General features: G+C 70.9%; 51 protein-coding genes and 1 pseudogene (1 of these 52 running past the window's edge). 14 read left to right on the top strand and 38 right to left on the bottom strand.

The window, feature by feature from the left end:
* Nucleotides 1–482 precede the first annotated feature (482 nt).
* A complete protein-coding gene (bla, locus tag OG453_RS34285) occupies nt 483–1,268 on the top strand; it encodes a class A beta-lactamase (protein WP_323178690.1) in 786 nt (261 codons plus the stop codon).
* Between the two features lie 4 nt (nt 1,269–1,272).
* Here the strand turns inward: bla and OG453_RS34280 are convergent, their stop codons facing one another.
* The 6 genes and pseudogenes from OG453_RS34280 to OG453_RS34255 all read right to left on the bottom strand — a co-directional run.
* On the bottom strand, nt 1,273–2,172 hold the full coding sequence (locus OG453_RS34280) for a LysR family transcriptional regulator (RefSeq protein ID WP_266872450.1): 900 nt from the start codon (nt 2,170–2,172) through the stop codon (nt 1,273–1,275).
* Between the two features lie 63 nt (nt 2,173–2,235).
* A complete protein-coding gene (locus tag OG453_RS34275) occupies nt 2,236–3,444 on the bottom strand; it encodes a glycine C-acetyltransferase (RefSeq protein ID WP_266872449.1) in 1,209 nt (402 codons plus the stop codon).
* Between the two features lie 65 nt (nt 3,445–3,509).
* Nucleotides 3,510–4,538, bottom strand: coding sequence for an L-threonine 3-dehydrogenase (gene tdh / locus OG453_RS34270; protein ID WP_266873232.1), 1,029 nt, complete (start codon nt 4,536–4,538; stop codon nt 3,510–3,512).
* Nucleotides 4,539–4,661: 123 nt separating this feature from the next.
* Nucleotides 4,662–5,846 carry a Gfo/Idh/MocA family protein gene (locus OG453_RS34265; protein ID WP_266872448.1) on the bottom strand — a complete coding sequence of 395 codons (1,185 nt, stop codon included), beginning with the start codon at nt 5,844–5,846 and terminating at the stop codon, nt 4,662–4,664.
* A 44-nt stretch (nt 5,847–5,890) separates the two neighbouring features.
* Nucleotides 5,891–6,445 (bottom strand): discoidin domain-containing protein, encoded by a 555-nt coding sequence (locus OG453_RS34260; RefSeq protein WP_266873231.1) that lies wholly within the window; start codon nt 6,443–6,445, stop codon nt 5,891–5,893.
* A gap of 77 nt (nt 6,446–6,522) precedes the next feature.
* Nucleotides 6,523–6,807 (bottom strand): annotated as a pseudogene (locus OG453_RS34255) (right-handed parallel beta-helix repeat-containing protein); the annotation flags it as partial.
* A gap of 640 nt (nt 6,808–7,447) precedes the next feature.
* Between OG453_RS34255 and OG453_RS34250 the strand changes: the two are divergent.
* Together OG453_RS34250 and OG453_RS34245 are read left to right on the top strand one after the other, a co-directional pair.
* Complete coding sequence (locus OG453_RS34250; RefSeq protein ID WP_266872447.1) at nt 7,448–8,776, top strand: M60 family metallopeptidase; 1,329 nt, start codon at nt 7,448–7,450, stop codon at nt 8,774–8,776.
* 43 nt (nt 8,777–8,819) lie between these two features.
* Entirely contained in the window at nt 8,820–10,709 is a 1,890-nt protein-coding gene (locus OG453_RS34245; RefSeq protein WP_266872446.1) for a DUF2264 domain-containing protein, read from the top strand.
* A gap of 91 nt (nt 10,710–10,800) precedes the next feature.
* On the opposite strand, the gene OG453_RS34240 is transcribed toward OG453_RS34245, so the two are convergent.
* The 6 genes from OG453_RS34240 to OG453_RS34215 all read right to left on the bottom strand — a co-directional run bounded on the left by OG453_RS34240 (nt 10,801) and on the right by OG453_RS34215 (nt 16,170).
* Nucleotides 10,801–11,373 (bottom strand): GAF domain-containing protein, encoded by a 573-nt coding sequence (locus tag OG453_RS34240; protein ID WP_266873230.1) that lies wholly within the window; start codon nt 11,371–11,373, stop codon nt 10,801–10,803.
* On the bottom strand, nt 11,370–11,966 hold the full coding sequence (locus OG453_RS34235; RefSeq protein ID WP_266872445.1) for an ATP/GTP-binding protein: 597 nt from the start codon (nt 11,964–11,966) through the stop codon (nt 11,370–11,372). Before OG453_RS34235 ends, OG453_RS34240 begins: the two co-directional genes overlap by 4 nt.
* Nucleotides 11,944–12,318, bottom strand: coding sequence for a DUF742 domain-containing protein (locus OG453_RS34230; protein ID WP_266872444.1), 375 nt, complete (start codon nt 12,316–12,318; stop codon nt 11,944–11,946). The genes OG453_RS34235 and OG453_RS34230 overlap by 23 nt, the downstream gene beginning before the upstream one ends.
* Nucleotides 12,319–12,320: 2 nt before the next feature.
* Entirely contained in the window at nt 12,321–12,755 is a 435-nt protein-coding gene (locus tag OG453_RS34225) for a roadblock/LC7 domain-containing protein (protein WP_266872443.1), read from the bottom strand.
* A gap of 67 nt (nt 12,756–12,822) precedes the next feature.
* On the bottom strand, nt 12,823–14,580 hold the full coding sequence (locus OG453_RS34220) for a sensor histidine kinase KdpD (RefSeq protein WP_266872442.1): 1,758 nt from the start codon (nt 14,578–14,580) through the stop codon (nt 12,823–12,825).
* A gap of 384 nt (nt 14,581–14,964) precedes the next feature.
* Nucleotides 14,965–16,170, bottom strand: a complete 1,206-nt coding sequence (locus OG453_RS34215) for an MBL fold metallo-hydrolase (RefSeq protein WP_266872441.1) — start codon at nt 16,168–16,170, stop codon at nt 14,965–14,967.
* 166 nt (nt 16,171–16,336) lie between these two features.
* On the opposite strand from OG453_RS34215, the gene OG453_RS34210 reads away from it, so the two are divergent.
* Both OG453_RS34210 and OG453_RS34205 read left to right on the top strand, forming a co-directional pair.
* A complete protein-coding gene (locus tag OG453_RS34210) occupies nt 16,337–17,536 on the top strand; it encodes a glutamate dehydrogenase (RefSeq protein WP_266872440.1) in 1,200 nt (399 codons plus the stop codon).
* 35 nt (nt 17,537–17,571) lie between these two features.
* Nucleotides 17,572–18,186, top strand: coding sequence for a TetR/AcrR family transcriptional regulator (locus tag OG453_RS34205; RefSeq protein ID WP_266872439.1), 615 nt, complete (start codon nt 17,572–17,574; stop codon nt 18,184–18,186).
* A gap of 15 nt (nt 18,187–18,201) precedes the next feature.
* On the opposite strand, the gene OG453_RS34200 is transcribed toward OG453_RS34205, so the two are convergent.
* Together OG453_RS34200 and OG453_RS34195 are read right to left on the bottom strand one after the other, a co-directional pair.
* Nucleotides 18,202–19,020, bottom strand: coding sequence for an SGNH/GDSL hydrolase family protein (locus OG453_RS34200; RefSeq protein ID WP_266872438.1), 819 nt, complete (start codon nt 19,018–19,020; stop codon nt 18,202–18,204).
* A 123-nt stretch (nt 19,021–19,143) separates the two neighbouring features.
* On the bottom strand, nt 19,144–21,252 hold the full coding sequence (locus OG453_RS34195) for an alpha-galactosidase (protein WP_266872437.1): 2,109 nt from the start codon (nt 21,250–21,252) through the stop codon (nt 19,144–19,146).
* Between the two features lie 181 nt (nt 21,253–21,433).
* On the opposite strand from OG453_RS34195, the gene OG453_RS34190 reads away from it, so the two are divergent.
* Nucleotides 21,434–22,240 (top strand): tyrosine-protein phosphatase, encoded by an 807-nt coding sequence (locus tag OG453_RS34190; protein WP_266872436.1) that lies wholly within the window; start codon nt 21,434–21,436, stop codon nt 22,238–22,240.
* Between the two features lie 18 nt (nt 22,241–22,258).
* On the opposite strand, the gene OG453_RS45200 is transcribed toward OG453_RS34190, so the two are convergent.
* From OG453_RS45200 to OG453_RS34095, 19 genes are all read right to left on the bottom strand, one after another.
* A complete protein-coding gene (locus tag OG453_RS45200) occupies nt 22,259–22,375 on the bottom strand; it encodes a DUF6126 family protein (protein ID WP_135329603.1) in 117 nt (38 codons plus the stop codon).
* Between the two features lie 68 nt (nt 22,376–22,443).
* Nucleotides 22,444–23,085: a helix-turn-helix domain-containing protein gene (locus OG453_RS34180; protein WP_266872434.1), complete on the bottom strand. Its 642-nt coding sequence runs from the start codon at nt 23,083–23,085 to the stop codon at nt 22,444–22,446.
* A gap of 72 nt (nt 23,086–23,157) precedes the next feature.
* Nucleotides 23,158–24,543 carry an aspartate aminotransferase family protein gene (locus OG453_RS34175; RefSeq protein WP_266872433.1) on the bottom strand — a complete coding sequence of 462 codons (1,386 nt, stop codon included), beginning with the start codon at nt 24,541–24,543 and terminating at the stop codon, nt 23,158–23,160.
* A gap of 16 nt (nt 24,544–24,559) precedes the next feature.
* Entirely contained in the window at nt 24,560–26,485 is a 1,926-nt protein-coding gene (gene dxs, locus OG453_RS34170) for a 1-deoxy-D-xylulose-5-phosphate synthase (protein ID WP_266872432.1), read from the bottom strand.
* A 24-nt stretch (nt 26,486–26,509) separates the two neighbouring features.
* The gene (gene ispG, locus OG453_RS34165; protein WP_266872431.1) at nt 26,510–27,676 is read right to left on the bottom strand and encodes a flavodoxin-dependent (E)-4-hydroxy-3-methylbut-2-enyl-diphosphate synthase; all 1,167 of its coding nucleotides are present in this window, start codon (nt 27,674–27,676) and stop codon (nt 26,510–26,512) included.
* 4 nt (nt 27,677–27,680) lie between these two features.
* On the bottom strand, nt 27,681–28,703 hold the full coding sequence (hpnH, locus tag OG453_RS34160) for an adenosyl-hopene transferase HpnH (protein ID WP_266872430.1): 1,023 nt from the start codon (nt 28,701–28,703) through the stop codon (nt 27,681–27,683).
* A 5-nt stretch (nt 28,704–28,708) separates the two neighbouring features.
* Nucleotides 28,709–29,359 carry a 1-hydroxy-2-methyl-2-butenyl 4-diphosphate reductase gene (locus OG453_RS34155; protein ID WP_266872429.1) on the bottom strand — a complete coding sequence of 217 codons (651 nt, stop codon included), beginning with the start codon at nt 29,357–29,359 and terminating at the stop codon, nt 28,709–28,711.
* Nucleotides 29,359–31,386, bottom strand: a complete 2,028-nt coding sequence (gene shc, locus OG453_RS34150) for a squalene--hopene cyclase (protein ID WP_266872428.1) — start codon at nt 31,384–31,386, stop codon at nt 29,359–29,361. The genes OG453_RS34155 and shc overlap by 1 nt, the downstream gene beginning before the upstream one ends.
* A gap of 134 nt (nt 31,387–31,520) precedes the next feature.
* Entirely contained in the window at nt 31,521–32,651 is a 1,131-nt protein-coding gene (locus OG453_RS34145) for a polyprenyl synthetase family protein (protein WP_266872427.1), read from the bottom strand.
* The gene (gene hpnE, locus OG453_RS34140; RefSeq protein ID WP_266872426.1) at nt 32,648–34,027 is read right to left on the bottom strand and encodes a hydroxysqualene dehydroxylase HpnE; all 1,380 of its coding nucleotides are present in this window, start codon (nt 34,025–34,027) and stop codon (nt 32,648–32,650) included. The genes OG453_RS34145 and hpnE overlap by 4 nt, the downstream gene beginning before the upstream one ends.
* A 117-nt stretch (nt 34,028–34,144) precedes the next feature.
* Nucleotides 34,145–35,095, bottom strand: a complete 951-nt coding sequence (gene hpnD, locus OG453_RS34135) for a presqualene diphosphate synthase HpnD (RefSeq protein WP_266872425.1) — start codon at nt 35,093–35,095, stop codon at nt 34,145–34,147.
* Nucleotides 35,092–35,988 carry a squalene synthase HpnC gene (gene hpnC / locus OG453_RS34130; RefSeq protein ID WP_266872424.1) on the bottom strand — a complete coding sequence of 299 codons (897 nt, stop codon included), beginning with the start codon at nt 35,986–35,988 and terminating at the stop codon, nt 35,092–35,094. The genes hpnD and hpnC overlap by 4 nt, the downstream gene beginning before the upstream one ends.
* Nucleotides 35,989–36,324: 336 nt before the next feature.
* Nucleotides 36,325–37,119: an ABC transporter ATP-binding protein gene (locus tag OG453_RS34125; protein WP_266872423.1), complete on the bottom strand. Its 795-nt coding sequence runs from the start codon at nt 37,117–37,119 to the stop codon at nt 36,325–36,327.
* Nucleotides 37,112–38,050 (bottom strand): ABC transporter permease, encoded by a 939-nt coding sequence (locus tag OG453_RS34120; RefSeq protein ID WP_266872422.1) that lies wholly within the window; start codon nt 38,048–38,050, stop codon nt 37,112–37,114. Before OG453_RS34120 ends, OG453_RS34125 begins: the two co-directional genes overlap by 8 nt.
* A 95-nt stretch (nt 38,051–38,145) precedes the next feature.
* The gene (locus OG453_RS34115) at nt 38,146–38,991 is read right to left on the bottom strand and encodes a glycosyltransferase family 2 protein (RefSeq protein ID WP_266873229.1); all 846 of its coding nucleotides are present in this window, start codon (nt 38,989–38,991) and stop codon (nt 38,146–38,148) included.
* 47 nt (nt 38,992–39,038) lie between these two features.
* Nucleotides 39,039–39,818, bottom strand: coding sequence for a CDP-alcohol phosphatidyltransferase family protein (locus tag OG453_RS34110; RefSeq protein WP_266872421.1), 780 nt, complete (start codon nt 39,816–39,818; stop codon nt 39,039–39,041).
* Complete coding sequence (locus OG453_RS34105; protein ID WP_266872420.1) at nt 39,796–40,860, bottom strand: iron-containing alcohol dehydrogenase family protein; 1,065 nt, start codon at nt 40,858–40,860, stop codon at nt 39,796–39,798. The genes OG453_RS34110 and OG453_RS34105 overlap by 23 nt, the downstream gene beginning before the upstream one ends.
* Nucleotides 40,848–41,585 (bottom strand): phosphocholine cytidylyltransferase family protein, encoded by a 738-nt coding sequence (locus OG453_RS34100; protein ID WP_266872419.1) that lies wholly within the window; start codon nt 41,583–41,585, stop codon nt 40,848–40,850. Before OG453_RS34100 ends, OG453_RS34105 begins: the two co-directional genes overlap by 13 nt.
* Entirely contained in the window at nt 41,582–43,381 is a 1,800-nt protein-coding gene (locus OG453_RS34095) for a DUF5941 domain-containing protein (protein WP_266873228.1), read from the bottom strand. The genes OG453_RS34100 and OG453_RS34095 overlap by 4 nt, the downstream gene beginning before the upstream one ends.
* Nucleotides 43,382–43,626: 245 nt before the next feature.
* Here OG453_RS34095 and galE point away from each other — a divergent pair, with 245 nt between their 5' ends.
* The 3 genes from galE (at nt 43,627) to idi (ending at nt 46,368) form a co-directional block, all read left to right on the top strand.
* Nucleotides 43,627–44,610, top strand: a complete 984-nt coding sequence (galE, locus tag OG453_RS34090; protein WP_266872418.1) for a UDP-glucose 4-epimerase GalE — start codon at nt 43,627–43,629, stop codon at nt 44,608–44,610.
* 165 nt (nt 44,611–44,775) lie between these two features.
* Nucleotides 44,776–45,714 carry a cation diffusion facilitator family transporter gene (locus tag OG453_RS34085; protein WP_266872417.1) on the top strand — a complete coding sequence of 313 codons (939 nt, stop codon included), beginning with the start codon at nt 44,776–44,778 and terminating at the stop codon, nt 45,712–45,714.
* A gap of 60 nt (nt 45,715–45,774) precedes the next feature.
* Nucleotides 45,775–46,368, top strand: a complete 594-nt coding sequence (gene idi / locus OG453_RS34080; protein ID WP_266872416.1) for an isopentenyl-diphosphate Delta-isomerase — start codon at nt 45,775–45,777, stop codon at nt 46,366–46,368.
* Between the two features lie 10 nt (nt 46,369–46,378).
* Here idi and OG453_RS34075 read toward each other — a convergent pair whose 3' ends face one another.
* Both OG453_RS34075 and OG453_RS34070 read right to left on the bottom strand, forming a co-directional pair.
* Nucleotides 46,379–46,894: an ATP-binding protein gene (locus OG453_RS34075; protein WP_266872415.1), complete on the bottom strand. Its 516-nt coding sequence runs from the start codon at nt 46,892–46,894 to the stop codon at nt 46,379–46,381.
* 176 nt (nt 46,895–47,070) lie between these two features.
* Nucleotides 47,071–47,676, bottom strand: coding sequence for an HdeD family acid-resistance protein (locus OG453_RS34070; protein WP_266872414.1), 606 nt, complete (start codon nt 47,674–47,676; stop codon nt 47,071–47,073).
* Between the two features lie 64 nt (nt 47,677–47,740).
* Between OG453_RS34070 and OG453_RS34065 the strand changes: the two genes are divergently transcribed.
* On the top strand, nt 47,741–48,487 hold the full coding sequence (locus tag OG453_RS34065) for an enoyl-CoA hydratase/isomerase family protein (protein ID WP_266872413.1): 747 nt from the start codon (nt 47,741–47,743) through the stop codon (nt 48,485–48,487).
* Here the strand turns inward: OG453_RS34065 and OG453_RS34060 are convergent.
* The 3 genes from OG453_RS34060 to OG453_RS34050 all read right to left on the bottom strand — a co-directional run bounded on the left by OG453_RS34060 (nt 48,468) and on the right by OG453_RS34050 (nt 50,868).
* On the bottom strand, nt 48,468–49,109 hold the full coding sequence (locus OG453_RS34060) for a DJ-1/PfpI family protein (protein WP_266872412.1): 642 nt from the start codon (nt 49,107–49,109) through the stop codon (nt 48,468–48,470). The two genes, OG453_RS34065 and OG453_RS34060, sit on opposite strands and share 20 nt — an antisense overlap.
* A 7-nt stretch (nt 49,110–49,116) precedes the next feature.
* On the bottom strand, nt 49,117–50,109 hold the full coding sequence (locus OG453_RS34055) for a GlxA family transcriptional regulator (protein WP_266872411.1): 993 nt from the start codon (nt 50,107–50,109) through the stop codon (nt 49,117–49,119).
* Between the two features lie 159 nt (nt 50,110–50,268).
* On the bottom strand, nt 50,269–50,868 hold the full coding sequence (locus OG453_RS34050) for a QsdR family transcriptional regulator (RefSeq protein ID WP_266872410.1): 600 nt from the start codon (nt 50,866–50,868) through the stop codon (nt 50,269–50,271).
* Nucleotides 50,869–51,006: 138 nt separating this feature from the next.
* Between OG453_RS34050 and OG453_RS34045 the strand changes: the two genes are divergently transcribed.
* From OG453_RS34045 to OG453_RS34030, 4 genes are all read left to right on the top strand, one after another.
* Entirely contained in the window at nt 51,007–52,974 is a 1,968-nt protein-coding gene (locus OG453_RS34045; RefSeq protein ID WP_266872409.1) for a GMC family oxidoreductase, read from the top strand.
* Nucleotides 52,975–53,018: 44 nt separating this feature from the next.
* A complete protein-coding gene (locus OG453_RS34040) occupies nt 53,019–54,452 on the top strand; it encodes an aldehyde dehydrogenase family protein (protein ID WP_266873227.1) in 1,434 nt (477 codons plus the stop codon).
* Between the two features lie 14 nt (nt 54,453–54,466).
* Nucleotides 54,467–56,293, top strand: a complete 1,827-nt coding sequence (locus OG453_RS34035; protein WP_266872408.1) for a long-chain fatty acid--CoA ligase — start codon at nt 54,467–54,469, stop codon at nt 56,291–56,293.
* A 78-nt stretch (nt 56,294–56,371) separates the two neighbouring features.
* Nucleotides 56,372–57,232: the 5' portion of an alpha/beta hydrolase gene (locus tag OG453_RS34030; protein ID WP_266872407.1), read on the top strand. Its footprint extends 117 nt past the window's final position; only the first 861 of its 978 coding nucleotides appear in the window; the start codon lies at nt 56,372–56,374; the stop codon falls past the right edge of the window.

The following is a 57,232-nucleotide window of genomic DNA, read 5'->3' as shown; positions in this document are numbered from 1 at the left end:
GCCCGCCCCGCGTGCACCGGCTGCCCACCTCCCCGCGCGTGGCCTGGACGGAGACAGCAAAGGGGGACAGCTACGTCGGCACCCCGCCGATGTCGGGCGGTCCGGACGGAGCCCGGCGGCCCACCCAGCGTCGTCCGTGATCCCGCACCGCCCACCCGCACGGACGATCCGGGCCGCCGAAGCCCACCCCCACGCGCCCCTCCCACCCACCTCCACGCCCATGGCCTGATCTCTCGCCCGGCATCGCGGCATGCCTCCCCGACCGGCCGCGTTCGTGTTCACTTGCCGGGCAAGGGTTGCGTCATGGAAAGCCATGGAAAGGGTGAAACGTGGGTTCGTCTCGACCGTCCGGTCTCACGCGTCGTGCTCTGTTGGGGGCGGGGATGGTTCTGCCGTTGGCGGGATGCGCGGCCGACGAGCGGCGGCCCTCCCCGCAACGGCCGGCGGCGGCGTCCGCCTCTCCGTCCCGCGAGCATCCCGCCATGGCGAAAGCCTCCTCGCGCTTCGCCGCGCTGGAGCGCGAGCACGACGCGCGTCTGGGGGTGTACGCGCTGGCCACCCGCACCGGCGCCGTGCTCACCCACCGCGCGGATGACCGTTTCGCGTTCTGTTCCACCTTCAAGGCGCTCGCCGCGGCGGCCGTCCTCGACCGGAAGCCGCTGAGTCACCTGGACAAGGTCGTCACCTACAGCGAGGCCGACGTCGACTCCATCTCGCCGATCACCAAGGACCATGTCGCGACCGGCATGACCATCAGGCAGCTCTGCGACGCCGCGGTCCGGTACAGCGACGGCACGGCCGGGAATCTGCTGATGCGCGACATCGGCGGGACCCGTCGCCTCACCGCGTATCTGCGGGGGCTCGGCGACGCGGTGAGCCGGATGGATCAGTTCGAGCCCGAGCTGAACGACAACCGCCCCGGCGATCCACGCGACACCACCACGCCCCGTGCCGTCGCCCGCGACTATCAGGAGCTGGTGATCGGCAAGGCGCTGCCCGCGCGCAAGCGCGCCCTCCTGAAGGACTGGCTCGAGCGCAGCACCACCGGTGAGAAGCGCATCCGTGCCGGTCTTCCCAAGGGCTGGACGCTGGCCCACAAGACCGGCACAGGAAACTACGGGCGCGCCAACGACATCGCCGTCGTGTGGCCGCCGAACGCCGCGCCGATCGTCCTCGCGATCATGTCGGACCGCTCCGGGTACGACGCCGAACCGAGGGAGGCCCTGATCGCGGAGGCCACGGCATACGTGACGTCGGCCCTCACCTAGACCGTTACTGCGCCGCCTCCCCCAAAGCGTCGAGCACCGGACGGATCAGCGGGTGCTCCTCCGCGCCGCACCGCACCGCGGCGAACACCCGGCGTGTGGGGGCGACGCCGTCGACGGGGCGGATCACGACCCCCGAGATGTCCATGCCCTTCAGCGCGGACCGCGGGACGAGGGCGACCCCCACACCGGCCGAGGCCAGCGCGACCACGGCTCGGAAGTCGTCCGACCAGTGCTCAAGGAGCGGCTGGAACCCGGCCGCCTCGCAGGCGAGGATCACCACGTCGTGGCAGGGGTTCCCCGCGAAGGGCCCGATCCACGCGTCCTTGGCGAGCTCCGCGAGCGGTACGCGTTCGGCCGCCGCGAGCCGGTGGGTCACCGGGAGCACCGCGTCGAACGGCTCCGCGTAGAGCGGGACGCGTGTCAGCCGGGGGTCGTCCGCGCCCGGCGCGCCGCGGTACTCCACCGCCACCGCGACATCCACCTGCCGGTCGAGCACCATCGGCAGGCTCGCGTCGCCCTCCGCGTCCTGGACCCGCACCCTTATCCCGGGCGCCGACGAAGCCAGCCGGGCCAGGGCGGGGCCGACGACCAGGGCGATGCCCGTGGCGAAGGACGCGACGGTCACCGTGCCCGCGGCGCCCGAGCTGTACGCGGCCAGTTCCGCCTCGGCCCGCTCCAGCTGGGCGAGGACCGCGTTCGTGTGGGAAAGGAGGATCTCCCCGGCGGGCGTGAGCCGTACGCCCTTCGCGCCGCGCTCCACCAGGCGGTGGCCGGTCTCCTGCTCCAGGGCGGTCAGCTGCTGGGAGACCGCGGAGGGCGTGAGATAGAGCGCGGCGGCAGCCGCCGTCACGGTGCGGTGGTCGGCCACCGCACGGAGGATGTGCAGCCGCCGCGCTTCGATCATGTGGCCAATTCTCCCAAACCGGCGGCCACTCCCCCACCACGGGCCCCACCCGGAGCCCGCGGGTCACGCCTGCACGGCGTCCAGCTCCGCCCGCGCCGCGACGAACGCGTCCACAGCGCGGTTCACGTCCTCCGTGGAGTGCGCCGCGGACAGCTGGACCCGGATCCGGGCGGCGCCCTGCGGCACCACCGGGTACGAGAAGCCGATCACGTACACGCCCCGCTCCAGGAGCAGCTCGGCCATCCGTCCCGCCACCGACGCGTCGCCGATCATGACCGGCGCGATCGCGTGGTCGCCCGGCAAGATGTCGAAGCCCTCCTCGGTCATCCGCGAGCGGAAGAGCGCGGTGTTCGCGGCGAGGTGTTCCCGCAGGTCACCGGCCGACTCAAGGAGGTCGAGGACCTTCAGCGAGGCCGCGGCGATCACCGGGGCGAGCGTGTTCGAGAAGAGGTACGGGCGCGAGCGCTGGCGCAGGAGCGCGACGATCTCGGCGCGGGCCGCGACGTAGCCGCCCGAAGCACCGCCGAGCGCCTTGCCCAACGTACCGGTGATGATGTCGACACGGTCCATGACGCCGTGCAGCTCGGGGGTGCCGCGGCCGCCGGGGCCGACGAAGCCGACGGCGTGCGAGTCGTCGACCATGACCATCGCGTCGTAGCGCTCGGCGAGGTCGCAGATCTCCCGCAGCGGGGCGACGTACCCGTCCATGGAGAAGACGCCGTCGGTGACGATGAGCTTGCGGCGCGCGCCGCCCTCGGCGGCCTCCTTCAACTGCTGCTCCAGGTCGGCCATGTCACGGTTGGCGTACCGGAAGCGGCGGGCCTTCGAAAGGCGGATGCCGTCGATGATCGAGGCGTGGTTGAGCGCGTCGGAGATGACCGCGTCCTCCGCGCCGAGCAGCGTCTCGAAGACTCCGCCGTTGGCGTCGAAGCAGGACGAGTAGAGGATCGTGTCCTCCTGGCCGAGGAACGCGGAAAGGCGCCCCTCCAGCTCCTTGTGCACCTCCTGCGTACCGCAGATGAAGCGCACGGACGCCATGCCGTAGCCCCAGCGGTCCAGGGCCTCGTGCGCGGCGGCGACGACCTCGGGGTGGTCGGCCAGGCCGAGATAGTTGTTCGCGCAGAAGTTCAGTACGTCGCCAGGGCGGCCGCCCGCGGTCACCGCGACCGTGGCGGACTGCGGGGTGCCGATGACGCGCTCGGGCTTGTGCAGGCCCGCGGCGGCGATCTCGTCGAGGGTGGCCTGGAGATCGTCGCGTACGGAGTCGAACATGGTGACTTCCTTTAAAGAAGAGGTCGGTCAGGAGGCCAGGAGGGGGTCAGCAGGGCTGGCGGGGGTCAGGAGGTCCAGTCGAGGATGACCTTGCCGCCGCGGCCGCTCGCCGCGTCGTCGAAGGCCGCTTCGAAGTCACGGTGGCCGTAGCGGCCGGTGATCACGGGTGCCAGGTCGAGGCCGCCTTCGAGCAGCACGGACATGGCGTACCAGGTCTCGAACATCTCGCGGCCGTAGATGCCCTTGATCGTGATCATGGAGGTGACGATCCTGGACCAGTCCACGGCGAATTCGTCGGACGGCAGACCGAGCATGGCGATCTTGCCGCCGTGGGTCATGTTGGCGAGCATGTCGCGCATCGCGACCGGGTTGCCGGACATCTCCAGGCCGACGTCGAAGCCCTCGCGCAGGCCGAGCTCGCGCTGGCCGTCGGCGATGGAGGTCTCGGCCACGTTCAGCGCCAGGCTCGCGCCGACCTTGCGGGCCAGGTCGAGGCGCTCCTCGCTGACGTCGGTGATGACGACGTTGCGGGCCCCCGCGTGCCGGGCCACGGCCGCGGCCATCAGGCCGATCGGTCCCGCTCCGGTGATCAGGACGTCCTCGCCGACCAGCGGGAAGGACAGGGCGGTGTGCACCGCGTTGCCGAACGGGTCGAAGATCGCGGCCACGTCGAGGTCCACCGGGACGCGGTGCACCCACACATTGGAGGCGGGCAGCGCGACGTACTCCGCGAACGCCCCGTCCCTGCCGACGCCGAGCCCGACCGTCGCACGGCACAGATGGCGGCGTCCCGCCTGGCAGTTGCGGCACTTGCCGCACACCAGGTGGCCCTCGCCGCTGACCCTGTCGCCGATCTTGATGTCGGCGACGTCACGGCCAATCTGGACGACCTCGCCGACGAACTCGTGCCCGACGACCAGGGGCGCGGCGATGGCCTGCTGCGCCCAGCCGTCCCAGGCCCGGATGTGCAGGTCCGTGCCGCAGATCCCGGTGCGGAGCACCTTGATCAGGACATCGCCGTGGCCGATGACCGGCTCCGGCACGTCCATCAGCCGGAGTCCCGGTTCCGCCTTCTCCTTGACCAGCGCCTTCAACGCCACGGCTCCCGTCGTACGTCACTGCTTCCACCGACGACACAGGAATCTTCCCTACGGCGGCGCCCCGGTCCATCGAGGATTTCTTAAGCGCCGCCGCAGCTTTCCTTCAGGCCCGGGCCGTTACCTCTCCTGGCCGCGCTCGAAGTAGGCGATCAGCTCCGGGGCGAGCGCCGGCACCTCCCTCGGCGTGCCCCCGTCCCTCAGCGACTGCGTGGCGCGCACGCCCGCCGCGACCGCCATCCGGGCGGCCACCGGCGAGGTGTCGGTGCGGCCGCCCTCGCGTACGAAGCGGACGAACTCGTCGATGAGCAGCGGGTCGGAGCCGCCGTGCCCGCCCTCGTCCTGGGCGTCCGGCACCGGGTATTCGGCGTCGGCTTCGGGGCGGTAGGACGAGCGCCGCTGGTTCCAGACCTTCACCACTCCCCCCGGTCCGTCGCCGAAGTTCTCCAGGCGGCCCGCGTCACCGATGACGGTGTAGTTGCGCCAGTAGTCGGGGGTGAAGTGGCACTGCTGGTAGGACGCCAACACCCCGTTGTCGAGGCGCATGTTGACCAGCGATACGTCCTCGACGTCGATGACGGGGTTGAGGTCGCGCTGGGTGTGCGGCGGCCAGTGGCCGTCCTTGGTGTACCAGTCGTCGGACTTCGGCTCGCCCGGCGCGCGGCGGTGCGGGTTGTCGCCGTAGACCATGAGGTCGCCGAGCGCCTGCACCTGGCGGGCGTAGCCGCCCGCGAGCCAGTGCAGTACGTCGATGTCGTGGGCGGCCTTCTGGAGCAACAGGCTGGTGGTGTGCTGCCGTTCGGCGTGCCAGTCCTTGAAGTACCAGTCGCCTCCGTAGGCGACGAAATGGCGCACCCAGACCGTCTTGACCTCGCCGATCTCGCCGCGCCCGATGATGTCGCGCATCAGCCTGACGACGGGCATGTGGCGCATGTTGTGGCCTACGTAGAGGCGCGTTCCGGTCTCGTGGGCGGTCCGCAGGATCTCGTCGCAGGCCTCGATGCCGATTTCGAGGGGCTTCTCGACGAAGACGGGCTTCTTCTCGCGCAGCGCCTCGCAGGCGAGCTGTGCGTGGGTGTGGTCGGGGGTGAGGATCACGACGGCGTCGACGTCGGGGTCCTCGACGACCTTGCGGTGGTCGGTGGATATCAGGGCGCCGGGGAAGGCCACAGCCGCCTCCGTCCGCGCGGTCACGTCGTGGTCGGCGAGCGCGGTGACGCGGGAGCCCGCGCCGGGCCGGTGCGCGGTGCGGGCGAGCGAACCGCGCAAGCCGTAGCCGAGGACGCCTAGACGGAGGTCGGTCATGGTGTGCCTTTCCGTACAAATACCTGTGCGGGTGCGGGTGTTGCCTATGTACGTGCAGGATGCACGAGTACGTGGGCGAGTGCCACGGGTCCCGTGCCGGTGAGCTTGATCCTTATGTATCTGGCTTCCGCGTCCGTGTCGAGGAGTGTGGGCCGCAATGATCGTCCGGTGACGTGCAGCGTCGTGGCGTCGGCGAAGTCGGCGGCCCTCGCGAGCTGCACGTCGAAATCGGCGGTGGTCATGGCGGTGTTGTTCCAGACCTCGACCTGTCCCACCCGCCGCGCCTCGCCGAGGTCGACCTGCCACCAGGCGCCCGGTTCGGAGAGCGTGCGGGTGTCGGTGGAGGTGTCCCCGTCGGTCGCGTACGCCGCATCGGCGGCACCGTCCGTGGAGGACTGGGACGCCGTGCCGGCACGTGCGAGGTCCGGGCGGAGCTGTTCGGCCGGCGCCCCGTGCGCGCCTGTGCGGGCAGCCGGTCGACCTCGGTGTGGTTGTCCTGCATCGTCGATCCGGTGCCCGAGAGTGCCGGCGCGTCGGTGTCGGCCCAGTTGCCGGTGGCGCGGTTCTGGATGCCGTAATCGGCCCAGTTGGAGACCCACTTGTAGCCGATGCGGGTGATGACGTTGCCTTCGGCGCGGATGTACGAGGACTGCTCGTCAAGGTAGATGCCGTTGCCGTCCCGCTCGGTGTTCCCGTAGGCGGAGCGGTTGATGTAGTTGCCGGAGACGACCGTGCCGGGCTGGGCGCCCTGGGTGTAGATGGCGCCGCCGTCGTGCTGGGCGTGCTCGACGCGCATCACGTTCGTGATCCGGTTGTTCGTGATCCGGTTGTCGCGCAGGACGGACTTCTGCGCCTCGGGCTGGTTCCAGCCCCAGCCCACCCAGATGCCCGAGTAGGGCAGATCGTCGATGGTGTTGTGGTCGACGACCGAACCGGCCTCGTATCCGGCCCAGATGCCCACGGCGTCGGTGTAATCCCCTTCCCCGTACGGGAAGTCATCCGCGCCGATGGCACCGTGACCGTCACGCCGGGCCGCCGCACCGTCGTCACCGTCCGCGTCGAGGGCTCACGCGGCCATTCACACACGGCGGCCACGCGGTGACCCCAACCCGACCGCCCTGCGTCGAGGCTCGCGCAGCCATTCACACACGGCGGCCATGCGGTGACCCCGGCCCAACCGCCCCGCCCCGCTCGCCACACGCCCCGCCTCACCCGACAGGCACCTCGCGCCCCGACGCACGCCTCGTCCTGCCCGACCTTCACCCGCACCCCGCGCCCCGACCCACGCCTTGGCTCGCCCGACCCGCACCCGCACCCCGACCCACACCCCGCCTCACCCGACCCGCACCCCGCGCGCCCGACTCATGGCCCCGCCCCCTTCGACACCCCCCACCCGACACCGCCACCCGCCCCGTCCACGCCACCACCCTCACCCGCGCCTGCCCTCACCAGCCGGCCTCCGTTGGAGCCGCCCAGATACCCGGCAGCCCCGTCGAGCCACCGCGGACGGACGTAACCGCACCAGCACCCGCACCCGCACCCGCCCCCACCAGCGCACCACCTGATCCACCCCAGCCGATCCCCCCTCGAAGGACTGCACCATGAGATCCACTCCGCCCCGCCGTACCGTCCTCACCGGCCTGGCCGCCCTCACCAGCGGCGCCGCCCTGCTCCCCTCGCCCGCGCGGGCCGTCACCGCCGCGCGCCGGAAGGCCGCGCCCCGCGCCGCCGTCACCGTCAACCTCACCGCCCGCGTCTCCGCCGAGCCCCAGCGCATCCGGCTCGGCGCCGCCCAGCGCGCCAGTGACTTCTTCACCACGGCGGCCTACGCACCCGCCGGCACCCCCGTCACGGTCACCGTCTCGGCCCCGGACGGCGTCCTGCCCACCCTGTACGTCGGCATCCCCGACCACTACGCCACCCCCAACGCCCCGCGCTCCTACACCCTCAAGGCCGGCGCGAACACCGTCACGGACCCGCACGGCGGCCCGCTCCACCTGACGATGACCGGCAGCGGCCAGCGCGCCACGGTCACCATCGGTACCGGCTCCGTGCCGATGCCCACCTTCACGCACGGCTCGACCTCCGAGGCCTCCTTCCAGGCCCAGCTCGACTCGGCGACGGCCGCCGGATATGTGCAGCTGCGGTCCGCGCACGCCATCGTCACGCTCTCCCGCGCCACCGCCCTGCAGTACCGCGCCGAGAACCACGCCACGCTCCTCGACACCTACGAACAGCTCCTCACCTCCCACGCGACCTTCAGCGGACTGAGCGGCAGCACCGGCACCCACGCCCGCAATCCGCTGCCGTACCACTTCGTGAACGTCACGAAGGTCGCATCGGGCGTCGGCGCCTACGCGACGCACGGCTACACCGGCTACCCGAGCGGCGCGATGACGTACATCGCGGGTGTGAACGGACTGCGCACCGGCGGCTGGGGCATGTACCACGAACTCGGCCACCAGCATCAGCAGTTCGCCTACAAGCCCGGCGCGCTCACGGAGGTCACCTGCAACCTCTACTCGCTCGCCGCGCAGCGCACCCTCGGCCAGACCTCACGGCTGCTCACCAAGGACGCCAATGGAAAGGACGTGTACGACCGCGCCTTCACCGCCCGCGACTCGGGCACGGACTACGCCACGCTCGACGTATGGCAGAAGCTCGTGCCGCTCTGGCAGCTGCGGCTCGCCTTCGGCACCGGCGTCTGGCCCGAACTGCACAAGCTGATCCGCACCGACAACCCCAACTCGGCGACGGACGCGGACCGCTACGACAACCTCGCCGTGTACGCGAGCCGGGCCACGGGACGCGACCTCTCCGAGTTCTTCGTCACCAAGTGGCGCTTCCCGATCACCGCGTCCGGCAAGGCGCGCATCGCCGCGCTCGGCCTTCCCAAGCCGACCGTCGACGCCGGCACCTACCGCGAATGACGCCGGCCATCACCTACCGCGAATAGGGAGCACCGACCCCACCATGCCCGCACCGCACCTGACCCTGCCGCCCACCGACCGCGTCCTGTCCCCGCTCACGGGCTGGACCCGGTCGCACTGGGAGGCGCTCGCCGACCGGCAGTTGGCGGCGCTCGTCCCGTACGCGACGCCGAACTTCGCGCAGTACCGCCTGCCGGGCCGGGGCAGTTGGTCGGGGGTCGTGTCGGACGGGCTCGAAGGGTACGCACGGTCATTTCTCCTCGCTTCGTTCCGGATCGCCGGAGCCGGCGGTGAGGTGGACCCTCACCTCATAGAACGCTATACGCAGGGTCTGACAACGGGCACGGACCGTGACGTCGCGGGCGGCGAGGCCTGGCCCGAACTCACCGACTGCTCCCAGCAGATGGTGGAGGCGGCGTCCATCGCGATCGGGCTGCACGAGACCCGCCCCTGGATCTGGGACAGGCTCGACCCCCGGGTCCAGGAGCGGGTCGTCGACTGGTTCTCCGGCTTCGTCGGGGGCAAGACCTGGGACAACAACTGGCGGCTCTTCCAGGTGGTGTCCGAACAGTTCCTGGCCTCCGTCGGCGCCCCGCACAGCCGGTCGGACATCGGCGGCGGCCTGGACCGCATCGAGGACTGGTACCGCGGCAACGGCTGGTACAGCGACGGCGACGGGCGCAACTTCGACTACTACATCGGCTGGGCGATGCACCTGTACCCGCTGCTGTGGGCGCGGATGGCCGGTGCGGAGGAGGACGGCGGGCGAGGCAAGGTCTACCGCGAGCGGCTGTACCAATTCCTCGCCGCCTACCCGCACTTCTTCGGCGCCGACGGCGCCCCCGTCCACCAGGGCCGCTCCCTCACCTACCGCTTCGCGGCGACCGCGCCCGTCTGGATGGGCGCCCTCGCGGACTGCACACCACTGGCCCCCGGCCTCACCCGGCGGCTCGCCTCCGGCACCGCACGGCACTTCGTGGAGCGCGGCGTCCCGGACGAGCGCGGGCTGCTTCCGCTCGGCTGGTACGGCACGTTCCTGCCCTCGACGCAGGCCTACTCGGGTCCGGCGTCGCCGTACTGGGCCAGCAAGGGCTTCCTCGGCCTGCTGCTTCCCGCCGACCATCCCGTGTGGACGGAGCGCGAACTGCCGCTCCCCGTCGAGGAGTCCGACCAGTACACGGCGCTCCCCGAGCCCGGCTGGCTGCTGCACGGCACGCGGCACGACGGCATCGTCCGCCTCGTCAACCACGGCAGCGATCACAACCCCCTCGAAGGCCCCGCGGCCGACGACCCGCACTACGCCAAGTTCGGCTACTCCACGGCGACCGCCCCCGAGACGGCGCCGCGCGCATGGCACCGGACGGTGGACGGCCACCTCGCGCTGCTCGCGCCGGACGGCACTCCGTCCCGCCGCCGCCGGATCCACCCGCTGAGCTGCGCGGAACGCACCGCCGCCTCCCGCCACGACGTACAACTTCCGGGCTTCGACGGTGAGTTCCCCATCGAGACGACCAGCGTGCTGCACGGCCCGTGGGAGATCCGCGTCCACCGGGTCCAGGCCCCGGCGGGCGTGACGGTCCGCGAGGGCGGCTACGCCGTGGCCGACGGGACCCGGCCGTACGCCGAGCGAGGACCCGGCTGGGCCCTCACCCGTACGGAATCGGGCCTCACCAGCGCCGTCGTCGCGCTCCACGGCTGGGACGAAGAGGCGGGCATCGCCCGCGAGGTGGCGGCGAACGCGTTCGGCCCGCACTCGGCGACTCCGTATCTGACCCGCGCCGGCCACGCGGGCGGCGCAAGCGTCCACGTCACGCTCGTCGCGCTGTCCCAGGACACCGTCCTGCCCACGGCGTTGCGGGAGTCCATCTCCTGCGCGGTGGACGGCGACCGCGCCCGCGTCCGCTTCCCCGACGGGGCGGTACTGGAGGTGTGAGCGTCAGATCGCGCTTCCCCGACGGGGACGTACTGGAGGTGTGAGCGTCAGATCACGCTTCCCCGACGGGGACGTACTGGAGGTGTGAGCGTCAGATCCCGCCGTCCTCCCGCCGGTGGATCTGCTCGATCAGCTCCGCCGCCATCGCCTTGATCGTCTCCAGGCCCGACCTGCCCCAGGGGCGCGGCTCGACGTCCACGACACAGACCGTGCCGAGCGCTGTGCCGGTGCGGTCGATGAGCGGGGCTCCCAGATAGGAGCGGATCCCGATCTCGTCGACGACGGGATTGCCCGCGAACCGCGGATAGTCGCAGACGTCCTCCAGGACGAGGGCCTTGCGGCGTACGACCACATGCGGGCAGTAGCCGTGGTCGCGGGCCATGTAGCGGCACGCCGCGCCCTCCGCGGCCGCCGCGGCGGTGAGTTCGCTGCCCGATCCGGTGCTGTCCGGGGTGTGCAGTCCCGCGAAGAACTGCCGGTTCTCGTCGATGAAGTTGACCATGGAGTACGGCGCCGCCGTGACCTCGGCGAGCCGGTCGGCGAACGCGTCGAACGCGCGGTCGGGATGCAGCCCGATGCCGAGCCTGCGCAGCCGCCGCACCCGGGTCGGCGCCTCCTTGTCGACGGGAGTGAGCAGCAGATGCGCGGTCGGGTCGTACATCAGGTGTGGGCTCCGTGGCTCGGTGCGGTCGGGGCGTGGGCGAGCAGGTGTTTGACGAGAGTGAGGAGCGTGGCGATGCCGGAGCTTGAGATCCGCGCGTCGCAGCGCACGACGGGCACCTGGGGATCGAGGTCGATGGCGGACCTCACCTCCTCGGGTTCATAGCGGTGGGCGCCGTCGAACTCGTTGATGGCGACGATGAATCCCATGCCGCGCTGCTCGAAGAAGTCCACGGCCGCGAAGCAGTCCTCGAGGCGGCGCGTGTCGGCGAGCACCACCGCGCCGAGCGCGCCTTCGGAGAGCTCGTCCCACATGAACCAGAAGCGTTCCTGGCCGGGCGTGCCGAAGAGATAGAGCACATGCGCGGGGTCGAGCGTGATGCGGCCGAAGTCCATGGCCACGGTGGTCGTGGTCTTGTTCTCGACGCCCGACAGATCGTCGGTGCCCTCGCTGACGGTCGTGAGGAGCTCCTCCGTGCTCAGCGGCGCGATCTCGCTCACCGCGCCCACGAAGGTCGTCTTGCCGACCCCGAAACCTCCCGCGACCAAGATCTTCAGTGCGGTGGGGAAGGGGTCAGAGCTGTCGTCGTAATCCATCGAGCACTGCCTCCAACAGGGACCGGTCAGTTGGGTTGTGGTAGAAGTCCGGGGCTCTCAGGGTGAGCGCCCCGCAGTCGACGAGATCGGAGAGCAGCACCTTGGTCACGACGGCGGGCAGTTTCAGCTGCGCCGCGATCTCCGCGACCGATGTGGGTGCCGCGCAGAGCCCGAGCGCCTCCGCGTGCTCGGGCCCCAGATGGCCGAGCGGCGGCGCGCCGCCGGTGGCCAACACCTGGGTCAGCAGGTCGAGTTGGGTGGTCGGCCGGGTCCGCCCGCCGCTGACCGTGTAGGGGCGGATGAGTCGTCCCGCCGCGTCGTCGAGCCATGGCCCGTCGTGCGGGGCCGCCACGCTCAATGCCTCATCGGGGCGGGTTCGCCGGCCGGCTGCCGGGGTGCGGTCATCAGGTACGGCCGTACGCTCTTGACGAGCATCGCCATCTCGTAGCCGAGCACCGCCGCGTCCGCCTCGCGCCCGGCGAGCACCGCCAGACAGGTGCCCGATCCCGCCGTCGAGACGAACAGCAGGGTGGAGTCGAGCTCCACGACCACCTGGCGTACGTCACCGCCGTCGCCGAACCGGACGCCCGCGCTGCGCCCCAGCGAGTAGAGCCCGGAGGCGAGGGCCGCCATGTGGTCGGCGCTGTCGGGGTCGAGGCCATGGACCGACTTCACGAGCCCGTCGGAGGAGAGCAGGACCGCGCTGTGGGTGTGCGGCACGCGCTGTACGAGGCCGCTCATCAGCCAGTCGAGGTCGGATACCTGGCTGGTCTGCACATCGCTCGCCATGGTCGATCGACTCCTAGAGGTACGAGGGTCTGCCGTGGCAGACGTGGTGCTTGCGGTGTGGTGCGGGTCAGCCACCCTGGTCGCCCCTGTCGCGGGGGATGCCGAAGTCCGGTCCGGGTGCCGGGTCGCGGGTCTCCTGGGCGGCGGCGAGGCCGATGCCGCGCTGGAAGGCGGCCATCAGGCCCGGGTCGTGGCCGACGTGGTAGTCGGGGTCCTGGCGCGGCGACGGCGTCGTGTCGCGCAGTTGCGGTGCGATGTGCTCCTGGGCGCGCCGCTTGGGGAGCCGGGGCCGGTCCATCCGGCCGTGCACGGCGCCGCCGAGCGGGACCGGCGGGGTCCCCGTGTGCTCGGCCGCGGCCTGCCGGTCCTCGGGCCGGATGCCCGGCACGGCTTCGGCGGGCGTGGGCCGGTCCGCACGCGCTCCGCGTACGGGCAGCGGCCCGTTCCCGTTGCCGTTCGCCGCCGGCATGCCGGGGGTCTCGTCCCGCAGCGGCTGCCGCGGCACGACGACCGGTTCGGGGCGGGGGGCCTGCGGGGGTGCCGGTGCCGTTTCCGGTACGCCGACGGGGGCGCCCGGCGGTGCGGTGCGCGGGGCGGCGGCGGGCTCGTTCTGCGGTTCGGCTCCGAGCATCCCCTGCGGCAGGATGACGACGGCCTGTACGCCGCCGTAGATGTTGGTCTGCAGGCGGACCCCGACGCCGTGTCTGCGGGCCAGCGCGGAGACCACGTAGAGCCCGATGCGGCCGTCCTGGAGGAGGCTCGCGACATTGACCTGGTCGGGGTCGGCGAGCAGGTGGTTCATCTTGTTCTGCTCGGTCACGGGCATGCCGAGGCCGCGGTCCTCGACCTCGATGGCGAGCCCGGCCGTCACCAGGTTGGCGCGCAGCAGGACTTGGGTGTGCGGTGCGGAGAACACCGTGGCGTTCTCGACGAGTTCGGCCAGGAGGTGGATGACGTCGGCGACGGCGTGCCCGCGCAGGGTGCCGTCGATCGGCGGCACCAGTTTGACCCGCGAGTACTGCTCGACCTCGGCGATGGCCGAGCGCAGCACCTCCATCATGGTGACCGGTTTGCTCCACTGACGCCGGGAGATGGCGCCGCCGAGCACGGCGAGGTTCTCGGCGTGGCGGCGGATGCGGGTGGCGAGATGGTCGACGTGGAAGAGGCCCTTGAGCAGCTCCGGGTCCTCGACGTCGTTCTCCAGCTCGTCGAGCAGCGAGATCTCCCGGTGCACCAGCGACTGCAGCCGCCGGGCCAGATTGACGAAGACCTCGACCTTCTGTTCGCTGCCCGCGTGGCTGGAGAGCTGCGAGGCCTGGACGACCACGCTGACGGCGACCTCGTGGGCGCGGTTCAGCTCGTCGGCGAGCAGCCCGAACTCGTCGCCGTCCTGGGCGGATCGGGCCGGCACCGCCGTGCGGGCGGGCGGTCCGTCGCCGCGCCGCAACTGCTCCACGACCCGCCGCAGTTCGGCCTGCCCGCGCGCGGTGCTGCGGCGCAGCGAGCCGACACGGTCGCGTACGGAGTTCGCGGCGCGGTCGGCCGCGACGGCCGCGATGACGACGCTCACCAGGGTGATGGCCCCGGCGGCGGCGAGGATGACGAGCAGCGCGGGGGCGAGCGGGGTGGCGGTCTCCCGGACGACGAAGAGCACGGCCGCGCCGGCGCAGAGCGCGACGGCGACGGGCGGCAGTACGGCGATGCGCAGCAGCTGCGGACGTATCCGGGCCTCGGGCAGCGGCGCGATGGTACGGCTGCCGGGCCTGCCGTGCCGGCCGCCTTCACGGCGGTCTGCGCGGGCGGCCGGTGCGCGAAGGTGAGACATCAGCGTCCTCGGTCAGGGTGCGGGCTCCGACGATCGCGCGAGGGCCGTTTCGCGACATCGCCGTGCCGGCCGTGTGGACCATCCGATGATCCTTGCGTCGACCGACGGCAACTCACGGTAGTCGGCAACGCATCATGTGCGAGGGGCAGTTGACAAAGTACGGCGGCCGAGGTCCCGCTCTGGTATGACATCTCGCACGGCAGTCCGATTGCACCTTCGGACGCCAGTTCCAGCCGGGCCGCATGGCTCGGCGAACGGGCTTTCCCTTCGGGGGAAGGGGGCGGTCATGACGTCGGGGCGGCCACGTCGTACGTGACCGCCCCGAACCGGTCGAGGGGCACCGCGAACGTCCGCGATGCCCCTCCCCGCTCCCCGTGACTTCTCTCAGCCGACCCGCGCCGCCTCCGGCTCCCCGGTGTCTTCGGCGTCCTCGGAGTGCCTGGTGCCCGGGGCGCCCGGCACCACCCGGGGCCATCCGCCGCCCGGCTCGACTGCGACGCCGCGCCACCACGGCTCCGAGGGGACCAAGTCCGCCGCGGGCTCGAACGGCTGGCCCGGCACCGGCAGCGCGATCCGTGCCCCCGCGCGGGAGGCCGCATCGACCGTGCCCTCGCCCGGCTCCGACCACGGGTGCGGGGCGAGGTTGAAGGTGCCCCAGTGGATCGGCAGCAGCACGCCCGACGGGCGGCCGCCCTGGAGGTCGAGGTGGGCGCGCATGCCCTCCTCGGGCGTCATGTGGATGTCCGGCCACCACTCCGAATAGGCCCCGATCTGGATCATCGTGGCGTCGAAGGGCCCGTGCTGCGCGCCGATGTCCTGGAAGCCGGGGAAATAGCCGGTGTCCCCGCTGTGGTAGATCCGGTGCTCGGGACCCGTGACGGCCCAGGACGCCCAGAGCGTGTGCTGCTGGTTGCGCAGGCCGCGGCCGCAGAAATGGCGTGCGGGCGTCGCCGTCAGGGTCAGGCCCGCCACCTTCGTGGAGTCGTGCCAGTCGAGCTCGCGCAGCCGGTCGGCGGGTACGCCCCAGCGCTCCAGGTGGGCGCCGACGCCGAGCGGGACCGCGAACACCGTGCCCGTGCCGGCCAGGGCCTTGATCGTGGGCATGTCGAGGTGGTCGTAGTGATCGTGCGAGATGACCACCGCGTCCACCGGGCCGAGCGCCGCGAGCGGCACCGGCACGGGGTGCAGCCGCTTGGGCCCGACCCAGGAGAACGGCGAGCACCGCTCACCCCACACCGGGTCGAAGAGCACACGCCGCCCGTCGATCTCGGCGAGCACGCTGGAGTGCCCCATCCAGGTGAGCCGCAGCCCACTGGCCGGGGGCTTGGCAAGGTCGGCGAGGGTCGTGGCGTGCACGGGCACGGTGCCCGTGGGGCTGCGCCGCAGCCGCTCCTCCTTACGGAAGTAGACCTTCGCGAACTCCACAGCCGTCGAACCGGAGGGGCGACTCTGCGCCCCTACGGGGTTCTGGAAGGAACCGTCGGCGAAGTTCGGCGATCTGTGGATCCGTGCGAGCCGCTCTCCGGCCGGATCCGCGCCGAAGGCAGCGGTCCTGAGCGAGCGGAGCCCAGAGCTCAGCGAACGGGACACAGCACCTCCTGGAAGGGGTAGATCAGGCCTCCATTATGTGCACCGCCTCCGGCAGCGGCCGTCCGAAGGGATCGTCATCGGCCGCCTCCGCGTAACGGGGCACCATCGGCAACCCTCGCACCGCGTGATGTACTCCTACTGATTCTCCATTCAGTAGGAGCGCGCCATGCCCGCCCCCTTGCTCTCCCTCACCTGGACCGACCACGTCACCGGCCGCCAGGGCTTCCTCGTCGTCGACCGCCTCGTCCGCGGCGTCTGCAGCGGCGGGCTCCGGATGCGCCCCGGCTGCACCCTCGACGAGGTCACAGGACTTGCCCGCGGCATGACGATGAAGGAGGCCCTGCACTACGACCCCAGCGCCCGCTACGTCCCGCTCGGCGGAGCCAAGGGCGGCATCGACTGCGATCCGCGCTCCCCGGAGGCGTACGACGTCCTGGTGCGCTACCTCCGGGCGATGCGCCCCTACGTAGAGCACGCCTGGACCACGGGCGAGGACCTGGGCCTGACGCAGGACCTGGTCGACAAGGCGGCGCGGGAGGCGGGGCTCGTCTCCACGATCCAGGCGGTCCACCCGCTCCTGGAGGACGAGACCGAGGCCCGCGCCCGTCTGGCGGACGCCTTCGCCGTGCGGGTGGACGGCCTGGGCCTCGACGAGCTGGTCGGCGGCTGCGGAGTCGCCGAAGCGGTCCTTGCGGCGCTCGACCGGGCGGGCCACGCACACGCGGGCGCGCGCGTGGCCGTGCAGGGCCTGGGCACCATGGGTGGCGCGACCGCGCGCTTCCTCGCTCGCGCGGGACTGGCGATCGTGGCCGTCGCCGATGTCAGGGGCACGATCGCCAATCCGGCGGGGCTCGACGTGGAGGCGCTGCTCGCCGCCCGGGACGCGCACGGCGCCGTGGACCGCGCGGCCCTGCGCCCCGGGGACCGCGAACTGCCGGGCGAGTCCTGGCTCTCCACGGAGGCGGAGATCCTGGTCCCCGCAGCGGTGTCGTACGCGATCGACGAGGTGAACCAGCAGCGGATCACGGCCCGTTGGATCGCGGAGGCGGCCAACATGCCGGTCCTGCCGGAGGCGGAGAACCTCCTGGCGGCGCGCGGCGTCACCGTGCTGCCTGACGTGGTCGTCAACTCCGGCACCAACGCCTGGTGGTGGTGGACGCTGTTCGGCGACATCGGCGCCGACCCGGACGAGGCGTTCGCGCACATCCGCCGCTCGATGCGGGCGCTGGTCGAGCGGACACTGGGGCGGGCGGAAGCGGACGGCACCACACCGCGCGCCGCCGCACACGCCCTGGTCGCGGACCGCCTCCCGGAGATCGCGGACCGCTTCGGGTGGTACGCGACTCCGAGAAAGGACGCCCCGTAGGTGGCCCGCCCCTCCCCGTGGATAGGCTGCCCGACGTGGCAAGGGTGCGGTTGAGCGTGGCGGAACGGCGTGCGGAGCTCCTGTCCGCCACCGTCGAACAGATCGAGGTGCGCGGCGTGGCCGCCGTACGCATCGCGGACGTGGCGGCCGCGCTGGGGGTGAGCAACGCCCTGGTGCTCTACCACTTCTCGACCAAGGAGAACCTGGTAGCCGCCGCCTTCGCGCACGCCGCCGAGGGCGACCTGGCCCATCTGCGCGCCCTCCTGGGCCGCCGCACCACGGCGGAGCGCAGGCTGCGCGCGGCCGTCCGCTGGTACGCGCCCACCGGCCAGGCCAAGGGCTGGCGCCTGTGGATCGAGGGCTGGTCCGCCGCACTGCGCGAGCCCACCCTGCGCACGGTCACCCGCGACCTCGACCAGCAGTGGAAGGCGGCGATCACCGAGGTCATCGCCGAAGGCGTCGCCGCGGGCGAGTTCCGCTGCCCCGACCCTCAGGGCGCGGCGCTGCGTCTGACCGCCCTGCTCGACGGCCTCGCGGTCCAGCAGACGGCGTACGAGGGAACGGTCCCGCGCGGCAGGATGCGCGCCTGGGTGGACGAGGCCCTCGACCGCGAACTGGGCCTCGCCCCGGCCCGCCCCACGACAGCCTGAGCGTCGGCGGACGGCTCAGGACGCCGACTCGATGTGCATCCTGACGGTGTACGGGTCCACGGCCCCCTTCGCCTCCACATGGTCCCCGGACGACTCGCCCCGCAGGCGCCGCCCGATCCACGGCACCAGGTACTCGCGCGCCCAGTGGATGTCATCACGCCGCACTTCGAGGGTGTTCCGGGGCGGCAGCGGCGGCCACGGCTGGTCGGGGTCCGCGGGCACGTCGAGGCCGAGGACCTGTCCCGCGCGCAGCGCCACGCGCGTGTGCCCCTCGGCGGAGAGGTGCAGCCGGTCGCCGTCCCAGGCGCGCCGGTCCTGGACGGTCTTGAGCGACCACAGGTCGAGCACGGGGCAGCCGTAGCGGTCGGCGATCGCGCGGACATGCATGTTGTACGTGGCGATCTTGCCGCGCAGATGCTTGAGCACGGCGACACTGCGGGTGTCGAAGCCGGTGGTCACCATGACGGTGCCGACCGCCGAGGTGAGGTCGGCGACCGCGCGCTCGAACCGCTCGGCCACCTCGTCCGGGTCGGTGCCGGGACGGATGATGTCGTTGCCGCCGGCGCAGAAGGTCAGCAGGTCGGGGGCGAACTCCCTGGCCTTCGGCACCTGGTCCGCGACGATCTGGTCGAGGAGTTTGCCTCGTACGGCGAGATTGGCGTACCGGAAGGTGTGCTCGGGCACCCGGTCGTCGAGCAGGACGGCGAGACGGTCGGCCCAGCCGACGAACGCGCCGTCGGGCCCCGGGTCCCCCACCCCCTCGGTGAAGCTGTCGCCGACCGCTGCGTAGGAGGTGAATGTGTCACGAATGAAGGATGTCGACTCTGCTGTCACGTCGTCACATCTTTCACCTCGTCAAGTGACCTACGCCACCGTAGGGAGGGGTTGACGGGGGGTGAGATAGGCCACCGGTCAAGATTGTTCCAAGCCGGAATACGCGGTGGTCCGCCGAGCCGCTCACATCCTGCGGAAGCGGAACACCGCCGCGTCCAGGTCACCGCGCAGCCCCGTCCGCAGCCCGTGGTGCAGCAGCACCGCGCCCCGGTGGACGACGCCGGTGCCCTGGCAGACGTAGGCCGCCGCGGGGTCGAGGCCCCGCAGCCGCACCCGGGGCGACGGCTCCCCGTAGGACTGCGCCCGCAGCCACGCGAGGACGACGGTCTCGTCGCCGTGGACGTACTGCACCGCGCTGAGCGAGTCCTCGGGCGGGCGCAGCCGGTAGAGGTCGCCGAGCTGCACCACGGGCCGGATCTCCTTGTAGAGGCTCACCCACTCACCCGCCTCGGCCAGCTCGCCCTCGGTCCACTCCGTGAGGTCGCCGCCGATGCCGAGTACGCCCGCCATGGCGCTCACGAAGCGGAAGCGCAGGCCGCTGACCCGGTCGTTGAGCTGAGTGTTCGGGCTGTCGGTGACCCAGGCGGCCATGACTCGGGCGGGGTGCAGCTGACTGAAGCCGTGCTGGATGGTGAGCCGGTCGAGCGGGTCGGTGTTGTCTGAGGTCCACACCTGGTCGGTACGGGAGAGGATCCCGAGGTCGATCCGGCCGCCGCCGCCCGAGCAGGACTCGAAGGCCACGCCGGGATGCGCGGCCCGCAGCCGGTCGACCAGTGCGTACAGGGCGTGCACATGGTCGTGCCAGATCCGCTGCGGATAGCGCTCGCCCGGCCAGCCGGGGTCGGTGAAGCTGCGGTTGAAGTCCCACTTCACATAGTCGATCGGGGCGCTGGAGAGCAGCGCGTCGAGCCGCTCCCAGAGATACTCCTGGACGTCCTCGCGGGCGAGGTTGAGGACGAGCTGGTTGCGGAACTCGGTGCGGTCGCGTCCGGGGTGGTGCTGCACCCAGTCGGGGTGGGCGCGGTAGAGGTCGCTGTCGGGGTTCACCATCTCCGGTTCGACCCAGATCCCGAAGCTCATGCCCAGGGCGTGCACCTCGTCGGCGAGGGGCTTCAGACCGCCGGGGAAGCGGTCCGGATTGGGGGTCCAGTCGCCGAGCCCGGCACGGTCGCTGACCCGCTGCCCGAACCACGCGTCGTCCACCACGAACAGCTCCACGCCCATCGCCGCCGCCCGCTCGGCGAGCGCCCGCTGCTGGTCCTCGGCGATGTCGAAGCCGGTGGCCTCCCAGGAGTTGTAGAGCACGGGCCGCGTCACACCGGCGTCGGGGATCACGTGCTCCCGCTGATAGGCGTGCCAGGCCCGGCTCGCGCCCCCGAAGCCGCCGTCGCTCCACAGCCCCGCGAAGACGGGCGTCACGCACTCCTCGCCGGGCGCGAGGAGCAGCTGCCCGGAGTCGTCGGACCCGCTGCCGCCGGTGATCTGCACGGCCCCGTCCGGCAGTTGCGCCACCGCGATCCGCCACGACCCCGACCAGCCGAGCGCGCAGCTGTAGACCTCCCCGCGCTCCTCGGTCGCCCCCTCCGCGTCCAGCGCCACCCAGGGCAGATGCTGATGCCCGGTGTGGCCGCGCCGGCTGCCGATGACCTTCTCTCCGTACGTGACCGGTGACCGCACCAGCTGCGACTCGGCGGCCCAGCGGCCGTGCAGCTGCGAGAGCCGCCAGTGCTCGCGCGTGGGCAGGGTCCAGGTGGCGGAGTCGGCGCGGAGCAGCTCCAGCTCGGGGGCGCTCGCTGGCCCCTCGTGACGCAGGACCGCATGGCGCTCGATGATGTCGCCGCGCATCCGGTAGACCAGCGTGACGGCCAACTGGTGTGCGGAATCGTTGAATTGAAGCCGCAGCTCGCCCTGCCCGGCCTCGTCGTCCTCTCCGGTCCCGGCCCCGGAGAACCGCCACTCGGTGCCGCGCACCCCGGCACCCCGCACGGAGAGCGCGGGACGCGTGAACCGCCGCCCGCCCTCGACGGGATACTCCTCCCACCCGTCGAGCCCCGACTCGAAGCCCCGCTCCGCAGGCAGCGGCTCCGCCGCGAGGGCCTCGGCGTCGGCCAGGGCGATGCGGGGACCCCAGTGCAGATGCAGCAGTTCGTCGCGGGCCGTGAGCCGCAGCGCGTAGCTGCTGGTGGGCCCGGAAAGCAGCCACGTACGACCGTTCTCGCCGACCTCGATCATCAGTCCCCCACAGATTCGACCCGATACCGACAGGCACGCGCGTGTACGCACATCATCGAGGCGGCATCAGCTGTGAGGCAACGCTCGTGCACCGGCAGTGATTGCCTCAGGATCCCGTGTCGTATCGTCGAAGTCGCACCCCACCGGCGAGCAGCGCCGGCGGCCGGACGGAGGAGCCCCCGTGACGCAGCAAGTCCCGCCGACCGAGGTGTCGGAGCCCGAGCTGACCGGAGTCCGTAATTTCCGCGATGTGGGCGGGCTTCCGACCGTCGACGGCCGCCGGGTCCGGCAGGGGCGGCTCTTCCGCAGCGGTCACCTCGCGCACGCCACGGAGGCCGACTCCGCGTTCCTCGCGTCGCTGAGCCTGCACACGATCTTCGACTTCCGCAACGCGGCCGACCAGCGGCTCGAAGGCCCGGACGTCGCGCTGCCCGGCGTACGCAATGTGAATCTGCCGCTGACCGACCCGGCCGACGGCGCCGAGTTCTGGCAGATGGTGCGCGACGGCGATCTGGACCAGCTGCGCGCCGCGCTCGACGACGGGCAGGCCGCGGGCCGCATGTCGTCCTCGTACCGCACGATCATCAAGGACCGCACCGCCGAGCACAGCCGGGTGCTGCACGACATCGCGGGCGACAGCGTCCCTGCGCTGATGCACTGCGCCGCGGGCAAGGACCGTGCGGGCCTCTCCATTGCCGTCACGCTGCTCGCCGTCGGCGTCGAGCGCGATGCCATCGAGGCGGACTACCTGGAGTCGAACGCCACCCACCGCCGCTACAAGGTGCACCGCAGCAACAACTCCCCCGACGCGATGTCCCCCGAGGTCATGGCGCTGCTCAGCCCGCTCTTCGAGGCCCGTGCCGAATATCTGGCGGCCGCCTTCGAGACCATCGAGCAGACCTGGGGCGACACGGAGACCTACCTCACCGAGGGCCTCGACGTGACCCCCGAGACCCGTGAGCGGCTGCGCGCGCACCTGCTGGACTGAGCCGCCGCCCGGCGGTCCCTACTGGTTCTGCGCGCCCAGCGAGAAGAGCAGGTAGATGAAGGCCGCGAAGAGGTGCCCCACCGCGACGTAGACGATCAGCCGCACCCAGAGTCCCCGCGGGAACTTCTCCTCCATGGCCATGGCCTTGCGAGCGGGCTGCTCCTGGTCCCGGTCCCGGTCCGGCTGCTGCGCTTCAGGTTCCGTCATCGCGGGTCTCCCAGGGTGGGGCTGTGCGCGGTCCCGCCGAGGCACAGCGCGGTGGCGGGACTCTGCAGCAGGGTGTGGACGAAGAGAAGATCGGCACCGAGGCGGTCCGCGGCGGCGATCCGGTGCGGGGTCAGCGAGTCGAAGTGCGCGCTGTCCCCGGGCTCGAGGGTGTACGTGGCGTCGCCGAGCCGCAGCCGAAGCCGCCCCTTCAGGACGTACAGCCACTCCTCGCCGGGATGGACGCGCACGATGTCGCCCTGCGCGCCGTGCGGCACATGCACCCGCAGCGCCTGCATGCCGCGCGCCGGGGCGCCGGCCTGCCAGTAGGTCCAGCCGCCCGCCCGGGTCGGCTCCATGTCGGCGGCGCGGACGATCGCGTCCCGGTCCGCGGGGGTCTCGCCGAGCAGCTCCGAGACCGTCGTACCGTAGGTGCGGGCGAGCGCGAGCAGCATCGGCAGCGACGGCTGGCGCTGCCCGGTCTCCAGGCGGGAGAGATGGGCGGGCGAGAGCCCGGCGGTGCGGGCCGCGGCCTCCAGCGTGAGGGCGGCACGTCGTCGCAGGTCACGCAGTTGCGGCGCGACGGCGGGCAGCGGTTCGGCGGCCTCGGGTTCGACCGGCTCCGGCTCGGCAGGGCTCATACCTTGATTGAGCCAGGCCCTTACCCCTGAGGCAACTTTCTTGCCCCAGAGGCAAAGACCCGATGGGGCGCCTCAGCGGTTCGCGACCGCCTGCTTCACCAGCGTCCTGCCGAAGTCCCACATCAGCCCGCCGCCGCTGTGCGCCTCGTCCATCACCGCGGTGAAGGCCTCGACGAACCGGTCCACCTCGCGCTCCCCGATGATCAGCGGCGGGATCAGCTTGATGACCTCCAGATGGTCACCCGAGACCTGGGTGAGGATGCGGTGCTTCTGCAGCAGCGGCACGACCACCATCTGGGCGAAGAGACCCTTGCGCGCCGCCTGCAGCATCGTCCAACGCCCGCGCAGTTTCAGGGACTTGGGCCGACCGAACTCGATGCCGATCATGAGGCCGCGGCCGCGCACCTCGCTCAGGAGCTCATAGCGGTCGACGAGCGCGGCGAGCCGGCTCTTGAGCAGTTCCCCCGTCACCCGGGCGTTCTCGACGACCTTCTCCTCGTCCATGACGGAGAGCACCGCGAGCCCGGCGGCCATCGCCTGCGCGTTGGAGCCGAAGCTCGCCGAGTGCACGAGCACCCGGTCCATGGACGAGAAGACCTTCTTGAAGATCCAGTCCTTGCCGAGCGTCGCGCCGACCGGCACATAGCCGCCCGAGAGTGCCTTCGCGACGCACACCAGGTCCGGCTCGACCCCCTCCTCGTGCTGGTACGCGTAGAAGTCGCCGGTCCTGCCGAGGCCGGTCTGCACCTCGTCGGCGATGAGCAGCGCCTTGTGCCGGCGCAGCAGCTCCTGGGCGGCGCGCAGATATCCGGGCGGCGTCTCGTGCACGCCCTTGCCCTGGATGGGCTCCAGGATGAGCCCGGCCACGTCACCCTGCTTCAGCTCTTTCTCCAGGGCGTCCAGATCGCCGAGCGGGATCGCCGTGTCGGGCAGCAGCGGCGCGAAGCCGTCCCGGAAGCCGCTCTCGCCGTTGACCGAGAGCGAGCCTGTGGTCAGGCCGTGGAAGGCGTGCGTGCAGTAGAGCACCCGCGGCTTCCCGGTCGCGTACCGCGCGAACTTCAGCGCCGTCTCGACGGCCTCCGTACCGCTGTTGCCGAAGAAGACCCGGTCCAAGTGCGGGCTGTGCGTGAGGAGTTGCTCGGCGAGCAGGCCGGGCAGCGGCTGGCAGTCGAAGCGCGTCAGATCGGCGAGCGAGGCGTCCAGGACGTCGTGCAGCGCCTTGCGGACGACGGGGTGGTGCCGGCCGAGCCCCATCACGCCGAAGCCCGCGAGCATGTCGAGGTAGTCGTCGCCGTCCGCGTCCCAGAAGTACGCGCCCTCGGCCCGTTCGTAGACCTTGTCGAAGCCGATGGTGTGCAGCATCCGCGGCAGCTGGTGGTTCAGGTGCCGCGCATGCAGGTCGTAGCGCTCGGCTCCTCGCTCGGCGAGGAGTCTGCCGAGGTCGAACTCCTTGGTCATGCCCGCTTCTCCTTGGTCATGCCCGTGTCTCCTTGACTGTGCCCGCCTTCTCCTCGGCGGCCGCGTTCTCCTTCTCGCGGCGGGCCACCGTCGCGCTGATCCGCCCCGCGATCTCGACCGGCGTCAGGCCGAGGTCCGCGAGCACCTCGCCCCGCTTGGCGTGCGCCAGGAATTGGTCGGGGATGCCGAACCGCCGTACGGGTACGTCGACTTCGGCCTCGTCAAGCGCCAGCGCCACCGCGGATCCGACGCCCGCGGCCCGGCTGTTGTCCTCGACGACCCCCACGACCCGGTGCCGTGCGGCGAGCCCCGGCAGCTCGGCGTCGACCGGCTTGACCCAGCGCGGGTCGACCACGGTGCAGGCGAGACCCCGCTCGCGCAGCAGCTCGGCGGCCTGCAGACAGACGGGCGCCATCACCCCGACCGCCACCAACAGGACCTCCGCGCCCGGGTCCTGGGCCAGCACGTCCATGCCGCCGATCCGGTCGACGGCGGGGATCGCGGGCCCCACGGACTCCTTGGGGAAGCGAAGGAGCGTGGGCGCGTCGTCGACATTGACCGCTTCCCGCAGCTGCGCCCGCAGTTGGTCGGCATCGCGCGGCGCCGCGATCCGCAGCCCCGGCACGACCTGCAGGATCGACATGTCCCACATGCCGTTGTGCGACGCACCGTCGACGCCCGTGACCCCGGCGCGGTCGAGGACGAAAGTGACCCCGCACTCGTGCAGCGCCACATCCATCAGAAGCTGGTCGAAGGCCCGGTTGAGGAAGGTGGCGTAGAGCGCCACGACGGGGTGCAGTCCCCCGGTCGCGAGCCCGGCAGCCGACACCGCGGCATGCTGCTCGGCGATCCCCACATCCCACACCCGGTCCGGGTAGGCCTCGGCGAACTTCGTCAGGCCGACCGGTCCGAGCATCGCCGCCGTGATCGCCACGACGTCATCCCGCTCGGCCCCGATACGGACGATCTCGTCGCCGAACACCGAGGTCCAGGAAGGGCCGTTGGAGGGTGCGAGCGGCTCGCAGGTCAGCGGGTCCATCACACCGACGGTGTGGAAGCGGTCCGCCTCGTCGGCGAGCGCCGGTTCGTAGCCGCGCCCCTTCTCGGTGAGGCAGTGGATCAGGACGGGGCCGTGGAAGCGTTTCGCGCGGCGCAGCGCCGACTCGACGGCGCCGATGTCGTGACCGTCGATCGGCCCGACGTACTTGAGCCCCAGGTCCTCGAACATGCCCTGCGGCGCGAAGGCGTCCTTGAAGCCCTTCTTGGCGCCGTGCAACGACTCGTACACGGTGTGCCCGATGACGGGAGTGCGCTGGAGTATGTCCTTGCCCCAGGCGAGCACCCGCTCATAGCTGTCGGTCGTACGCAGCGTGGCGAGGTGGTTCGCGAGGCCACCGATCGTCGGGGCGTACGAACGCTCGTTGTCGTTCACGACGATGATCAGCGGCCGGTCCTTCGCGGCCGCGATGTTGTTGAGCGCCTCCCACGCCATGCCGCCGGTGAGCGCGCCGTCCCCGATGACGGCGACCACATGCCCGCGCTCGCCGAGCACCTGGCGCGCCTTGGCGAGACCGTCGGCCCAGCCGAGCGCGGTCGAGGCATGGCTGTTCTCGACGATGTCGTGCTCGGACTCCGCACGCGAGGGATAGCCGGAGAGGCCGCCCTTGCCGCGCAGCTTGGAGAAGTCCTGCCGCCCCGTGAGCAGTTTGTGTACGTAGCTCTGGTGGCCGGTGTCCCAGACGATGCGGTCGACCGGCGACTCGAAGACCCGGTGGAGGGCGACGGAGAGTTCCACCACCCCCAGATTGGGCCCGAGATGGCCGCCGGTTCTGGCGACCGCGTGCACCAGGAACTCCCGGATCTCCTCGGCCAGTTCGTCGAGCTCGGCCTCGGTCAGCGCCTTCAGATCCCGCGGCCCCCGAATGGTGTCCAGAATGGTCATGCTCGGGCCCCCTCTCTGGTTTGTTCAGCTCACGGTGACGGCGGGCAGCCCTGAGGCGATGCCGTCGTCCTCCATCTGTGCGGCGATCTTCATCGCCTCTTCGATGAGGGTCTCCACGATCTTCGACTCGGGCACGGTCTTGATGACCTCGCCCTTGACGAAAATCTGCCCCTTGCCATTGCCGGACGCGACACCGAGATCCGCCTCACGGGCCTCCCCAGGACCGTTGACGACACATCCCATGACGGCGACGCGCAGTGGCACCTCCATGCCGTCGAGGCCCGCCGTGACCTCGTCGGCCAGCTTGTACACGTCCACCTGCGCCCGCCCGCAGGACGGGCAGGAGACGATCTCCAGGCGCCGTTGGCGCAGGTTCAGCGACTCCAGGATCTGGATTCCGACCTTGACCTCCTCGGCGGGCGGTGCGGACAGCGAGACACGGATGGTGTCGCCGATGCCCTCGCTCAGCAACGCCCCGAAGGCGACCGCCGACTTGATCGTGCCCTGGAAGGCCGGACCGGCCTCCGTCACACCGAGGTGCAGCGGATAGTCGCAGGCGGCGGCGAGCTGGCGGTAGGCATTCACCATCACGACCGGGTCGTTGTGCTTCACCGAGATCTTGATGTCCCGGAAGCCGTGCTCCTCGAAGAGCGAGGCCTCCCAGAGGGCCGACTCGACGAGCGCCTCCGGAGTGGCCTTCCCGTACTTCTTAAGAAGGCGCGCGTCCAGCGAACCCGCGTTGACGCCGATCCGGATCGGCGTACCGGCCTGGGAGGCGGCCCGCGCGATCTCCGCGACCTTGTCGTCGAACTGCTTGATGTTGCCCGGGTTCACACGCACCGCCGCGCAGCCCGCGTCGATCGCCGCGAACACATACTTCGGCTGAAAGTGAATGTCGGCGATCACCGGGATCTGCGACTTGCGCGCGATCGTCGCCAACGCGTCCGCGTCATCCTGCGTCGGGCACGCCACGCGCACGATCTGGCAGCCGGACGCCGTCAGCTCGGCGATCTGCTGCAGCGTCGCCCCGATGTCGGACGTACGCGTCGTCGTCATCGACTGCACCGAGACGGGCGCACCGCCCCCCACCGCCACCGGCCCGACCTCGATGCGCCGCGAGACGCGACGCTCCGAGATCGGTCGGACCGGCAGCTCGGGAAGGCCCAGCGAAACGGGCGTTCCAGGGTTCATGACGTCACCCGCGGTTTCCGGAGACCGTCTCACGGGCGGCGCGGAGGGACTCCTTGAGGGAACCCATGGTGGCGAGTACGGCGGTCGGTTCGTAGCCGCAGTGCGCCATGCAGTTGGCGCACCGCGGGTCCTTGCCGCGGCCGTACTTGCTCCAGTCGGTCTCCTCGATGAGCTCCCTGTACGTCGGCACGTACCCGTCGCTCATCAGATAGCAGGGGCGCTGCCAGCCGAAGAGCGAGTAGTTCGGGATCGCCCACGCAGTGCAGGAGAAGTCCGCCTTGCCCTCCAGGAAGTCCAGGAAGAGCGGCGAGTGGTTGAGCCGCCAGCGCCGCCGGTTGCCGCCCGCGAAAGCCTTCTTGAAGAGTTCGCGGGTCTGCTCGACGCCCAGGAAGTGCTCCTGGTCCGGCGCCTTCTCGTAGGCGTAGGCGGGCGACAGCATCATCTCGTCGACCTGCAGTTCGTCATTGAGAAAGTTGAGGACCTCGATGATGTTCTGCGGCGTGTCGTTGCTGAAGAAGGTGGAGTTCGTGGTCACCCGGAAACCTTGTTTCTTGGCTTCCTTGATGGCCTCCACCGCCTCGTCGAACACGCCCTCCTTCGCGACGGATTCGTCGTGCCGCTCCCGCATTCCGTCGATGTGCACGGCGAACGCGAAGTACGGGGAAGGCGTGAACTTCTTCAGCTTCTTGCGCAGCAGCATGGCGTTGGTGCAGAGGAAGACGTACTTCTTCTTCGCCACCAACTGCCGCACGATCTCGTCGATCTGAGGGTGCATCAGCGGTTCGCCGCCTGCGATGGACACCATCGGCGCACCGGATTCGAGCACGGCGCCCACGGCCTGGGCCACCGGCATGCGCTGCTTGAGCACTCCGGCCGGGTGCTGGATCTTTCCGCATCCCTCGCACGCGAGGTTGCACGCGAAGAGCGGCTCCAACTCGACGATCAGCGGGAACTTCTCCCGCTTGCGCAGCTTCTGTTCAAAGAGATATGTCGCGACCTTGACGGTCTGGCGCAGCGGCATGGCCATCTGGCTCACCTCCGGGGGAGCAAAGAAGAACGGTGCCATTCGAAGAAAGCGGGAAGCACGGCGCGAAGAACGCGGAAAGCTGATATTCCACCGCGCACCGTGCCGATACGGACCAGTTCGTGCTGTGGGGTGTCAACGACCACCCGGACGGCGGCAACGGGCCGCTGTCCGGCCCGCACCGCACTGTGCAGCGTCGCGGCGGACTCCATGTCCACCGCGATCGCGCCCGTGGTCAGCAGGTCGGCGCGTTCGTGCCCGCGGACCACGTGGTCGGAGCCGATGAGCGGGCCGGTGTGCACGGTGCGGCCCGGCAGGGCCCGCACCAGCTCCTTGACCAGGAGTTCGGTTCCGACGCACGGGGTGCGGCCGTGCGCGGACCGGGTCTCCTCGGCGACAACCAGGTCACCGGGGTACATGCCCGGGGCGAGCCCGGCGCAGAAGCCCGTGGCCACCACGGCCGCGTCGTGCAGCGACTCCTTGCCGAGCGCACCGGTGACGGCCCGCTCGGCGTTCTTGGGGCCCATGCCCGTACGGAGCACGGTGACCCGTCCATGGGCGCCGCCGCGTTCGCCCGTGCGCAGGGCGAGGCGCTCGATGCCGAGCGCGCAGGCGATCAGCAGCGGTGCGGGGTCCGGACGGGCCGGGGCTTTGGCCATCAGCTCCCCTTGCCGGACAACTCGCCGGACAGCTTGCCGGACAGCGCCGCGAACGGGTCTCCGTTGACGTACCTGCCGAGCGCGGTGAGCGGGAAGACCTGCCGGTACAGGTGGTAGTTGATCGAGAAGTCCCAGGGGAATCCGGTGCCGGTGAAGTACGGCTCGTCCCAGGAGCCGTCGGGCAGCTGGGTCTCGGCGAGAAAGGCGATGCCCCGCTCCACGGCCTTGCCGTCGTGCTCACCGGCCGCGAGCAGCGCGAGCAGCGCCCAGGCGGTCTGCGAGGCGGTGGACGCGCCGTGGCCCCGCCACTCCTCGTAGCGGTAGGAGCGCAGATCCTCGCCCCAGCCGCCGTCGTCGTTCTGCACCGACTCCAGCCAGCCGACGGCGCGGCGGATCGCCGGGTGCGAGGCCGGCAGGCCCGCCGCGGTGAGCGCCGGGACCACGGAGCCCGTCCCGTATACGTAGTTGACGCCCCAGCGGCCGAACCAGGCGCCGTCCGCCTCCTGTTCGGCGAGCAGCCACTCGATGCCGCGCCGGGTGCGCGGATCGTGCGCCTTGCCCTCGACGGCGAGCATCTCGACGACGTGCCCGGTGACGTCGGCGGACGGCGGGTCGATGACCTCGCCGAAGTCGCAGAACGGCAGCCGGTTGGGGAACGGGCTGGTGTTGTCGGCGTCGAAGGCGGCCCAGGCGCCGTTCCTCGACTGCATGCCCAGGTTCCAGCGCATGCCTCGGCCGATCGCGTTCTCCAGGCGTGCGCGGTCGGGATGCTCGACCCGGCGCAGGGCCAGGATGACCTCCGCGGTGTCGTCGATGTCCGGGTAGTTGTCGTTGTGGAACTCGAACGCCCAGCCGCCGGGGGCCAGTCGGGGCCTGCGCACCGCCCAGTCGCCGGGGCGCGCGATCTCCTCGCCGAGCATCCAGTCGGCGGCCTTGACCAGCTGCGGATGGTCGGCGGGCACGCCCGCGTCGGCGAGTGCGATGGTCGCGAGGCAGGTGTCCCAGACCGGCGACTGACACGCCTCGATCATCCGGGCGCCGTCCTCGCGCCAGACGGCGAACCGGTCGAGCGAGGCGAGCCCGGCCTTCAGGACCGGGTGCTCCAGGTCGTAGCCGAGCAGGTGCAGCGCGATGACCGAGTAGACCGCGGGCGGCTGGATGCCGCCCCAGCAGCCGTCGTTCTCCTGCCGCTCGATGATCCAGCGAGCGGCTGTGTTCATCGCGGCCTTGCGCACCTTGCGCGGGGCGACCTTGTGATAGAGGTGCAGCGCCTTGTCCAGGCGCTGGAAGACGCCGTCCCAACTCGCCACGGGGGCAAGGGGCTTGCCCGGATTCGGCCGGCGCGCGTCGCTGTGCAGTTCGTCAAGGGGGAAGGGCGCGGGCCGCACGGGCCGCTTGGCGGAGACGATCGTGAGCGGCACGATCGTCTGCCGGGCCCAGCACCCGAAGTCATAGATGTTGAGCGGGAACCACTTGGGGAAGTAGATGAGCTCCGGCGGGAGTTCGGGCAGGTCGTCCCACTTCCACCAGCCGAACAGGGCGAGCCAGATGCGGGTGAAGACCCGGCTCGCGGCGATGCCGCCCTGGTCGCGGATCCACGCGGAGGCCTTCGCCATGTGCGGGTCGTCCGGGGCGTCCCCGGCGAGCCGCAGCGCGACGTATGCCTCGACGGTGGTGGAGAGTTCGGAGGGTCCGCCGTGGAAGGTGGCCCAGGTCCCGTCGTCGCGCTGCTCGCCGCGGATGAAGAGCGCGGCCGCGCGGGTGGTCCGCTCGTCCCGGATCCCCAGGAACTGCCGGAGCAGCAGGTCCTCGGCGTCCATCGTCACGTTCGTGTCGAGGTCGCCCTTCCACCAGCCCTGGGTGTCCTGCTGGGCGAGCAGGAAGTCGGTGGAGCGTTGTATGGCCCGCGTGGCGGCGTCGAGCGCTCCTGCCGTCGCGGCGGTCGTGGCGGTCATGTCGATGGGCTGGCTGGCCGAGGCTGCGCGGGGCGTCACCGCTCCGGTGCTTCCGTCGGTCGTCGCTGTCATGGCTTCCCCTTCGTGCAGTGCAGTGAATACGTCTGCTGTGGGTCCGCCGTCGGCCGACGCGAAGCGCCGGCCGGCGACTGCCTGGGGGTCTGGGGGTTACCCCCCAGAAGGCCCGCATATCCGCGCGATAGTGATCATCTCTTTCGTACGACGACGAAGTCGGCGAGCGCGACGAGCTGCGCCCGTACCCGGTCCGGCATCTGGATGGTGTCCAGCGCCTCGATGGCGATGGCGTGCTGGCGCCGGGCCTCCTCGGCGGTCCACTCGCGGCCGCCCGCCTGCTCGATCAGGGCGGCACGCGCGGCGAACTCCTCCTCGGAGAAGCTCTCGAAGTCATTGCTCTTGGCGTCGGCGGCGAGCAGCTCGGCGAGCTGCTCGGACGCGGCTCCGCCCGCGGCGAGCGCGGCGACGACCGGCAGGGACTTCTTGCGCTGGCGAAGGTCGCTCCAAGTCTGCTTGCCGGTGGCCTCCGGGTCGCCCCAGATGCCGAGCAGATCGTCCACGGCCTGGAAGGCGAGGCCGAGGTGGTAGCCGTACTTCTCCAGGGTGTCGGCGGTGTGGTCGTCGGCGCCGCCGAGGACCGCGCCGATGGAGACCGCGCAGGCGAGCAGGGCGCCGGTCTTGTTGCCCTCCATCTCCAGGCACTCCTCGACGGTGACCCGCTCGCGGTGCTCGTAGGAGATGTCCTGCGCCTGGCCGTCGATCAGCGCGCGCGTGGCGGTGGTCAGGCGGCGCGTGGCGCGGCCCGCCTCGACGGTGCCGAGCTCCAGGAGGATCTCGTTGGCGAGCGCGAAGAGGGCGTCGCCGACGAGGATCGCCTGGGCCGGGCCGTGCACCTTCCACACCGTGTCGCGGTGGCGGCGCTGCTCGTCGCCGTCCATCAGGTCGTCGTGCAGCAACGAGAAGTTGTGTACGAGTTCGACGGCGACCGCTCCGGGGACGCCGACCTCGGGCGCGGCGCCCGCGGCCTCGGCGGAGAGCAGGGCGAGCGCGGGGCGCACGGCCTTTCCGCCGTCGCCGTCGGACGGGTTGCCCTCGGCGTCGATCCAGCCGAAGTGGTAGGCGGCGACGGTGTCCATGGGCGGCGCCAGGCGGGCCACGGCAGACCGCAGCACCGGGGTGGCCAGCGTCCTTCCGCGCTCGAGCAGTGAGGTCACGTCCACCGTGTCGGCAGCCGTTTCGGCCGAGGGCACAGTCGGCACAGTCTCTCCTCTTGTTCCGGTGCTGGATTTCTGGGGACCTGACCCCAGAAGGTCTAGCTTCACGCGGCCTCCTCGACGTCGAAGAGGTGGTCACGCGGGCGGTCGAGTGTGGAGAGAGCGGCCCGGGCGGCACTGATGCCACTGCGGACGGCGCTCTCCATGGTCGCGGGCCACCCGGTGGCGGTCCACGCCCCGGCCAGGTACAGGCCGGGAGCCTTGGTGCGAGCACCGGGCCGCAGCCGGCCCACGCCGGGAGTCGGCGCGAAGGTCGCCGTGCGCTCCCGAGTCACGAAGAAGTCCCGTACGCCGGCGCCGTGCGCGGCGGGCAGCAGCCGCTCGAGCTCCGGCAGATAGCGCTCGCGCAGCGCGGCGACGGGCGCGTCGATCTCGTCCTGGGCGGCGGACTGGGAGAGCGCCAGATACTGCCCTTCGCGCAGCCCCGAGGCGTCGGTCCGGTCGAAGACCCACTGCACGGGCGAGCCGATGGCCGCGAAGAAGGGCCGCTTGAGCACCTTGCGGTCGTACACGACATGGATGTTGAGGATCGGCGCCGTGTCGATGTCGAGCAGCCGGTCGGGTTCGTCGAGCACACCGTCCGGCAGCAGGTCGTGGGTCTCGGCCTGCGGCACGGCGAGCACGACCGTGTCGGCGTCGAGCGTCTCGCCGGGAACTTCGACCCGCCAACCCCCGTTCTCCGTACGGGAGATGGAGGTGGCGCGTGTCCTCAGTTCGGTTCGTACGCCCGCGGAGTCGAGCGCCTTGCGGGCCAGCGTGTCATGGAGATCACCGAGGGGCACGCGTGCCCAGCCGATGTCGGCGGCGCCGGGTTCGGAGAGCAGCCCGGTCTTGAACACCATCGCGGCGAGGCCCAGCGAGGAGTCCCCCGCGACGGCGTTGAGCGTGGCCACACCGACGAGGTCCCACAGGGCCTCGATGGCGCGCGCCGACTGGCCGTGCCGGGCGAGCCAGCTGCCGAAGTCCTGGCCGTCCAGCTGGGGATCGGCCGGGTCGAGCCCCTGGAGGGCGAGCGCCGCGCGCCCCACCTTGGCGCGCTCGGCGAGCGACAGATGCGGATACGTGGCCAGGCTCGCCGCCAGGTGCAGCGGCACGGGCAGCGCGGTGCGCCGAAGCCGTCCGAGCCGGTTCCGGTCGGCGTCGAGCACGGGCACGTCGAGACGTTCCTGCAGGGGCGCGAGCGCCGCGCCTTCGACGCGGTCGAGGAACCAGCGGTAGGCGGTGCAGCAGCGCAGATAGACGTGCTGGCCGTTGTCGACGGTCAGGTCGCCGCGCTTGAAGGAGAACGCGAGGCCGCCGAGGCGCGGCCGCCCTTCGAGCAGCGTCACCCGCAGTCCCGCGTCGGCGAGGGACAGCGCCGCGGTGATGCCGGCGAGACCGCCGCCGATCACCACCGCCGCGCCCCTGCTTTCCTCACCCTTCATGCTTTTCCCCCTTGACCGTTGAAGTCTGGGACGCCGGGGCGGTGCGGAGGGTTGCCCGCCGGTTGCGCGGAGTTGCACCGAGTTGCCCGCGTTCACCGCATTCGCCGTGGATGCCCATCACGTACGCCTCCTGACGGCCTGCCGGGAGATGGTCCGGGCGTCGAGACCGGAGAGTCCGCGCACGGCGACGTACGCCTTCTCGCGGCCCGGCAGCGAGACACGGCCCCGCAGGACCGCCTCCGGCTCGCGCTCGATGCGGTCGAGAAGCCGCCGGTAGATGCCCGCCATGGCGGCGACACAGGCGCCGCTGCGCCGGTCGAGCATGGGCAGCAGCCGGTACCCCTCGGCGAAGAGCGCCCGCGCCCTGCGCACCTCGAAGTGCACGAGCCCGGCGAAGTCGGAACCGGCCGGCGGCTCGGAGCCCGAGAACCCGGCGGAGCAGCCGAACTTGGCGAGGTCGTCGGCGGGCAGATAGGTGCGGCCGCCCTCCGCGTCCTCGCGAACGTCCCGGAGGATATTGGTCAGTTGGAGCGCGAGGCCGAGCGTGTCGGCATACTCCGGCGCGCGCTCGGCGTGGAGCGCCCCCGGCTCCGTACCGAACACGCCGAGGGAGAGCCGCCCGATGGCCCCGGCCACACAGCGGCAGTAGACCTTCAGGTCCTCCCACGTCTCGTACGTCTCACCGCGGACATCCATCAGGACGCCGTCGATCAGCTCGTCCAGACCGCCGAGCGGGATCGGGAAATACGACGCGGCGTGCGCGAGCGCGACGGCGACCGGGTCCGTGTCGTCCTCGTCCACGTCACCGGCCTGGATGCGGGCGAGCAGCACCCGGGTCTCGTCGAGCCGCTCGGCCTTGACGTCCGACGCGAGCGCGCCGTCGCCGATGTCGTCCACCCGCCGCGACAGCGCGTAGAGGGCCGACATCGCGCGGCGCTTGGGCATCGGCAGCAGCCGGATGCCGTACGCGAAATTGCGTGCTTGCTGTCCGGTGATTGCCTCGCAGTAGGAATACGCGGCGAGCACCGGCGCGGACACGTTCGGGCCTGACTCCACGGTCCGGCTCACCCCTCTCCTCGCAGAACCGCCCCCACCTCACGCAGCAAACGGAGCTTGGTGGGCTTCGGCGGACCAGGAAGTACGTCGTATCCGGCGACGGCGATCGCAGAGACCGCCGCCCTCCCCCCTGCCACGAAACCGGCGAGCAGCACCTTCAGCCGCCCGTGGACGCTACCCACCAGGGGGGTGCCTTCATTCAGGAGGCAGCGGGCGCGTTCTGCTTCATATGCAACCAGCGCGCGCACGGACGCGCCTGCTGTCGGTGCGGCCAGATCCCGCTCCTGGACATGAAAACGCTTCATGTCCTCGGCGGGCAGGTAGATGCGGCCCTGGCCCAGGTCCTCGGCCACGTCCTGGAGGTGCTCGACGATCTGGAGCGCGGTGCACACGGCGTCCGAGCGGCGGACGCGCTCGGGCGTCTCGGTGCCGGTGATGCCGAGGACGAGGCGGCCCACGGGGTTCGCGGACAGCTCGCAGTAGGCCAGAAGATCGTCGTACGTCTCGTAGCGCGCGACGAGCTGGTCCTGGCGGTTGGCCGCGATCAGGCCGAGAAAGGGCTCCGGGGTGAGACCGCAGCGGCGCACGGTGGGCTGCAGCGCCCGCAGCAGGGGGTGGCGCGGGGTGGAATCGAAGACCCGGTGCAGGTCGGCCTCGAAGGCGTCCAGGAGGAGCAGCCTGTCCTCGGCGGCCTCGGGGTCCACGCCCAGGTGGCGGGCGTCGGCGCCGCCGGGTGCCAGGTCGCCGTCGCCGATGTCGTCGACGAGGCGGGCGTAGCCGTACACGGCCATGACGTCGTCGCGCCAGGCGCGGGGCAGGAAGAAGGGCGCCACCGGGAAGTTCTCGTCCGCGGCCTTCTCGAGGACGGCGGATGCGTCGCGTAGCTGGAGATCATCCGTAGCCATTGCCGTCACATCTCCCGTTCTACACTGCCGACCCAATACATCCCATTTCGGACACGCCGCCCGGCCCTCCGCGAGGTGGACCGTGACCTGAGCCGGGGCGCCGCGCGATATCGCCCCACTTGCCGCGAATCAGCACCGGTACAGCTTACGTTGTACAACGCGGCGTGCATCGTCGGGGTGTTCCGCGCATCACAACAACACACCGATTGGCCCCAATCTTCCCTGGGCGCCAGCGACTTGAGTTGTCCACCGGTGCGTACGAAGACTCATGACGCGGCAGGGCCCCACCGGGTTGAGTCCGGCGGGGCCCTGCTGCATACGGGTGCAGGTGACGGGCTACTTGCCCGTGAACTTCTCGTACTCCTTGATGACCTCGTCGGTCGGTCCGTCCATGCGCAGCTCGCCGCGTTCCAGCCACAGCACACGGTCACAGGTGTCGCGGATCGACTTGTTGTTGTGGCTGACAAGGAAGACCGTTCCCGCCTCCTTGCGCAGCTCGCGGATGCGGGCCTCGGAGCGCTTCTGGAACTTGCGGTCGCCGGTGGCGAGCGCCTCGTCGATCATCAGTACGTCGTGGTCCTTGGCGGCCGCGATGGAGAACCGCAGGCGGGCGGCCATGCCGGAGGAGTAGGTGCGCATCGGCAGGGTGATGAAGTCGCCCTTCTCGTTGATGCCCGAGAAGTCGACGATCTCCTGGTAGCGCTCCTTGATCTGCTCGCGCGTCATACCCATCGCGAGCCCGCCGAGTATGACGTTGCGCTCGCCCGTCAGGTCGTTCATCAGGGCCGCGTTCACGCCGAGCAGCGAGGGCTGGCCGTCGGTGTAGACCTTGCCCTTCTCGGCGGGGAGCAGGCCCGCGATGGCGCGAAGCAGCGTCGACTTTCCGGAGCCGTTCGAGCCGATCAGGCCGATGGCCTCGCCGCGGTAGCTGGTGAAGCTGACGCCACGGACGGCGTGCACCTTGCGTACGCCCCGCTCCTCGCCGCGCCTGACGATGCGGCTCAGCGCGGAGGTGGCGCTGCCCTTGCCCGTCTTCGCGCCGTTGACGCGGTAGACGATGTGCAGCTCGTCGGCGATGACGGTGGGGATGTGCGTCCTGTCGGGCTTGTCTGCGCTGTTGTCGTCAGCCACGGCCGTACCTCTCCTCAGCCTTCCAGAAGTACACGAAGCCGACCACACCGAACAGGACCGCCCAGCCGGCGGCGATGAACCACACGTGCTCGGGCAGGTACGAGCTGCCGTAGTCGTCGATCATGGCGAAGCGGATCAGGTCCATGTACACAGCGGCCGGGTTCCACTGGAGCACGTCCCCCACCCAGCTCGGCACGCTCTCCTTGGTCGCGAGCATCGCGGGGATGCTGAACATGACGCCCGACGCGTACATCCACGTACGCATCACGAACGGCATCAGCTGTGCCAGGTCGGGTGTCTTGCTGCCCATCCTGGCGAAGATCAACGCGAGCCCGGTGTTGAAGACGAACTGCAGGACCAGCGCGGGCACCACGAGGAACCAGGACCAAGTCGGGAAGATCCCGAAGCCCAGCATGATCAGAACGAGCACGACCATCGAGAAGAGCAGCTGCTGGAGCTGTTGCAGCGAGAACGAGATCGGCAGCGAGGCCCGCGGGAAGTGCAGGGCCCTGACCAGGCCGAGGTTGCCGGAGATCGCCCGTACGCCCGCCATGACCGAGCTCTGCGTGAACGTGAAGACGAAGACACCGGTCACGAGGAACGGCACGTAGATGTGGTGCGGAATGCCCTCCCTCGCGCCCAGCAGCAGTCCGAAGATGAAGAAGTAGACCGCCGCGTTCAGGAGCGGCGTCGCCACCTGCCACAGCTGGCCGAGCTTGGCCTGGCTGTACTGGGCGGTCAGCTTCGCCTGCGAGAAGGCGAGGATGAAGTGGCGCCGTCCCCAGAGCTGGTGGACGTACTCGAAAAGTCCGGGCCGTGCGCCGCTGACGGTCAGACCGTACTTGGCGGCGAGATCGGCCCGGGAGAGCCCGTCATCGGGCGACGGGGGCGCGGTCACCGCGACCCCGCCGTCATGCGTTGTCTCACTCACGAGTGGAAACTTTCGTCTTCAGATGCGCAGCCGGTCGAGCGTAGGCGTGGGCCAGGGACCGGGGTATGGCCCAGATGTTCTCAGACCCGAGCTTGTCAGATGACAGGAGGTCGGCCCAGTCGGGTCAGGCGCCACACCGTACGCCACTTCATCGGCTTGCGAGGCCCGCAGGGCGTCGTCCAGCCCTCCTTGAAACCGCCGAACCAGGCCTTGAGCGCGGGGCCCGAAGGGCGCCTGGCCAGGGTCAGGAGCATCCAGACCCCGAGGTAGACCGGGACCAGGAGGAGGGGCAGATTCCGGCGGGCGAGCCAGACGCGGTTGCGGGCGACCATCCGGTGGTAGACCGCGTGCCGGGACGGGGCGGTCGTCGGGTGGAAGAGCACCATGTCGGCGCGGTAGTCGATCATCCAGCCCGCGTTCAGGGCACGCCAGGCGAGGTCGGTCTCCTCGTGGGCGTAGAAGAACTCGTCGGGCAGGCCGCCGACCTCGGCGATGACCTTCGTACGGACGGCGTTGGCGCCGCCGAGGAAGGTCGTCACGCGCGAGGAGCGCATCGGGTCGGCCGCGCGGAGGCGCGGGACGTGGCGGCGCTGGGTCTCGCCGGTGTCCGGGTCCGCGATGCGGAAGCTGATGATGCCGAGCTTCGGGTCGGCCTCGAAGGCCTCGCGGCACAGCTGCGCCGTGTCCATGTTGGCGAGCAGGCCGTCGTCGTCCAGGAAGAGCAGGATGTCGACGTCGGTGCCGCCGGGGCCGAAGGCCTCGATGCCGACGTTGCGGCCGCCGGGGATGCCGAGGTTCTCGGGCAGCTCGACGGTGCGTACGCCTTCGGGGACGTCGGGCACGGGGGCGCCGTTGCCGACGACGACCACCTCGACCGCGTCGCCGTCCTGCTTGGCGACCGAGTCGAGCAGGGCGCGCAGCTCCTGCGGCCGGTTGCCCATGGTGATGATGACCGCGCCGACCTTCAGGGGCCGGCTCCCCGCGGCACTCACTTCAGCCTGCTCGAAGCGAGGATGGACACGAGGTGCAGCAGGGTCTGCAGGAGCGCGATGCCGGCGAGGACCGCGACACCGATCCGCGAGAAGAGCAGGTCGCCGCGGACCGAGTCCACGATCGCGAGGACCAGGATGAGCAGCGAGGCCTCGATGCCGAGCACGAGGCGGTGGAACTTGAGCGCCGCGGCGGCCTTGCGGGCCAGGGCCATGCCGGAGGAGCGCGGCTCGGAGGCCGACTCCTTGACCGGCGCGAGGCCCTGCTGGTGACGGGCGACACCGACGAGGTCGGTCTCCGCCTTGATCAGGATGGCGCCGAGCGCGGCGAGCGTGCCGAGGAAGGCCCACAGCCAGTCGATCCGGCCCGAGCCCCACAGGTCGGCGGCGCGCAGGCCGAAGCCGACCAGGACCGCGGCGTCGCACAGGTAGGCGGCGACACGGTCCAGGTAGACCCCGGCCATCGAGTACTGCTTGCGCCAGCGTGCGATCTCCCCGTCGACACAGTCGAGCAGGAGATACAGCTGGACCATCACCACACCGAGCACGGCGCCCGTGATCCCCGGCACGAGAAGTGCCGGGGCGGCGAGGGCGCCGGCCACGGTCATCAGATACGTGAGCTGGTTGGGCGTGATCCTGGTGTTCACCAGGTAGCGGTCGCAGCGCAGCGAGATCTCTCGCATGTACAGGCGTCCCGCCCAGTGCTCACCGCTGCGCCGGTCCTTCACCCCTGCGGGGTGAACGACGGGGCGGAGTTCAGCTACCGATGGCCTTGGCATAGTCGGCGTATGCGTCCTTGATCTGGTCGGAATTCAGATTGAGGTGCTCGAGGATCGTGTAGCGCCCGGGGCGCGTCTGCGGGGCGTACTCCACGACCTGGACGAACTCGTCCACGGTGAAGCCGATCTCCTCCGGCGTCACGGGGAGGCCGTGCCTGCGCAGCACCTCGACCATGTACAGCGACTCCTCGCGTGCTCCGCGCAGGAACATCGCGAAGGCCGCGCCCAGGCCGCACTGCTCGCCGTGGCTGGCAGCGCGCTTGGGGAAGAGGAGGTCGAAGGCGTGGTTGATCTCGTGGCAGGCGCCGGACGCCGGACGGGAGTCGCCCGAGACCGACATCGCGATGCCGGTCAGGACCAGCCCCTCGGCCAGGACCTGCAGGAAGCCGTCGTCGCCGACACCACCGGGGTGGCGCAGGACCGCCTCGCCGGCCTGGCGCGCCATCGCGGCCGCGAGACCGTCGATGTCCTCGCCGCGCTCACGCGCCGCCAGCTCCCAGTCCGCGATCGCGGAGATGTTGGACAGAGCGTCGCCGATGCCGGAGCGCACGAACCGTACGGGGGCCTCGCGGATCACATCGAGGTCGATGACGACCGCTATGGGGTTGGGCACCCCGTACGAACCGCGGCCCGCGTCGTTGTCGAGCGTGGCGACCGGCGAGCACAGACCGTCGTGCGACAGGTTCGTCGCGACGGCGACCAGCGGCAGGCCGACGCGCGCGGCGGCGAACTTGGCGCAGTCGATGATCTTGCCGCCGCCCAGGCCGACGACGGCGTCGTAACGGCCCTTCTTGATGGCGTCGGCGAGCTTGATGGCGTCATCGAGCGTGCCGCCGCCCACCTCGAACCACTCGGCGTTCGGCAGCGAGGGCTCGAGGCGCTCGCGCAGGACCGCGCCGGAGCCACCGCTGATCGCGATGGCGAGCTTGCCGGCAGACGAGCAGATCCGCTGATCGGCGAGGACACCGGCCAGGTCGTTGAGCGCCCCCGGCCGGATGTCGACGACGACCGGCGAGGGAATGAGCCTCGTCAGTACAGGCACGCGATCTCCCTGCCCTTGGCGAGGTCGTCGTGGTTGTCGATCTCGACCCACTTGACGTCGCCGATCGGCTCCACGTCGACCTTGAAGCCGCGGTTGACGAGCTCCTGGTAGCCGTCCTCGTAGTAGAGGTCGGGGTCGCGCTCGAAGGTGGTCTTCAGGGCGTCGGCCAGCTCGTCGGCGGCCTCGCCCTCGATGAGCGTGACACCGATGTACTCACCGGTGGCGGACGCCGGGTCCATCAGCTTGGTGATCTTCTGGACGCCCTTCTCGGGGTCCACGATGACCTTCATCTCCTCGTCGGCGAGGTTCTTCACCGTGTCGAGGGCGAGGATGATCTTCTTGCCGTTGCCGCGGGCGGCGAGCAGCGTCTTCTCGACGGAGACCGGGTGCACGGTGTCGCCGTTGGCGAGGATCACCGTGTGCTTGATCGCGTCACGACCGCACCAGAGGGAGTAGGCGTTGTTCCACTCCTCGGCCTTGTCGTTGTCGATCAGCGTGAGCTTGAGGCCGTACTTCTCCTCGAGCGCCGCCTTGCGGTCGTAGACGGCTTCCTTCTTGTAGCCGACGATGATCGCGACCTCGGTCAGACCGATCTCCGCGAAGTTGCCGAGGGTCAGGTCGAGGATGGTGGTGTCACCGTCGACCGGCACCAGGGCCTTGGGGAGGGTGTCGGTGTAGGGGCGAAGACGCCGTCCGGCGCCGGCCGCCAGCACGAGGCCGATCATGCGGGTTCTCCTTCATCGTGTACGGCGGGTGCTCCAGAGGAGACCCAGAAGCGGATGCTCTCGACGAGCACCACGAGTGCCACGGCCACGGCGAGTGCCGTGAGCGCGACGGTGAAATCTGTGGCGGGCAGCAGGGTCGCGGCCAGCACGACCGCGAGGGTCCTGCCTTCTTGGCCGCCGATCGCCCGCACCAGCCAGCGCGGGGGCGCGCCGGTGCCGCCCTTGATGCGGTACACCGTGTCGTAATGATGGTAGGCGACCGCGGCCACAAGCCCGAAAGCCGCGGGAAGCGCCCCGTTCACATCGGCTTTGGCCGCCAGTACCAGGACCGTGCCGTATTCGGCGGCGCGGAAGAACGGCGGAACCAGCCAGTCGAGGGGGGCCTTGAGGGGCCTGCTCAGGGCGAAGCCCGACAGGACGACGTACGCCACCGCGCCCACGACGACCACGGGGCTGCCGTAGGAGTTGCTCAGTGCCGTGCCGACGACCACGGCACCGCCCGCGAAGGCGATGACCGGAGCGGGGCGCACCAAGGACCCAAGGCCCAGCGCGGCGAACGCCGAGGCCAGCGGGCCGTTGTCGGCGAGGTCACACAGGGCGAGGGCCGCGCGGTCGGTGCGGGTCGCCTTGCGGGTCAGCGAGCGGAGCACACGGCCTGCCGTGGTGTAGCAGGCGGCCAGCGCGCAGCCGATGATCAGCACGGTCAGGGTGATGCGGGGCGTGGTCACCGCGGTGAGGACCGCGATCATCGCCCAGCGCTCGCCGATCGGCAGGACGATCATCCGGCGCACCCAGACCGTCCACCCGACGCTGTCGAGCTTGTCCGAAAGGGCCGCGGTGGGGCTGGTGTTGGCCGTCGCGTCGTGGTTCGCCTCGTTGAAGGAGAAGTCCACGACATGGCGGCAGGTCTGCAGCACCATCGCGCCGAGCGCGAGCGCCCATACGTCGTCGCCGCCGCGGGCCGCGCCGAGCGCGAGGCCCGCGTAGTAGGCGTACTCCTTGGCGCGGTCGAAGGTCGCGTCGAGCCAGGCGCCGAGCGTCGAGTACTGCAGGGAGTAGCGGGCGAGCTGCCCGTCCGTGCAGTCCAGGACGAAGGAGAAGAGCAGGAGGAAGCCGGCGGCGACGAACCCGCCGCGCGTTCCGGTCGCCGCGCAGCCCGCCGCGATGAGCGCGGTGAGCAGGGACGCGGTGGTGACCTGGTTCGGGGTCAGGCCCCGGCGCGCGCACCAGCGGGCGATGTAGCGCGAGTAGGGGGAGATGCAGTACGTCGTGAAGAAGCCGTCCCGCGACTTGACCGCGGTGCGCAGGCGTACGGCCTCTTCGTCCACGGCGGCGACGGCCTGCCGTGCCTCGTTCCGCGCCTGCGGATCGCCGGGCACGGTGGCGACGAGGGTGCCGAGGTCGGGGCGGTGGACGTCCTGGCCTTCGGCCTCGATCGCCTCGGCGATGTGGTCCGCGAGGGCCTCGACGGCCGTGGCGGAGCCGCCGCCGTTGCCGCTCGTCGTCGTGTGCAGGGCCCGGGTCAGGCCCGCCCGCGCCTCGGGCTTCGCGGAGACGGCGCCGGGCACCGCGGAGGCGTCGAAGCGCGGGTCCGTGAGGCCGACGCGCAGCGCGTGGACATGGCCCACGAAGCGCGCGTCGACGACCGCGACCCGCTGACCTGCGGGTACAGCGGCGAGCAGCGTCTCGGTTTCCGCCGCGTCGGAGGCGATCCGCACGTCAAAGCCCAGGGACCGCAGATCGCCTTCGAGCGGCGACCCGGGGACCGGCTGACCGGTCAGGATGGCGGTCGACAGACGAACTCACTCCTTGATTCACGGCGCGGCTCGCGCCGCGCACGTGCGTGATGAGGGGCGCCCCAGGCCGGTGCGGCCGGGCGGCACGTCGGCAGAGGCTATCGGATGAATACAAGCGGGCGTTCACCGCCCGTTTACGGCCCGATAAGCACGGCCTGCAGGGCCGCCGCCGACGCGATCATCATGGTCGATGGGGGCCCGGCCCCACAAACCGCCCTTCATCGACCGGCATAAAGTGGACGCCCATGACGTGGATGATCACAGGTGGAGCGGGATATATCGGGGCACACGTGGTGCGGGCGATGGCCGGCGCCGGCGAGCGGGTCGTCGTCCTCGACGACGTATCGGCCGGGGTGCCGGAGCGGCTGCCGGCGGACATCCCTCTCATTCGGGGCTCATCGCTCGACGGTGAGCTGCTGCGCCGGGTCTTCGCCGAGCACGGCGTGACGGGTGTGGTGCATCTCGCGGCCCGCAAGCAGGTCGGCGAGTCCGTGGAGCAGCCGCTGCGCTATTACCGGGAGAACGTGGGCGGCCTGGTGACGCTGCTCGAAGCGGTGGCCGATGCCGGGATCAAGCGGTTCGTCTTCTCGTCGTCGGCCGCGGTGTACGGCAATCCGCCCGCCGTCGACCTCGTGAGCGAGGACACTCCGTGCGTACCGATCAATCCGTACGGCGAGACGAAGCTCGCCGGGGAGTGGCTGGTGCGGGCCGCGGGGCGGGCGCACGGCATCGCGACCGTGTGCCTGCGCTATTTCAACGTGGCGGGGGCGGCGGCTCCCGAGCTCGCCGACACCGGGGTCTTCAACGTCGTACCGATGGTCTTCGACCGGCTCACCCGTGGCGAGGCGCCGCGGATCTTCGGGGACGACCACCCGACGCCGGACGGCACCTGCGTCCGTGACTACATCCATGTCGCCGATCTCGCCGACGCGCATCTCGCGGCGGCCCGCCGGGTGACCGAGCGGCCCGAGGGCGATCTGACGGTGAACATCGGCCGCGGCGAGGGCGTTTCCGTACGCGAACTCGTCACGCTCATCGGCGAGGTCTCCGGCGATACCCGGCCCGCCCTCGTGGAGCCCCGCCGCGCGGGCGACGCGCCGCGGGCCGTCGCGGACGCGGGCCTCGCCGCCAAGGAGCTGGGCTGGACGGCCCGGCGCGGGGTACGCGAGATGGTCGAATCCGCTTGGGCCGGCTGGCGCCTCCACCACCCCGAGGCGCGCCGCCCCTGATCACTCCAACGCTCTGACCTGCGGTCATTTCCGCAGGTCAGAGCATATGACAACGGTGTTCAGTGCCGCGTTGCCAGATACCCCCCACCCGTAGTTCACTGTGATCGCGTCAAGCACACGACCGGGGAACAGAAGACCGATACCGAGCACACGGAGGCGGCTTCCATGGGGGCTGGGCACGATCACGGACACACGCACGGGGGGCCCACCACGGGCACCGCGGCGGCCGCCTATCAAGGGCGGCTGCGCGTCGCGCTCTCGATCACGATCACCGTCATGGTGGTCGAGATCGTCGGCGGGATCATGGCGGATTCGCTCGCGCTCATCGCGGACGCGACGCACATGGCGACGGACGCCCTCGGGCTCGGCATGGCGCTGCTCGCGATCCACTTCGCCAACCGGCCGCCGACCGAGTCCCGCACGTTCGGGTACGCACGCGCCGAGATCCTCGCCGCGCTCGCCAACTGTCTGCTGCTGCTCGGCGTCGGCGGCTATGTGCTGTACGAGGCGATCCAGCGGTTCATCACGCCGGCCGAGACCGAGGGCGGACTGACCATCGTCTTCGGCGTCATCGGCCTCGTCGCGAACATGATCTCGCTCTCGCTCCTGATGCGCGGCCAGAAGGACAGCCTGAACGTGCGGGGCGCCTTCCTCGAGGTGATGGCGGACGCGCTCGGCTCCGTGGCGGTGCTCGTCGCGGCGGTGCTTATCCTGACCACCGGCTGGCAGGCCGCGGACCCGATCGCCTCGCTGGTGATCGGCCTCATGATCGTCCCGCGTACGGTGAAGCTGCTGCGGGAGACCCTGAACGTGCTCCTGGAGTCGGCACCCAAGGGCGTCGACATGGCCGAGGTCCGCGCGCACATACTGGCTCTGCCGGGCGTCGAGGACGTCCACGATCTGCACGCGTGGACCATCACTTCGGGGATGCCTGTTCTCTCCGCGCATGTGGTCGTCAGTTCCGAGACGCTGAACGCGATCGGCCACGAGAAGATGCTGCACGAGCTGCAGGGCTGCCTGGGCGACCACTTCGATGTCGAGCACTGCACGTTCCAACTGGAGCCGGTCGGGCACGCGGAGCACGAGGCGAAGCTGTGCCACTGAGGGTGTCAGGCCCTTCGGTACGGCAGACTTGAGGTTCGTAGACCGAAGCGAAGGATGGGTATGCCGATCACACCTGCCACCGCGGCGAACAGCTCGTCGAACGGCACCGGAGAAGCAATCTTGCTGGAACTCGTGGACGAGGACGGCAGGACGATCGGCACAGCGGAGAAACTCTCCGCGCATCAGGCGCCCGGACAGCTGCACCGGGCGTTCTCCGTTTTCCTCTTCGACGAACAGGGCCGGCTGCTCCTCCAGCAGCGCGCCCTGGGCAAGTACCACTCCCCCGGCGTCTGGTCGAACACCTGCTGCGGGCACCCGTACCCGGGCGAGGCGCCGTTCGCTGCGGCCGCCCGCCGCACGTACGAGGAGCTGGGCGTCTCGCCCTCGCTGCTCGCCGAGGCGGGCACCGTCCGCTACAACCACCCGGACCCCGACTCGGGCCTGGTGGAGCAGGAGTTCAACCATCTCTTCGTGGGGATGGTGCAGTCGCCGCTGCGGCCCGACGCGTCCGAGGTCGGCGAGACCGCTTTCGTGACGGCCGCTGAACTGGCTGTCCGGCACGCACAGGGGCCGTTCTCGGCCTGGTTCATGACCGTGCTCGACGCGGCCAGGCCCGCGATCCGCGAGCTGACCGGGCCCTCGGCGGGCTGGTGAACCCGTAGCGTCAGACGGTGCCGTTGGGCTTCAGGGGCAGGGCCGCCCAGATGACCTTGCCCCCGCTCGCCGTGTGCTCCACGTCGCAGGCGCCGCCCGCCTCCCGGGTGATCTCCCGGACCAGCAGGAGACCGCGCCCGCCCGTCTGTCCGTGGTCGGCGACCAGGGCGGTCGGGCGGTAGGGGTGGTCGTCCTCGACGGAGACCCGCACCCACTCGGCGCCCACCGCGACCTCCACCGCGAGCATCGGCGAGAGCAGGGCGGCATGCCGCACCGCGTTGGTGACCAGCTCGGAGACGATGAGCAGCAGGCCCTGCACCAGATCGTCCGATGCGGGCACACCCTGCCGGGCGAGCAGATCACGTACCGCGTGCCGTGCCTGGGGCACGGAGGCGTCGACGGCCGCGGCGGTGAATCGCCACACGCCCTCGTACGACACCCTTCCGCTCCCCCGAGGGAGTGGGCTGTGCCCCCTCCCGTCGTCGTCCATCGTCCGGTCGCCGCCCTCGCGCTCGATTGTCACCACACGTCGAGTGTTGGGAATGCTCTGGTCCGGACCGCACTACTGACCATAAGTCAGCGAGTATCGACGGCATTTGATCAGTGCCGCATGACCGCGTCAGTTGTGTGACTGTTCCTGCCCCCTTGGTTTCTCTTTCAAGCTTTCTTCGGTTTGTACGGGTTGTCCTGGTCGCTCCGCGGTCACTTTCGCCGTTCGGGGTCCGGCCGCTCGCCGACCATCCCGACGATCCGGCGCCCGCCGACGCCCGCGGCGAGCAGGCCGAGGCCGTCGAAGAGCAGGGCCAGCGAGAAGAAGCAGCCGATCACGTACTGACTGCTGCTCGGCCACTCGGCGAGCACCAGGATGCCGAGCAGCAGACCGAAGGCGCCCTGCACGAGGGTCCAGCCGAACTGCGGGCCACGCACCACCAGGCTGCCGACGAGACGGAACACACCGCCGGTCAGGAAGAGCAGCGCCGCGAACATGGTCAGCGCCGCGGCCGCCACGTCGGGCCTGGCGATGATCACGACGCCGGCCGCGATGTTCAGCGCGGCCACGACGACACCGACCCAGAAGAAGTCCGTGCCGCGCGACTGCACCGCGTGCAGCAGGCCGACGCAGCCGCCGACCAGGAGCAGCCAGCCGAACAGGAGCATCGAGGTGAGTGTGGCGACACCGGTGTAGACGAGGCCGACGAGCCCGGCCACCGTCAGGATCACGCCGAGCAGGGCCAGCGTCCCGAAGCTGCGGCTGAGCTGTCGCGCGTTCTGCGCCAGGGGGGTCTTCGCGCCCTTGGATGCGGCCATCAGCATCTCCGTTCCGCGCCCCTTCTTGATCGTACGTTCGAGGGGTCCGGATAGCATCCGGCGCATGGAGCCGCAGCTGAGGCAGGCCGTCACGCACGGCGTCGCCACCGTCGTCATCGATCATCCGGCCAAGCGCAACGCCATGACCACGGACATGTGGCGGCGGCTGCCGGCGCTGCTCGAAGGGCTCGCCGCCGATTCCGCGGTGCGCGCGGTCGTGCTGACCGGCGAGGGGGCGACCTTCTGCGCGGGCGCCGACATCTCCTCGCTGCGTCAGTCGCCGGGCGAGGCGCAAGAACTGGCGGTGCGGGCCGAGGACGCGCTCGCCGCCTTCCCCAAGCCGACGCTCGCCGCGGTGCGCGGCCACTGCGTGGGCGGCGGCAGTCAGCTGGCGGCGGCCTGCGATCTGCGGTTCGCGGAGGAGGGCGCCCTGTTCGGGATCACTCCGGCGAAGCTGGGGATCGTCTATCCGTCGTCGTCCACCCGGCGCCTGGTGTCCCTGGTGGGGCCCGCGACCGCCAAGTATCTGCTGTTCTCAGGTGAGTTGATCGAGGCGCAGCGTGCGCTGCGCACCGGCCTGGTGGACGAGGTGCTGCCGGCCGGCGAACTGGACAAGCGGGTCGCGGAGTTCACCAAGGTCCTCGCGGCGCGCTCCCAGCTGACGCAGGCGGCGGCGAAGGAGTTCGCTGCGGGGCGCACCGACCGGGACGCGTACTGGACCGGGCAGGCACGCGACGGCGGCGACACCGCCGAAGGGGTCGCCGCCTTCCTGGAGCGCCGCGAGCCGCGTTTCACGTGGACGGCTGGCTGAAACGGCTCTTGGCACGGAACGTCTCGACCAGGTGCGCGGGCGCCTTCTCCGGGGACCCCGCGTCGTACGGCGGCTGAGGGTCGTACTCCGTCAGGAGCTGCACGGTGCGGGCCTGCTCGTCGCCCGCGATCCGGCCGACGAGGGCGAGCCCCATGTCGATGCCGGATGAGACGCCGGCGGACGTGACGTACTTGCCGTCGAACACCACCCGCTCCCCCGTCGGCTGCGCGCCGAACTTCTCCAGCTCCGCGAGCGCGAGCCAGTGCGACGTGGCGCGGCGGTCCTTGAGCAGCCCCGCCGCGGCGAGCAGGAGGGAGCCGGTGCACACGGACGTCGTCCAGGTGCTGGTGGCGTCGGCGGAGCGGAGCCAGCTCAGGAGCGGCTCGTGCGCCATGTGCTCGCTCTGGCCGGGGCCGCCGGGGACGACCACGACGTCCGGGCTCGGCACGTCGGCGAAGGCCCGGTCCGCCACGAGTGCGAGGGAGCCGCGCTCGTTGCGCACCGGGCCCGGCCGCTCCGCCACAAGGACGGTATCGGCTCCGGGGATACGACTGAGGGTCTCGTACGGGCCGACCGCGTCCAGGGCGGTGAAGCATTCGAACAGGGCGATGGCGATCTGCATGGGGGGCCTATCCGTGGGGGGCGGATGCCGCCGGGGTGGTGAGTGGGGGCTGGAAGCGGCGCCGGTATTCGGCGGGCGCCGCGCCGAGGGTCTTGATGAAGGCCCGGCGCATCGCCTCGGGGGTGCCGTAGCCGCAGGCGCGGGAGACCTCGGCGATGCCGTCGGAGGTGTCCTCCAGGAGGCGGCGCGCGTGCTCGATGCGGATGCGCTCGACGTACTTGCCCGGCGTCATGCCGGTCTCCGTCTGGAAGGCGCGGGCGAAGTGCCGGGGAGAGAGCCGGGCACGGGCGGCGAGCGAATCGACGCACAGATCGCCGTCGGGGTGCTCGGTGATCCACTGCTGGACCTCGCGCAGGGGTTCGCGCTGAGCCGTCTGCGCGGCCAGCTGGGCGCTGAACTGCGACTGGTTGCCCGGGCGCCGCAGGAAGACGACCAGATGCCGCGCCACCGTGAGCGCCGCCTCCCTGCCCAGGTCCTCCTCGACGAGGGCCAGGGTCAGGTCGATGCCGGCGGTGACGCCCGCCGAGGTCGCGACATGGCCGTCGCGCACGAAGATCGGGTCCGGGTCGACCTCGACGGCCGGGTGGTCGTGGGCCAGCTGGTCGCTGTACGCCCAGTGGGTCGTCACCCGGCGGCCGTCCAGGAGGCCCGCCGCGGCGAGCAGGGCCGCGCCGGTGCAGACCGAGACGAGGCGCTGTGCGCGCGGGGCATTGATGCGGAGCCAGTCGATCAGGCGGGGGTCGGGGCCGCGGCTGCCGTTGCCGCCCGGCGCCAGGAGTGTGTGCGGCACGGGGGCTTCGGCCAGGGACGAGTCCGGGACGAGGGTGAGCCCGCTCGATGTGCGGACGGGAGCGCCGTCCAGGGAGGCGGTGCGGATCCGGTACGCCGGCTCGGGGGCGCCTATGTAGGCGGATGCCCCGGTGAAGACCTCGACGGGTCCGGTGACGTCGAGGCTCTGGACGCCGTTGTAGAGGACGACCAGGACCGTTCGCTGCTCCATGCCCTTGATTCTTCGCCAGGCGCGCATTGTCCGCAATGACGAGATCCCCACCTTTACTGCCACCGCGGATCTTGATGGTTCAGGCGGACTGCGGGATTGCTCCTGGCTCCGCCAGAAGTCGCGTTCCGCAGCGAGCGCGGCCAGGAGCGAGAAGGTGAATCAGCGCAGCAGCGCGGCGACAGCGGCGGCCGGCTTGGTCGCGTCGGGCTGGTCACCGGTGATCAGGTCCGCGTAGACGAACGATTCGCCGATGCGGGTGATGACGTAAGCGAGGTCCGGAAGGGCCATCGGCGGGTCGAGGGCACCACGGTCCACCTCTTCCTGCAGGAGCTCCTGGATCTTCACGACGATACGACGCTGCACGACGCTGGCCCTCATGGTCAGCAGCCTGAGACTGGCCTCGGGCTCACGCGAGACGAACGTGTGGAAGTAGTCCGCGTCGATGATCCCGCGCGTGAAGGTCTCGACGATGGCGGCGATGCGGGCGCCGCCCCGGCCGGGCGCGGCGGCCGCGGCCCGCTCAAGAGCCGGCTCGGTGAAGGACCAGATGACCTCGGCGATCAGCTGGTCCCGATTGCCGACCCAGCGGAACAGCGTGGCCCGGCTGATGCCGAGCTCGGCAGCCAGGTCCTGCATGTCCACCCGCTCGCCGGCCAGATACCGCCGACGCGCGAACTCGAAGGCGTCCCTCGGGCTGCGGCGCGGCACCTTGCCCGCCGCCAGATGCCGCGTCAACGGCGTCTCCGCTACGACCACCACACTCGACCTCCCCGATAGCTGCCGAGACGATCATACAGCCACCTCAGGATGAGACGTTTCTTGAAGTGTTGCATGCAGGAACAATCTGTGTAACGCTTCACCAGAGCCTTGCGACTGTTGATCGAAGGAGCACTGGACATGACGACTGGACTCACCGAGTCCCAGCGGGCCGTCCTGCGGGCGGTGTGCGACACCGTCGTGCCGCGCATCGAGCGCGCCGACGATCCCGACGGCTTCTGGAGGCGCACCGCCTCCGACCTGGGCGTCGACGTGGCCCTCGAGCAGTTCGTCGCGGCGATGCCGACCGAGCAGCGGGCCGGCCTGGTCGAGCTGCTCGACGGTCTTGCCGCGCAAGACTTCCCCCGCGTCTCGCAGCTCTCCCGCGAGCAGATCCTGCGCACCGTGGCGATGCTCGGCTCGCAGGCCGCCGCCGGAATGAGCGGGCTGGTGGGTGTGGTTCTCTTCCTCGCTTATGGCGCACCGGACCCGCAGACCGGGCACAACCCGAACTGGCGCGTCTTCGGCTATCCCGGCCCGATCAGCACCCCTCCTACGGTGCCGAAGCCGATTCAGCCCCTGGTGCCGGAGCGCGAAGAGGTCTCGTACGAGGCGGACGTGTGCGTGGTCGGCTCGGGCGCGGGCGGTGGCGTGATCGCCGGCGAGCTCGCCCGGCGCGGTCTCAAGGTGGTGGTGCTGGAGGCAGGCGGCCACTTCACGGAGGCCGACTTCAACCAGCTCGAACTCCCCGCCTACCAGAACCTGTACTGGCGCGGCGGCCCCCAGACCACCGCCGACGGCAACGTGGCGATTCAGGCGGGTGCCTGCCTCGGCGGCGGCACTACGGTCAACTGGACGAACTGTCTGCGCACCCACCCGTGGGTGCGCGAGGAGTGGGCGAAGCTCGGCCTGGCCGGATTGGCCGGGCCCGAGTTCGACCGGCACCTGGACGAGGTGCTGCGGCGCAGCTCCGCGACCGACCGGTGCTCGGACCTGAACGGGCCGCAGCTGCGGATGCGGGACGGTGCGGAGCGGCTCGGCTGGTCCTTCAGGACCGTGGTGCGCAACGCCGATCCTGATCGCTACGACCCGGCGAGCGCGGCGTACCTGGGCTTCGGCGACCAGTCCGGTTCGAAGCAGGGGACGCTCAAGACCTATCTGCAGGACGCCTTCGAGCACGGCGCGGACCTGCTGGTGCGCTGCCGCGCCGACCGGGTCCTTGTGGAGCGGGGCCGCGCCGCCGGAGTGCGGGCCACCTGGTCCGACCCGGCGTCCGGGCGCCGGGCCGATGTCACCGTCCGCGCCAGCCACGTCGTCGTCGCCGGCGGAGCGCTGGAATCACCCGCCCTGCTGCTCCGCTCCCGGATCGGCGGCCCGGCGGTGGGCAACTACCTGCGTCTGCACCCGTCCACCGCGCTGTTCGGCGTCTACGGCGAGGACCAGCGGGCGTGGTGGGGCGCACCGCACGCGGGGCTGTGCGACCAGTTCGCCGAGGGCGAGTCCGGGCACGGATTCCTGATCGAGGGCGCGCAGTACGCTCCGGCGCTCATCGGCTCGGCGCTGCCGTTCACCACCGCCGCCGAGCACAAGCAGCTGATGACCAAGGTCCGCTACGGCGCCACCTCCATCGGGCTGCTCCGCGACCGGGGCCACGGCCGGGTCATCGTGGGTCCCGGCGGCGAGCCGGTGGTGACCTACGCCTTGACCGACAAGGTCGACCTGCGCAACTCGTACCAGGCGATCGACGCACAGGCCCGGCTGCACGAGGCAGCCGGGGCGCGCGAGATCTTCACTCTCGGTGCGGGCGCACCGCGCTGGCAGGCCGGCGACGCCCTGGACGAGTACCTGCGCCGGGTGCGGCGGCTCCCGCTCGGGGCGGGGGGACTGCGGCTGTTCAGCGCGCACCAGACCGGCAGCTGCCGGATGGGCCTCGACCCTGGGACCAGCGTGGCGGGCCCGTACGGCGAACTGCACGACACGCCCGGCGTCTGGATCGGCGACGGCAGCGCCTTCCCCACCGCAGCCGGCACCAACCCGATGGTCACGATCATGGCGCTGGCCCGGCGCACCGCCGAGGCGATCGCCGACGGCCCGGCCGCCCTCGTCTGAGGGAAACGGCCTTCATGCAGCACGGAGCGATCGAGGAGATCGAGATGGCGTTCGTCGCGGAAATCCAGGTCCAGGACAAGCACTTCATCGGGGGCGAGTGGGTCGAGCCGACCGGCTCGGGAACGATCGAGGTGGTCGACCCGACCGCCGAGGAGGTCATCGCCCACATCCCCGACGGCACCACCGAGGATGTGGACCGGGCGGTGACCGCGGCTCGACGGGCCTTCGATTCCTGGAGCACCGTTCCCGTCGAGGAGCGGGCCCGCTGTCTGCAGGCGATCGCCGACGAACTGGCCGCCCGCGCCGACGAGATCGCGGCGCTGATCTGCCACGAGGTCGGCATGCCCCTGGCACAGGCCCGGGCGATACAAGCCGGGCTGCCCACACTGGATTTCGGCTCGATGCCGGGCCTGCTGCGCGACTACCGGTTCGAGGAAACTCTCGGCAACTCGCTGGTCGTCCGCGAGCCGATCGGCGTGGTGGGCGCGATCACCCCCTGGAACTATCCGCTGCACCAGATCGCCGGCAAGGTGGCGCCCGCGCTGGCCGCCGGCTGCACGGTGGTGCTCAAGCCGAGCGAGGTCGCCCCGCTGACCGCCTATCTGCTCGCCGAGGTCATCGAGCAAGTCGGTCTTCCTGCCGGGGTGTTCAACGTGGTGACCGGCACCGGCCCGGTCGTCGGCGAGGCGATCGCCGGGCACCCCGGCGTGGACATGGTGTCGTTCACCGGTTCCACCGCCGCCGGGCGGCGAGTGAGCGAGGTCGCCTCACGGACGGTCAAGCGGGTGTCCCTGGAACTCGGCGGGAAGTCGGCGAACATCATCCTCGACGACGCCGACCTGCGGACCGCCGTGGCGCACGGCGTGGGCAAGTGCTTCGTCAACTCCGGCCAGACCTGCATCGCCCTGACCCGGATGCTCGTACCCCGGGCCAGGCTCGCCGAGGCGGAGCAGATCGCGGCGGCAACCGCCGCCGCGTACACCGTCGGTGACCCCTTCGACGAAAGAACCACCCTCGGCCCGGTCGTCTCTCAGGCCCAACTGGACTGCGTACGCCGCTACATCGAGACCGGCATCGCCGAGGGGGCGAAGCTGGTGGCCGGGGGCCCGGACCAACTGCCCTTTGAACGAGGGTACTTCGTCCGACCGACCGTGTTTTCCGAGGTCACGCCCGACATGACCATCGCCCGGGAGGAGATCTTCGGCCCGGTCCTTGCGATCATCCCCTGTGACGACGAGGACGAGGCCGTCCGGATCGCCAACGACTCGATGTACGGCCTGTCGGGCGGCGTGTGGTCGGCCGACCCGGACCGGGCGCAGCGGCTGGCCCGCCGCCTCCGTACGGGCCAGGTCGACATCAACGGGGCGGCCTTCAACCCGCTGGCTCCGTTCGGTGGTTACAAGCAGTCCGGCAATGGACGCGAGCTGGGCAGATACGGCCTCGAAGAGTTCCTCGAGACCAAGGCGATCCAGCGCTGAACGGAGGATTGAGGATGCACACCGATCAGTTGAAACTTCCCGAGACGGTCGCCGAACTCGTCTTCACCGGCGCCGAACGCTTCGGCGAGGCACCGGCACAGCGGTTCAAGCGCGACGGCGGCTGGCAGGATCTGAGCTACGCCGAGCTGGGTGAGGCCGCCCGGCAGATCGGGCTCGGGCTCCTCGGTCTGGGTATCGGCCCGGGGGACCGCGTCTGCGTACTCGCCGACACCCGCCCGGAGTTCGCACAGGTGCAGTTCGGGATCGCCGCGGCCGGCGCCGTCGTGGTGCCGATCTACCCCTCAAGCACTCCCGAGGAGTGCGCCTGGATACTCGGCGACTCCGGTGCCACCGCGGTCATCTGCGAGAACGCCGACCAGCTGGCGAAGATCGACCAGATCAGCGGCCGGCTTGCCGAGCTGCGGCACACCCTCCTCATCGACCCGGCCGACGCGGCGGTGCTCACCCTCGACGAACTGCGCCTCGGCGGCCGAGGCGGCGACCCGGCCGAACTCCGGAGGCGCACCGAAGCCGTGCGGCCCGACGACCCGGCTCTCATCATCTACACCTCCGGGACGACCGGCCGACCCAAGGGCTGCGTGCTCAGCCACCGCAACCTGATGGCCGGTTGCCGGGTCACCGAGCAGCTGCGGGTGGTCGGCCCTGCCGACATCGCGTACCTGTTCCTGCCCCTGGCACACGTCTTCGCCCAGGTCGTCCTGCTCGGCATGACCGGCGCGGGCGGGGTGGTGGCCTACTGCAGCGGGGACGCCTCCGCGATCGTGCCCGACTGCGGGGAGATCGCCCCGACGTTCCTCCCATCGGTGCCACGCATCTACGAGAAGGTCTACGCCCGGTTCGGCGCGCAGGTACCGGCTGACGTGCTTGCCCGTGCGGTGCGGACCGGACTGGCGGTGCGCCGACTGGAGGCCACCGGCCTGCCGGTACCCGATGAGCTGCGCCAGGGCTTCGATCAGGCCGAGACGCAGCTGTTCGCCCCGGTCCGGGCCCTGTTCGGCGGACGGCTGTGCATGGCCGTCTCGGGTGCCGCGCCGATCGCACCGGAGATCCTGGAGTTCTTCCACGCCGCGGGCGTCCGCGTGTGCGAGGGCTACGGCCTCAGCGAGTCCGCGTCGATCGGCACACTCAACACCCCGGACGCCGCCAGGATCGGCACCATCGGGCTCCCGGTGCCCGGCTGCGAGGTCAGCCTCGCCGAGGACGGTGAGATCCTCCTGCGCGGCCCGCACATCTTCACCGGCTATTGGAACAACCCGCAGGCCACCGCGGAGACGCTCACCGACGGGTGGCTGCGCACCGGCGACCTCGGCGCGGTGGAAGACGACGGGTACGTCACCATCACCGGCCGCAAGAAGGACATCATCATCACCGCCGGCGGCAAGAACCTCACCCCGGCGAACCTGGAGAACGACCTGCGTCAGTCGCCCTTCATCTCCCAGGCGGTGATGTACGGCGACCGGCGGCCCTACCCCGTAGCGCTCATCACCCTGGACGCCGAGCGCGTCCTCCCCTGGGCCCGGGACCGCGGTCTCCCCGCCGATCTCGGGACGCTCGCCACACACCCGCAGGTCCGCGCACTCGTCCAGCAGGTGCTCGACGAGGTCAACGGCCGGTACGCGAGGGTCACCCGGATCAAGAGGTTCGCGATACTCGGCCGCGACTTCTCCCAAGAGACCGGTGAGCTCACCCCGACGTTGAAGGTCAAGCGGCAGGCCGTCCACCAGAACCACGCCGATGTCCTGGACGCGCTCTACACCAAGGTTCCGGCCATGCGCGACTCTGCCACGCGCTGCGCCGCCCCTCACCCCGACGCAGACTAGACGCGGCCGCCCACCTCAGGCCGTTCCGTCTCCCCGTGACGCTCCCTTGTAACGCTCCCTTTGAGAAGAGGTTCACCGATGCCACTCGACCCCCCTGTCGCCGCGATCCTGGAAAGCTTCAACGCGCTGCCGCCCCTGCACTTCGATGGTGCGGACCCGGAGGTTCTGCGCGAGGCGAACCGGCAGATGGCGGCGCAGACGCCCCTCTCCCGGCCCATCGAGGTCGGCTCCGTGGAGAACACGTCGGTTCCCGGCCCGGCCGGGGACATCCCGGTGCGCGTCTACCGGCCCACCGCCGGGCAGCCCGTGCCCACGGTGGTCTTCTTCCACGGTGGCGGCTGGCTGGCCGGCGACCTGGACACCCACGACGACGTCGCGCGGCGGCTGTGCCGTGACGTGACCGCCGTCGTCGTCTCGGTCCACTACCGCCGCGTCCCGGAGAACCCCTACCCTGCCCCGCTCGACGACTGCCTGGCCGCCACCCGCTGGGTCGCCGACCACATCGCGGAGTACGGAGGACGTCGCGACCGGCTGGCCGTCGCCGGAGACAGCGCCGGCGCCAACGCCGCCGCCGTGATCGCGCTGGCCTTCCGCGACGACAACCAGCCGCTCACCGCCCAGCTGCTCGCCTACCCGCCGACCGACTTCCTGGGGGACTACCCCTCCATCACCGAGAACGCCGACGGGTACTTCCTGACGAAGGACCTGGTCACCGAGATCCGCCGCGGCTACGCCGGTGACGACCCCGAGGTGCGGGGCTCCTGGCGGATCTCACCGCTGCTCGCGGGAGACCACACCCGGCTCGCCCCGGCCGTCATCGGCACCGCCCAGTACGACCCGCTGCGCGACGAAGGCCGTGCCTACGCCGAGGCCCTGGAGAAGGCCGGAGTGGACGTCTTCTACCGCAACTACGACGGCCTCATCCACGCCTACCTCAAC

Source organism: Streptomyces sp. NBC_01381 (assembly GCF_026340305.1).
In the GTDB taxonomy this organism is placed as follows: domain Bacteria; phylum Actinomycetota; class Actinomycetes; order Streptomycetales; family Streptomycetaceae; genus Streptomyces.
The sequence above is the reverse complement of the archived record's forward strand: the minus strand, read 5'-3'. Positions and strand labels throughout refer to the sequence as shown.

Coding starts and splice junctions, on each gene's coding strand:
- bla (WP_323178690.1), top strand. CDS start 483: ATGGCGAAAGCCTCCTCGCGCTTCGCCGCGCTGGAGCGCGAGCACGAC.
- OG453_RS34280 (WP_266872450.1), bottom strand. CDS start 2,172: ATGATCGAAGCGCGGCGGCTGCACATCCTCCGTGCGGTGGCCGACCAC.
- OG453_RS34275 (WP_266872449.1), bottom strand. CDS start 3,444: ATGTTCGACTCCGTACGCGACGATCTCCAGGCCACCCTCGACGAGATC.
- OG453_RS34265 (WP_266872448.1), bottom strand. CDS start 5,846: ATGACCGACCTCCGTCTAGGCGTCCTCGGCTACGGCTTGCGCGGTTCG.
- OG453_RS34250 (WP_266872447.1), top strand. CDS start 7,448: ATGAGATCCACTCCGCCCCGCCGTACCGTCCTCACCGGCCTGGCCGCC.
- OG453_RS34245 (WP_266872446.1), top strand. CDS start 8,820: ATGCCCGCACCGCACCTGACCCTGCCGCCCACCGACCGCGTCCTGTCC.
- OG453_RS34235 (WP_266872445.1), bottom strand. CDS start 11,966: ATGGATTACGACGACAGCTCTGACCCCTTCCCCACCGCACTGAAGATC.
- OG453_RS34225 (WP_266872443.1), bottom strand. CDS start 12,755: ATGGCGAGCGATGTGCAGACCAGCCAGGTATCCGACCTCGACTGGCTG.
- OG453_RS34220 (WP_266872442.1), bottom strand. CDS start 14,580: ATGTCTCACCTTCGCGCACCGGCCGCCCGCGCAGACCGCCGTGAAGGC.
- OG453_RS34210 (WP_266872440.1), top strand. CDS start 16,337: ATGCCCGCCCCCTTGCTCTCCCTCACCTGGACCGACCACGTCACCGGC.
- OG453_RS34195 (WP_266872437.1), bottom strand. CDS start 21,252: ATGATCGAGGTCGGCGAGAACGGTCGTACGTGGCTGCTTTCCGGGCCC.
- OG453_RS45200 (WP_135329603.1), bottom strand. CDS start 22,375: ATGGAGGAGAAGTTCCCGCGGGGACTCTGGGTGCGGCTGATCGTCTAC.
- OG453_RS34180 (WP_266872434.1), bottom strand. CDS start 23,085: ATGAGCCCTGCCGAGCCGGAGCCGGTCGAACCCGAGGCCGCCGAACCG.
- OG453_RS34175 (WP_266872433.1), bottom strand. CDS start 24,543: ATGACCAAGGAGTTCGACCTCGGCAGACTCCTCGCCGAGCGAGGAGCC.
- dxs (WP_266872432.1), bottom strand. CDS start 26,485: ATGACCATTCTGGACACCATTCGGGGGCCGCGGGATCTGAAGGCGCTG.
- ispG (WP_266872431.1), bottom strand. CDS start 27,676: ATGAACCCTGGAACGCCCGTTTCGCTGGGCCTTCCCGAGCTGCCGGTC.
- hpnH (WP_266872430.1), bottom strand. CDS start 28,703: ATGGCCATGCCGCTGCGCCAGACCGTCAAGGTCGCGACATATCTCTTT.
- OG453_RS34155 (WP_266872429.1), bottom strand. CDS start 29,359: ATGGCCAAAGCCCCGGCCCGTCCGGACCCCGCACCGCTGCTGATCGCC.
- shc (WP_266872428.1), bottom strand. CDS start 31,386: ATGACAGCGACGACCGACGGAAGCACCGGAGCGGTGACGCCCCGCGCA.
- hpnE (WP_266872426.1), bottom strand. CDS start 34,027: ATGAAGGGTGAGGAAAGCAGGGGCGCGGCGGTGGTGATCGGCGGCGGT.
- hpnC (WP_266872424.1), bottom strand. CDS start 35,988: ATGGCTACGGATGATCTCCAGCTACGCGACGCATCCGCCGTCCTCGAG.
- OG453_RS34115 (WP_266873229.1), bottom strand. CDS start 38,991: ATGGGCAACCGGCCGCAGGAGCTGCGCGCCCTGCTCGACTCGGTCGCC.
- OG453_RS34110 (WP_266872421.1), bottom strand. CDS start 39,818: ATGCCAAGGCCATCGGTAGCTGAACTCCGCCCCGTCGTTCACCCCGCA.
- OG453_RS34100 (WP_266872419.1), bottom strand. CDS start 41,585: ATGATCGGCCTCGTGCTGGCGGCCGGCGCCGGACGGCGTCTTCGCCCC.
- galE (WP_266872418.1), top strand. CDS start 43,627: ATGACGTGGATGATCACAGGTGGAGCGGGATATATCGGGGCACACGTG.
- OG453_RS34085 (WP_266872417.1), top strand. CDS start 44,776: ATGGGGGCTGGGCACGATCACGGACACACGCACGGGGGGCCCACCACG.
- idi (WP_266872416.1), top strand. CDS start 45,775: ATGCCGATCACACCTGCCACCGCGGCGAACAGCTCGTCGAACGGCACC.
- OG453_RS34070 (WP_266872414.1), bottom strand. CDS start 47,676: ATGGCCGCATCCAAGGGCGCGAAGACCCCCCTGGCGCAGAACGCGCGA.
- OG453_RS34065 (WP_266872413.1), top strand. CDS start 47,741: ATGGAGCCGCAGCTGAGGCAGGCCGTCACGCACGGCGTCGCCACCGTC.
- OG453_RS34060 (WP_266872412.1), bottom strand. CDS start 49,109: ATGCAGATCGCCATCGCCCTGTTCGAATGCTTCACCGCCCTGGACGCG.
- OG453_RS34055 (WP_266872411.1), bottom strand. CDS start 50,109: ATGGAGCAGCGAACGGTCCTGGTCGTCCTCTACAACGGCGTCCAGAGC.
- OG453_RS34045 (WP_266872409.1), top strand. CDS start 51,007: ATGACGACTGGACTCACCGAGTCCCAGCGGGCCGTCCTGCGGGCGGTG.
- OG453_RS34040 (WP_266873227.1), top strand. CDS start 53,019: ATGGCGTTCGTCGCGGAAATCCAGGTCCAGGACAAGCACTTCATCGGG.
- OG453_RS34035 (WP_266872408.1), top strand. CDS start 54,467: ATGCACACCGATCAGTTGAAACTTCCCGAGACGGTCGCCGAACTCGTC.